General features: G+C 68.2%; 57 protein-coding genes and 1 riboswitch (2 of these 58 running past the window's edge). Of the genes, 39 read left to right on the top strand and 18 right to left on the bottom strand.

Annotation, left to right across the window (positions count from 1 at the left end):
- From cobM to ACQPYM_RS30960, 5 genes are all read left to right on the top strand, one after another.
- On the top strand, positions 1-341 hold the 3' end of the coding sequence (gene cobM, locus ACQPYM_RS30980; RefSeq protein ID WP_433007590.1) for a precorrin-4 C(11)-methyltransferase. Its footprint begins 409 nt before the window's first position; 341 of the gene's 750 nt are visible here — the last part of the coding sequence; the start codon falls outside the window, past its left edge; its stop codon occupies positions 339-341.
- Positions 334-1068, top strand: coding sequence for a cobalt-precorrin-6A reductase (locus tag ACQPYM_RS30975; RefSeq protein WP_433007588.1), 735 nt, complete (start codon positions 334-336; stop codon positions 1066-1068). The genes cobM and ACQPYM_RS30975 overlap by 8 nt, the downstream gene beginning before the upstream one ends.
- A 37-nt stretch (positions 1069-1105) precedes the next feature.
- Positions 1106-1786, top strand: coding sequence for a ribulose-phosphate 3-epimerase (gene rpe, locus ACQPYM_RS30970; protein WP_433007586.1), 681 nt, complete (start codon positions 1106-1108; stop codon positions 1784-1786).
- Positions 1786-2577, top strand: coding sequence for an HAD-IIA family hydrolase (locus tag ACQPYM_RS30965; protein WP_020393043.1), 792 nt, complete (start codon positions 1786-1788; stop codon positions 2575-2577). The genes rpe and ACQPYM_RS30965 overlap by 1 nt, the downstream gene beginning before the upstream one ends.
- 157 nt (positions 2578-2734) lie before the next feature.
- Positions 2735-4246 (top strand): DUF222 domain-containing protein, encoded by a 1512-nt coding sequence (locus ACQPYM_RS30960; protein WP_433007584.1) that lies wholly within the window; start codon positions 2735-2737, stop codon positions 4244-4246.
- Here the strand turns inward: ACQPYM_RS30960 and ACQPYM_RS30955 are convergent.
- The 6 genes from ACQPYM_RS30955 to ACQPYM_RS30930 form a co-directional block, all read right to left on the bottom strand.
- The gene (locus ACQPYM_RS30955) at positions 4243-4947 is read right to left on the bottom strand and encodes a polysaccharide deacetylase family protein (RefSeq protein ID WP_433007582.1); all 705 of its coding nucleotides are present in this window, start codon (positions 4945-4947) and stop codon (positions 4243-4245) included. The two genes, ACQPYM_RS30960 and ACQPYM_RS30955, sit on opposite strands and share 4 nt — an antisense overlap.
- A 114-nt stretch (positions 4948-5061) precedes the next feature.
- A complete protein-coding gene (locus ACQPYM_RS30950) occupies positions 5062-5784 on the bottom strand; it encodes a polysaccharide deacetylase family protein (protein ID WP_433007580.1) in 723 nt (240 codons plus the stop codon).
- A gap of 78 nt (positions 5785-5862) precedes the next feature.
- Positions 5863-6606 (bottom strand): amino acid ABC transporter ATP-binding protein, encoded by a 744-nt coding sequence (locus ACQPYM_RS30945; protein WP_433007578.1) that lies wholly within the window; start codon positions 6604-6606, stop codon positions 5863-5865.
- The gene (locus ACQPYM_RS30940; protein WP_433007576.1) at positions 6590-7339 is read right to left on the bottom strand and encodes an amino acid ABC transporter permease; all 750 of its coding nucleotides are present in this window, start codon (positions 7337-7339) and stop codon (positions 6590-6592) included. Before ACQPYM_RS30940 ends, ACQPYM_RS30945 begins: the two co-directional genes overlap by 17 nt.
- Position 7340: 1 nt before the next feature.
- Positions 7341-8207 carry a substrate-binding periplasmic protein gene (locus ACQPYM_RS30935; protein WP_433007574.1) on the bottom strand — a complete coding sequence of 289 codons (867 nt, stop codon included), beginning with the start codon at positions 8205-8207 and terminating at the stop codon, positions 7341-7343.
- A 144-nt stretch (positions 8208-8351) separates the two neighbouring features.
- Positions 8352-8912 (bottom strand): DNA-binding protein, encoded by a 561-nt coding sequence (locus ACQPYM_RS30930; protein ID WP_433007572.1) that lies wholly within the window; start codon positions 8910-8912, stop codon positions 8352-8354.
- 107 nt (positions 8913-9019) lie between these two features.
- On the opposite strand from ACQPYM_RS30930, the gene ACQPYM_RS30925 reads away from it, so the two are divergent.
- Together ACQPYM_RS30925 and ACQPYM_RS30920 are read left to right on the top strand one after the other, a co-directional pair.
- Positions 9020-10969, top strand: a complete 1950-nt coding sequence (locus tag ACQPYM_RS30925; protein WP_433007570.1) for a vWA domain-containing protein — start codon at positions 9020-9022, stop codon at positions 10967-10969.
- An 89-nt stretch (positions 10970-11058) separates the two neighbouring features.
- Positions 11059-12123, top strand: coding sequence for a serine/threonine-protein kinase (locus ACQPYM_RS30920; protein WP_433007568.1), 1065 nt, complete (start codon positions 11059-11061; stop codon positions 12121-12123).
- A 22-nt stretch (positions 12124-12145) separates the two neighbouring features.
- Here ACQPYM_RS30920 and ACQPYM_RS30915 read toward each other — a convergent pair whose 3' ends face one another.
- Positions 12146-12709, bottom strand: coding sequence for a CGNR zinc finger domain-containing protein (locus ACQPYM_RS30915; RefSeq protein WP_433007566.1), 564 nt, complete (start codon positions 12707-12709; stop codon positions 12146-12148).
- Positions 12710-12719: 10 nt separating this feature from the next.
- Complete coding sequence (locus ACQPYM_RS30910; RefSeq protein WP_433007564.1) at positions 12720-13655, bottom strand: 2-dehydropantoate 2-reductase; 936 nt, start codon at positions 13653-13655, stop codon at positions 12720-12722.
- Positions 13656-13749: 94 nt separating this feature from the next.
- Between ACQPYM_RS30910 and ACQPYM_RS30905 the strand changes: the two genes are divergently transcribed.
- The 6 genes from ACQPYM_RS30905 to ribH all read left to right on the top strand — a co-directional run bounded on the left by ACQPYM_RS30905 (position 13750) and on the right by ribH (position 18610).
- Positions 13750-14139 (top strand): hypothetical protein, encoded by a 390-nt coding sequence (locus tag ACQPYM_RS30905; RefSeq protein WP_433007562.1) that lies wholly within the window; start codon positions 13750-13752, stop codon positions 14137-14139.
- Positions 14140-14344: 205 nt separating this feature from the next.
- Positions 14345-14476, top strand: a riboswitch (FMN riboswitch).
- A gap of 101 nt (positions 14477-14577) precedes the next feature.
- Positions 14578-15606, top strand: a complete 1029-nt coding sequence (gene ribD / locus ACQPYM_RS30900) for a bifunctional diaminohydroxyphosphoribosylaminopyrimidine deaminase/5-amino-6-(5-phosphoribosylamino)uracil reductase RibD (protein ID WP_433007560.1) — start codon at positions 14578-14580, stop codon at positions 15604-15606.
- The gene (locus tag ACQPYM_RS30895; RefSeq protein ID WP_433007558.1) at positions 15607-16227 is read left to right on the top strand and encodes a riboflavin synthase; all 621 of its coding nucleotides are present in this window, start codon (positions 15607-15609) and stop codon (positions 16225-16227) included.
- Positions 16224-16904 carry a nicotinamide riboside transporter PnuC gene (gene pnuC / locus ACQPYM_RS30890; RefSeq protein WP_433007556.1) on the top strand — a complete coding sequence of 227 codons (681 nt, stop codon included), beginning with the start codon at positions 16224-16226 and terminating at the stop codon, positions 16902-16904. The genes ACQPYM_RS30895 and pnuC overlap by 4 nt, the downstream gene beginning before the upstream one ends.
- Positions 16905-16907: 3 nt before the next feature.
- A complete protein-coding gene (locus ACQPYM_RS30885) occupies positions 16908-18140 on the top strand; it encodes a bifunctional 3,4-dihydroxy-2-butanone-4-phosphate synthase/GTP cyclohydrolase II (RefSeq protein ID WP_433007554.1) in 1233 nt (410 codons plus the stop codon).
- Positions 18140-18610 carry a 6,7-dimethyl-8-ribityllumazine synthase gene (ribH, locus tag ACQPYM_RS30880; RefSeq protein WP_433007552.1) on the top strand — a complete coding sequence of 157 codons (471 nt, stop codon included), beginning with the start codon at positions 18140-18142 and terminating at the stop codon, positions 18608-18610. Before ACQPYM_RS30885 ends, ribH begins: the two co-directional genes overlap by 1 nt.
- On the opposite strand, the gene ACQPYM_RS30875 is transcribed toward ribH, so the two are convergent.
- The gene (locus tag ACQPYM_RS30875) at positions 18607-19485 is read right to left on the bottom strand and encodes an RNA polymerase sigma-70 factor (protein ID WP_433007550.1); all 879 of its coding nucleotides are present in this window, start codon (positions 19483-19485) and stop codon (positions 18607-18609) included. The genes ribH and ACQPYM_RS30875 overlap by 4 nt on opposite strands.
- A gap of 164 nt (positions 19486-19649) precedes the next feature.
- Between ACQPYM_RS30875 and ACQPYM_RS30870 the strand changes: the two genes are divergently transcribed.
- Complete coding sequence (locus tag ACQPYM_RS30870; protein WP_433007548.1) at positions 19650-20123, top strand: carboxymuconolactone decarboxylase family protein; 474 nt, start codon at positions 19650-19652, stop codon at positions 20121-20123.
- Between the two features lie 22 nt (positions 20124-20145).
- On the opposite strand, the gene ACQPYM_RS30865 is transcribed toward ACQPYM_RS30870, so the two are convergent.
- A complete protein-coding gene (locus ACQPYM_RS30865; protein ID WP_433007546.1) occupies positions 20146-22041 on the bottom strand; it encodes a hypothetical protein in 1896 nt (631 codons plus the stop codon).
- A 61-nt stretch (positions 22042-22102) separates the two neighbouring features.
- Between ACQPYM_RS30865 and ACQPYM_RS30860 the strand changes: the two genes are divergently transcribed.
- A complete protein-coding gene (locus ACQPYM_RS30860; protein ID WP_433007544.1) occupies positions 22103-23074 on the top strand; it encodes a helix-turn-helix transcriptional regulator in 972 nt (323 codons plus the stop codon).
- On the opposite strand, the gene ACQPYM_RS30855 is transcribed toward ACQPYM_RS30860, so the two are convergent.
- Positions 23055-24014 (bottom strand): P1 family peptidase, encoded by a 960-nt coding sequence (locus ACQPYM_RS30855; RefSeq protein ID WP_433007542.1) that lies wholly within the window; start codon positions 24012-24014, stop codon positions 23055-23057. The two genes, ACQPYM_RS30860 and ACQPYM_RS30855, sit on opposite strands and share 20 nt — an antisense overlap.
- A gap of 19 nt (positions 24015-24033) precedes the next feature.
- Between ACQPYM_RS30855 and ACQPYM_RS30850 the strand changes: the two genes are divergently transcribed.
- From ACQPYM_RS30850 to ACQPYM_RS30835, 4 genes are read left to right on the top strand one after another with little or no spacing between them, the layout of a single operon-like run.
- The gene (locus ACQPYM_RS30850) at positions 24034-24732 is read left to right on the top strand and encodes an MBL fold metallo-hydrolase (RefSeq protein WP_433007540.1); all 699 of its coding nucleotides are present in this window, start codon (positions 24034-24036) and stop codon (positions 24730-24732) included.
- Between the two features lie 40 nt (positions 24733-24772).
- Positions 24773-25036 carry a phosphoribosyl-ATP diphosphatase gene (locus ACQPYM_RS30845; protein WP_020390973.1) on the top strand — a complete coding sequence of 88 codons (264 nt, stop codon included), beginning with the start codon at positions 24773-24775 and terminating at the stop codon, positions 25034-25036.
- A 45-nt stretch (positions 25037-25081) separates the two neighbouring features.
- Positions 25082-25927 (top strand): ATP phosphoribosyltransferase, encoded by an 846-nt coding sequence (hisG, locus tag ACQPYM_RS30840; RefSeq protein ID WP_433007538.1) that lies wholly within the window; start codon positions 25082-25084, stop codon positions 25925-25927.
- Between the two features lie 3 nt (positions 25928-25930).
- A complete protein-coding gene (locus tag ACQPYM_RS30835; RefSeq protein ID WP_433007536.1) occupies positions 25931-26386 on the top strand; it encodes a PH domain-containing protein in 456 nt (151 codons plus the stop codon).
- Here ACQPYM_RS30835 and ACQPYM_RS30830 read toward each other — a convergent pair.
- The 3 genes from ACQPYM_RS30830 to ACQPYM_RS30820 are packed head-to-tail and all read right to left on the bottom strand — an operon-like array spanning position 26383 to position 28443.
- Positions 26383-27273, bottom strand: coding sequence for an aldose 1-epimerase family protein (locus ACQPYM_RS30830; RefSeq protein ID WP_433007534.1), 891 nt, complete (start codon positions 27271-27273; stop codon positions 26383-26385). The two genes, ACQPYM_RS30835 and ACQPYM_RS30830, sit on opposite strands and share 4 nt — an antisense overlap.
- A gap of 20 nt (positions 27274-27293) precedes the next feature.
- Complete coding sequence (locus ACQPYM_RS30825) at positions 27294-27971, bottom strand: uridine kinase family protein (RefSeq protein ID WP_433007532.1); 678 nt, start codon at positions 27969-27971, stop codon at positions 27294-27296.
- On the bottom strand, positions 27958-28443 hold the full coding sequence (locus ACQPYM_RS30820; RefSeq protein ID WP_433007530.1) for a hypothetical protein: 486 nt from the start codon (positions 28441-28443) through the stop codon (positions 27958-27960). The genes ACQPYM_RS30825 and ACQPYM_RS30820 overlap by 14 nt, the downstream gene beginning before the upstream one ends.
- A gap of 97 nt (positions 28444-28540) precedes the next feature.
- On the opposite strand from ACQPYM_RS30820, the gene ACQPYM_RS30815 reads away from it, so the two are divergent.
- Positions 28541-29035, top strand: coding sequence for an SseB family protein (locus tag ACQPYM_RS30815; RefSeq protein WP_433007528.1), 495 nt, complete (start codon positions 28541-28543; stop codon positions 29033-29035).
- Between the two features lie 6 nt (positions 29036-29041).
- Positions 29042-29764, top strand: coding sequence for a TetR/AcrR family transcriptional regulator (locus ACQPYM_RS30810; protein WP_433007526.1), 723 nt, complete (start codon positions 29042-29044; stop codon positions 29762-29764).
- Here ACQPYM_RS30810 and ACQPYM_RS30805 read toward each other — a convergent pair.
- On the bottom strand, positions 29761-30930 hold the full coding sequence (locus ACQPYM_RS30805) for a glycoside hydrolase 5 family protein (RefSeq protein ID WP_433007524.1): 1170 nt from the start codon (positions 30928-30930) through the stop codon (positions 29761-29763). The genes ACQPYM_RS30810 and ACQPYM_RS30805 overlap by 4 nt on opposite strands.
- A 45-nt stretch (positions 30931-30975) precedes the next feature.
- Positions 30976-31995, bottom strand: a complete 1020-nt coding sequence (locus tag ACQPYM_RS30800) for a LacI family DNA-binding transcriptional regulator (RefSeq protein WP_433007522.1) — start codon at positions 31993-31995, stop codon at positions 30976-30978.
- Positions 31996-32110: 115 nt separating this feature from the next.
- On the opposite strand from ACQPYM_RS30800, the gene ACQPYM_RS30795 reads away from it, so the two are divergent.
- The 4 genes from ACQPYM_RS30795 to ACQPYM_RS30780 all read left to right on the top strand — a co-directional run bounded on the left by ACQPYM_RS30795 (position 32111) and on the right by ACQPYM_RS30780 (position 36318).
- Positions 32111-33403 (top strand): ABC transporter substrate-binding protein, encoded by a 1293-nt coding sequence (locus ACQPYM_RS30795; protein ID WP_433007520.1) that lies wholly within the window; start codon positions 32111-32113, stop codon positions 33401-33403.
- Between the two features lie 3 nt (positions 33404-33406).
- Positions 33407-34285 carry a carbohydrate ABC transporter permease gene (locus ACQPYM_RS30790; protein ID WP_433007518.1) on the top strand — a complete coding sequence of 293 codons (879 nt, stop codon included), beginning with the start codon at positions 33407-33409 and terminating at the stop codon, positions 34283-34285.
- Entirely contained in the window at positions 34282-35208 is a 927-nt protein-coding gene (locus ACQPYM_RS30785) for a carbohydrate ABC transporter permease (RefSeq protein ID WP_433007516.1), read from the top strand. Before ACQPYM_RS30790 ends, ACQPYM_RS30785 begins: the two co-directional genes overlap by 4 nt.
- A gap of 117 nt (positions 35209-35325) precedes the next feature.
- Positions 35326-36318 (top strand): IS481 family transposase, encoded by a 993-nt coding sequence (locus ACQPYM_RS30780; RefSeq protein WP_433007514.1) that lies wholly within the window; start codon positions 35326-35328, stop codon positions 36316-36318.
- Positions 36319-36339: 21 nt separating this feature from the next.
- On the opposite strand, the gene ACQPYM_RS30775 is transcribed toward ACQPYM_RS30780, so the two are convergent.
- Positions 36340-36753 carry a DUF1844 domain-containing protein gene (locus tag ACQPYM_RS30775; RefSeq protein WP_433007512.1) on the bottom strand — a complete coding sequence of 138 codons (414 nt, stop codon included), beginning with the start codon at positions 36751-36753 and terminating at the stop codon, positions 36340-36342.
- A gap of 331 nt (positions 36754-37084) precedes the next feature.
- Between ACQPYM_RS30775 and infC the strand changes: the two genes are divergently transcribed.
- The 7 genes from infC to ACQPYM_RS30740 all read left to right on the top strand — a co-directional run bounded on the left by infC (position 37085) and on the right by ACQPYM_RS30740 (position 42832).
- Positions 37085-37774, top strand: a complete 690-nt coding sequence (infC, locus tag ACQPYM_RS30770; protein WP_360284924.1) for a translation initiation factor IF-3 — start codon at positions 37085-37087, stop codon at positions 37772-37774.
- Between the two features lie 82 nt (positions 37775-37856).
- Positions 37857-38051, top strand: a complete 195-nt coding sequence (rpmI, locus tag ACQPYM_RS30765) for a 50S ribosomal protein L35 (protein ID WP_328327140.1) — start codon at positions 37857-37859, stop codon at positions 38049-38051.
- Positions 38052-38125: 74 nt separating this feature from the next.
- Positions 38126-38515 carry a 50S ribosomal protein L20 gene (rplT, locus tag ACQPYM_RS30760; protein ID WP_020390994.1) on the top strand — a complete coding sequence of 130 codons (390 nt, stop codon included), beginning with the start codon at positions 38126-38128 and terminating at the stop codon, positions 38513-38515.
- A gap of 29 nt (positions 38516-38544) precedes the next feature.
- A complete protein-coding gene (locus ACQPYM_RS30755; protein ID WP_433007509.1) occupies positions 38545-39357 on the top strand; it encodes a TrmH family RNA methyltransferase in 813 nt (270 codons plus the stop codon).
- Positions 39354-40274 (top strand): PHP domain-containing protein, encoded by a 921-nt coding sequence (locus tag ACQPYM_RS30750; RefSeq protein ID WP_433007507.1) that lies wholly within the window; start codon positions 39354-39356, stop codon positions 40272-40274. The genes ACQPYM_RS30755 and ACQPYM_RS30750 overlap by 4 nt, the downstream gene beginning before the upstream one ends.
- A 55-nt stretch (positions 40275-40329) precedes the next feature.
- Entirely contained in the window at positions 40330-40899 is a 570-nt protein-coding gene (locus ACQPYM_RS30745; RefSeq protein WP_433007505.1) for a hypothetical protein, read from the top strand.
- Positions 40889-42832, top strand: a complete 1944-nt coding sequence (locus tag ACQPYM_RS30740; protein ID WP_433007503.1) for a hypothetical protein — start codon at positions 40889-40891, stop codon at positions 42830-42832. Before ACQPYM_RS30745 ends, ACQPYM_RS30740 begins: the two co-directional genes overlap by 11 nt.
- On the opposite strand, the gene ACQPYM_RS30735 is transcribed toward ACQPYM_RS30740, so the two are convergent.
- Positions 42829-43533 (bottom strand): TetR/AcrR family transcriptional regulator C-terminal domain-containing protein, encoded by a 705-nt coding sequence (locus tag ACQPYM_RS30735; RefSeq protein ID WP_433007501.1) that lies wholly within the window; start codon positions 43531-43533, stop codon positions 42829-42831. The two genes, ACQPYM_RS30740 and ACQPYM_RS30735, sit on opposite strands and share 4 nt — an antisense overlap.
- A gap of 54 nt (positions 43534-43587) precedes the next feature.
- On the opposite strand from ACQPYM_RS30735, the gene ACQPYM_RS30730 reads away from it, so the two are divergent.
- From ACQPYM_RS30730 to ACQPYM_RS30700, 7 genes are all read left to right on the top strand, one after another.
- Complete coding sequence (locus tag ACQPYM_RS30730) at positions 43588-45108, top strand: MFS transporter (RefSeq protein ID WP_433007499.1); 1521 nt, start codon at positions 43588-43590, stop codon at positions 45106-45108.
- A gap of 247 nt (positions 45109-45355) precedes the next feature.
- Positions 45356-46465, top strand: a complete 1110-nt coding sequence (pheS, locus tag ACQPYM_RS30725) for a phenylalanine--tRNA ligase subunit alpha (RefSeq protein WP_433007497.1) — start codon at positions 45356-45358, stop codon at positions 46463-46465.
- Positions 46465-49071: a phenylalanine--tRNA ligase subunit beta gene (gene pheT, locus ACQPYM_RS30720; RefSeq protein WP_433007495.1), complete on the top strand. Its 2607-nt coding sequence runs from the start codon at positions 46465-46467 to the stop codon at positions 49069-49071. The genes pheS and pheT overlap by 1 nt, the downstream gene beginning before the upstream one ends.
- Positions 49072-49077: 6 nt before the next feature.
- A complete protein-coding gene (locus ACQPYM_RS30715; RefSeq protein ID WP_433007494.1) occupies positions 49078-50622 on the top strand; it encodes a gamma-glutamyltransferase in 1545 nt (514 codons plus the stop codon).
- Positions 50623-50672: 50 nt separating this feature from the next.
- Positions 50673-51644 carry a glycosyltransferase family 2 protein gene (locus tag ACQPYM_RS30710; RefSeq protein WP_433007492.1) on the top strand — a complete coding sequence of 324 codons (972 nt, stop codon included), beginning with the start codon at positions 50673-50675 and terminating at the stop codon, positions 51642-51644.
- 13 nt (positions 51645-51657) lie between these two features.
- Positions 51658-53937 carry a hypothetical protein gene (locus tag ACQPYM_RS30705; protein WP_433007490.1) on the top strand — a complete coding sequence of 760 codons (2280 nt, stop codon included), beginning with the start codon at positions 51658-51660 and terminating at the stop codon, positions 53935-53937.
- Between the two features lie 203 nt (positions 53938-54140).
- Positions 54141-54832, top strand: partial view of an Ig-like domain-containing protein gene (locus tag ACQPYM_RS30700; RefSeq protein WP_433007488.1) — the 5' portion only. Its footprint extends 5098 nt past the window's final position; only the first 692 of its 5790 coding nucleotides appear in the window; the start codon lies at positions 54141-54143; its stop codon lies beyond the right edge, outside the window.

Below are 54832 nucleotides of genomic sequence, written 5' to 3'. Positions count from 1 at the left end.
TGACCCGGATCGCCGCGCGCGCGACCGCGATGCCGCCGGGGGAGGACCTGGCGACCCTCGGCATGAGTCAGTCGACCTTGGTCCTGCACCTCGCCGTGCAGCACATCGACCGGGTGGTACAGGAGCTGACGGCCAACTACGGTGCCGACTGTGCGGTCGCCGTTGTCGCCCGCGCCTCCCGCGACGACGAGGTCATCCTCCGCGGCACCCTCGCCGACATCGCCGACCAGGTCCGCGCCGCCGGCATCCTCCGCACCGCGGTGATCATCGTCGGCAAAGTCCTTGCCGCCGACAACTTCCGCGACAGCCACCTGTACTCCACCACCCGCAGTCGTGCCTGACCGAGTCCTGCTCCTCGGCGGCACGGCCGAAGCTCGCCTGCTGGCCGACGAGCTGTCTTCGGAGTACGACGTGGTGTCGTCGCTGGCTGGACGCGTCTCCGAGCTGCGGCTGCCGGTGGGGGAGTCACGGCAGGGCGGCTTCGGCGGCGTCGCCGGCCTCACGCAATGGCTTGCTGAGCAAGGGATCGACGCAGTGGTCGACGCCACCCACCCCTTCGCCGCAACCATGACCGCCCACGCAGTAGCCGCCACCACCGCCCTCAACCTCCCCCTCCTCGTACTACGCCGCCCCGGCTGGCAGGAGCAACCCGGAGACACCTGGCACTGGACGCCCGACGCCCAAGCCGCCGCAACCCTGCTACCAAAGCTAGGTCGCCGTGTCTTTCTCACCATTGGTCGGCAAGGGCTTGCCGCCTTTGCGGACACAGGTCTGTGGACGCTGGCTCGCTGTGTCGACCCGCCTGACCCCGTACCGACCTGGTGCGAGCTCCTGCTGGATCGCGGCCCCTACAACGTGGCCGGCGAGCTGGAGCTGCTGCAAACCCGGCAGATCGACGTACTGGTCACCAAGAACAGCGGTGGCGACATGACCGCCGCCAAGCTGACGGCCGCGCGCCAGCTCGGCATCCCGGTCGTGCTGATCGAGCGGCCGCCGCTCCCCCCAGGGATCCAGGTGGCGCACACCACAGCCGAAGTACAGGCCTGGCTCGCTGACCGAACCGGGTGACCAGCCGGCCCAGGGCCCGCCGGTAGATTGTCGTTTCATGGGAATCCAGATCGCCCCCAGCATCCTGAACGCCGACTTCGCCAACCTCGCTGCCGAGGCGGCCGCGGTCTCCAACGCCGACTGGCTGCATGTCGACGTGATGGACAACCATTTCGTCCCGAACCTCACTCTCGGTCTGCCGGTGGTCGAGTCGCTGGCCAAGGCGGTCGCCCAGCCGATCGACTGCCACCTGATGATCGAGGACCCGGACCGCTGGGCGCCGGGGTACGTCGAGGCGGGCGCGGCCAGCGTCACCTTCCACGCCGAGGCCTGCCGGGCGCCGATCCGAACCGCCCGCGAGATCCGCGCCAAGGGCGCCCGGGCGGCGATGGCGCTCAAGCCCGCCAGCCCGATCGAGCCCTACGAGGACATCCTGGCCGAGCTCGACATGATCCTGATCATGACCGTGGAGCCCGGGTTCGGCGGCCAGAAGTTCCTCGACGTCTGCCTGCCGAAGATCCGCCGGACCCGCGAGCTGATCAGCAAGCACGGCCTGGACATCTGGATCCAGATCGACGGCGGCGTCTCGACCGAGACGATCGAGCGCTGTGCCGACGCGGGCGCCGACGTCTTCGTCGCCGGTTCGGCGGTCTACAAGGCCGACGACCCCAACCTGATGGTCGACCAGCTCCGCACGCTGGCGGCCGGCGCGAGCAAGCTCGACGAGGGAGTGCGGTGATGAGCGAGCACAAGCCGGTGGAGAGCTGGCTGACCGACATGGACGGCGTGCTCGTGCACGAGGAGCGCGCGATCCCCGGGGCCAGCGAGTTCATCGGCTCCTTGCAGGCCTCCGGCAAGAAGTTCCTCGTGCTGACCAACAACTCGATCTTCACCCCGCGCGACCTGCGCGCCCGCTTGCTTGCCGGTGGCATCGACGTGCCGGAGCAGGCGATCTGGACGTCGGCGCTGGCCACTGCCCAGTTCCTGGACGACCAGCGACCGGGCGGTACGGCGTACGTGATCGGCGAGGCCGGCCTCACCACCGCGCTGCACGAGGTCGGCTACGTACTGACCGAGCGCGCACCGGACTATGTGGTGCTGGGCGAGACCCGGACGTACTCCTTCGAGGCGATCACCCGCGCGATCCGCCTGATCGCCGGCGGCGCGCGTTTCCTGGCCACCAACCCCGACCCGACCGGCCCGTCCACCGAGGGCCCACTGCCCGCCACCGGTTCGGTCGCCGCCCTGATCACCCGCGCCACCGGCGTCGCCCCGTACTTCGTCGGCAAGCCCAACCCACTGATGATGCGCAGCGCCCTGAACCGCATCGAGGCCCACTCCGAAACGTCGGTCATGATCGGCGACCGGATGGACACGGACATCATCAGCGGCCTCGAAGCCGGCCTCCGCAGCATCCTCGTCCTCTCCGGCTCCACCGGCGAACACGAAGTCGAACGCTTCCCCTACCGCCCGACCCGCATCGTCGAGTCCATCGCCGACGTGGTGCCCCTCATCGCCGCCATGTCCTGAGCCGCAACTCAACGGCCGCATCGGGCGTACGCTGTCGCCCTTCTCCTCGTATATCCACTTCCGCATCCTCTGCAGTGTGATGTTTCCCCTTGTGGACAAGGTGAAATCAGGCTCGGCGCGTTTGGCGTCCCGTCACGCGCAGTATAGAATCGAACACATGTTCGACATGGATATCGCCACCCTCGACGCGACCGAGACGCTGACCTCGCTCGCGACCATGCACGAGCTGCGAACCCATGCCGACCTTCAGATCCTCCGTCTGGCCCAGCACTACGCCGACCTCTTCCCCGACCCCGCAACCATCCCGGGGCATGTCTCCCTACCCGGCGGCGAACGTGCCCTCGTCTACGGCGGCCCCGGCTGCCCGGCCGTCGCCGAGTTCGCCGCCGCGGAGTTCGGCGCAGTGATGGGCCGCTCGGCCGGCTCAGCCGCCAACCTGATCGGCCAAGCACTCGCCCTGCGCCACCGCCTGCCTCACCTCTGGGCCCAGGTCGAGGCCATGAACGCCGAACCGTGGAAGGCCTGCACGGTCGCCACCGCCTGCGTGACCTTGTCCGTCGAAGCCGCCGCGATCGTCGACCGCCGCGTCGCTCCCATCATCAACACCGTCACCCCGCGCCAGCTGGACAACATCGTGAAAGCCGCCATCCACCAGGCCGATCCCGAAGCCGCCCGAGCCGCCGCCGAGAAGAAGGCCAAGGAACGCGGCGTCTGGGCCGGCCAAGCCGACGAGCACGGCACCACCAGCCTCTACATCCGAGCAGACACCGGCGCCGTACTGCGCTTCAAGGCAACCCTTCGCCAGATCGCAGACGCCCTCGCCGACCTAGGCGACACCGCCATCCTCCCAGAGCGCATGGCCCGAGCCGTCGACATCATCAGCGACCCAGCCCTGACCCACGAACTCCTTACCGTCGCCCACCACCTCACCAAGTCACCCCCTGCAACCTCTTCCGCGACGGACAGCTCGGTACCACCAGATCGCTCCGGCCGGGATCCAGCCCGTCCCAGCGACGTGCCAGATGACGGATCACCCGGCGCGTCGGCTCCCCATACCCCAACCGCCGACGCTGACGCCGAACCGCCTGCGGCCGCTCACCGTGAACTCCGCCGGCGACTGGCCGAGATCCGCCGTAACGCCTACGCGACCGGCATCGGAACGAAGGGACGCCGCCCCGCGCCCACCACCTTGTACGTACACATCACCGACGAAACCCTCCTCGACGGAGGCGGCGTCGCGCGCGTAGAGCGCTTCGGTCCTGTCTTCGCCGGCCGGCTCGAGCAACTGCTCGGCCACGGCCAGATCATCGTGAAGCCGGTGATCGACCTGGCCGAGAAGCTCGACGTCAACGCCTACGAGATCCCGCGAAAGATTCGCGAACAGGTCAAGCTCATTCACCCCGTCGAGCGATTCCCCTACGGATCAGCCGAAACAACCAACAGCACGGACCTCGACCACCTCAAGCCGTACGACTTCACCGACACCGGACCACCAGGCCAAACCAGCATCGCCAACCTCGCCCCGCTCCGGCGCTACAGCCACCGGGTGAAGACGCATGGGCGATGGACCGTCGAACGCCTCGACGACGGCACGCTGGACTGGACCACCCGCCACGGGTTCAGGTTCCGCGTCTCCCACACCGGCACCCGGCGGATTGATCCCCCTTAGGGACAGGCCGGGCGGAAGCCGTAGCCCTTCTCCTTGAGGGTTTTCAGGATGGTCGGGAGGGCGGCGACGGTTTGGCTGCGGTCGCCGCCGCCGTCGTGGAAGAGGAGCACCGAGCCGTCCTGTACTCCGGTGAGCACCCGCTGGACGATCGCGGCCTCTCCCGGGCGGCTCCAGTCGCGGGAGTCGAGGGTCCACAGGACGAGCTTCTTGCCGAGGGCCGTCGCGCGCTTCTTCACGATGCTGTTGATGCCACCGTACGGCGGGCGCAGGCAGCGCGGGGTGGTGTCGGTCTGCTCGAGGATGAGCCCGTCGGTGGCCTCGACCTGCTGCTGGAAGCTCGCCCAGGAGAGCTTGCGCAGATCGGGATGCGACCAGGTGTGGTTCTGGACGTCGTGCCCGCGATCGTGCACGCGCCGGGTCAGCTCCGGTGCTCTCTCCACCTCCTTGCCGACCGCGAAGAAGGTTGCCTTCGCGCCGTACTCGTCGAGGATGTCGAGGATCTTCGGGGTGTAGGCCGGGTCCGGGCCGTCGTCGAAGGTGAGGGCGACGAACTTCGTCGGCGCCGCGGGCGGTGGCAGCGCGGCGACCGGCTTACCCGCGTCCTGGCTGCACGCGGCGAGGGCGGTGAGTGCGGCGATCAGGGTCAGGACGAGCGTCAGTACGGCGTACGGGCGGGCTTCGAGCGGCGGACGACGGCTCATGCGTGCTCTCCAACGTGGGTGGCCTCACTACCTCACGCCCCCACCATCGGTCCGATCCCGGGCAAAACCGGGATCCACGCCGCTTCCGCGTCAACTACCACGGATACCGGACGCTCAGAGGCACCAGAGCGCATAGAAGGTGTAACCGCGCGCCTTGAGGGTTTTCAGGATGGTCGGCAGGGCGGCGACGGTCTGGCTGCGGTTGCCACCGCCGTCGTGCATGAGCACAATCGAGCCGTTGCGCACTCTGGTGAGCACTCGGCGCGCGATCACCGAACTACCGGGACGCGCCCAGTCGCCGGTGTCCACCGACCACATCGTGACCCGCTTGCCGAGCGCGGCCGCCCTCTTGGCGACCAGGCTGTTGGTGGCGCCGTACGGCGGCCTGAGGCAGCGCGGGGTGTAGCCGGTCTGGCGCCGGAGAGCCCGATCCGTCGACTGCACCTGCGACTTGAAGGTCGACCAGCGCACCTTGCGGAGATTCGGGTGCGACCAGGTGTGGTTCTGCACGCTGTGCCCGTACAGGTCGGCGCGTCGGGTCAAGTGCGGATGTCGCGCCACGTTCTGACCGATCTGGAAGAAGGTCGCCCGGACACCGTAGCGCCGGAGGATCGCCAGGATCTGCGCCGTGTACTTCGGATGCGGCCCGTCGTCGAAGGTGAGATATACGTACTTCGAGGCGGTCGCGGTCCGCGGCGCCAATGCCGCGGCCGGCGGCGCCATGGGGGCGGGCGTGCTCACCGCGGGCTGCTCGGGTACCGCCTCCGCCGCGAGACCGGCGGTCAGGGCCAGACCGATGCCCAGCGCAACGACCTGGGCCGGAAGACGAGGAATCATTGGTGCCCCCAGACGCCGATGGTGAAGACCTCGAAAAGACTGTTGTCTCTCCACCATCGACCCGCCGGCCCGGAATTACTAGAGCACCTGAGAGAGGAACTGCCGCAACCGCGGTGACTCGGCGGCCGTGAACAGCTGCTCCGGTACGCCGGACTCCACCACGACGCCACGATCCATGAACGCGACCTGATCGGCCACCTGCCGCGCGAAACCCATCTCGTGGGTGACGACGATCATCGTCATTCCCGCTTGGGCCAGGTCGGCCATCAGACCGAGGACGCCCTTCACCAGTTCCGGGTCGAGCGCCGAGGTCGCCTCGTCGAACAGCATCACCTCGGGCTTCATCGCCAGCGCGCGGGCGATCGCAACTCGTTGCTGCTGGCCACCGGAAAGGTTGCCCGGTCGCGCCGACTCCTTCTCCTTCAGTCCTACCAACTCGAGCTGCTCGCGGGCTGCCTCGATCGCGCCCTCCGTGGTCAGCTTCTTGATCTTGCGCAGCGGCAGGGTGATGTTCTCCAGCACCGTCTTGTGGGGGAACAGGTTGAAGTGCTGGAACACCATCCCGATGCGCCGCCGCAACTCGTCCGGGTTGCTTCGCAGTACCGACTCGCCACCGAGCCTGATGTCTCCCGCATCCGGTTCGAGCAACCGGTTGGTGGCCCGCAGCAACGTCGACTTGCCGGATCCGGACGGCCCGATCACACACGCGGTCTTGCCCGCCGGTACGGCGAGGTCGACGCCGCGCAGCACCTTGTTGTTGCCAAAGGCAAGCTCGATGCCGGTGAGCTCCAGGCTCGCCGCGGCCTCAACGATGGTCGGCATGGGTGAGCTCCTCGACCTCGAGATCGGCGGGACGGCCTTCGCGCAGCCGCTTGTCGAAGTAGTTGACCAGGTGGGTCAACGGGACGGTGATGATCAGGTAGAAGATTCCCGCGAGCAGCAACGGCGACAGGTTGCCGTTCGTCGCGGCGGAGTCCTGACCGATCCGGAACAGCTCTCGCTGACTGGCCAGCAAGCCCAGGAAGTAGACCAGACTGGATTCTTTGACCAAGGCAATGAACTGGTTGACCAAGGCCGGCAGGACCCGGCGTACGCCTTGGGGGATGACCACCAGCCGCATCCCGGAGGTGTAGCTGAAGCCGAGTGCCCGCGCTGCTTCCAGTTGGCCCTTCTCGACGCTCTGGATGCCGGAGCGGAAGATCTCACCGATGTAGGCGGCTGCGATCAGCGACAGCGCGAGGATGCCCAGCGGATACGGGTTCGGGCCCCACCAGTGCCGGGTGATCGGCGACAGTCCCTGGCCGATCAGCAGGATGGTGAGGATGGCCGGCAGACCGCGGAAGATGTCGGTGTAGACCTTCGCCGGCCACCGCAGCCAGCGTCGGCGGGACAGCCCCATCACCGCCACGATCATGCCGAGCACGGTGCCCAGCACGACCGAGGCGGCGGCGAGGATGAGGGTGTTGACCAGCCCCACCTTCAGCATCTCGGGCAGGACCGCCTCCATCGACTCCCAGTCGAGGAAGGTGTCTTTCAGAGTGGACCAGATGTCCATCTCAGCCGGCTGCGGGGGTGGCCGACGGCGCGGTGAACTTCACCGAACCGCTGCCGGGCTTGAAGTTCACCGGAACCGCGCGACCCGGGTAGTACTGCTCGACCAGCTTGGTCCAGGTGCCGTCGGCAATCACTTCGTCGAGCGCCTTGTTGACGGCCTCGCGCAGCGTGTCGTTGCTCTTGGCCACGGCGAACGCCATCGGTGCGTCGCTGAGTTCCTTGGCGGCCAGGATGACGGTGCCGCCGCCCTGCTCCTTGGCCATCTTCTCGCCGATCTCGGCGGGCGAGACCCAGGCATCGGCGGTGCCCGCCTTGAGCTGACCGAGCGCGGCGTTGTAGTTCGGCACCCGGACCGGGTTCAGGTTCTTCTGGGTGGCGTAGTCGTCCTGGACGGTGCCCTGGACAACGACCACCCGCTTGCCACTGAGCTCGTCGAAGCTCTTGATACCCGACGTCTTGGTGGTGTTCAGGCCGAGGTAGCCGAAGTCGTAGCCATTGCTGAAGGCAACCGTCTTCTTGCGCGCCTCGGTGACCGTGATGGACGAGCTGCCGAGGTCGAACTGGCCGCCGTTGACCTGCGAGAGCAGGGCGGAGAAGTCGGTGCCGACGAACTCGGGCTTCAGGTTCAGCTTCGCCGCGACCGCGGTGATCAGGTCGTTGTCGAAGCCGGTGAACTTGCCGTCCTTGACGTAGACGTTGGGCGGCGCGTCGGTGAGCGTACCGATCCGCAGCGTGCCCGCCTGGAGCAGGCCGAGATCGGGGCCTGAGGCATCGGACTTGTCGTCACTGCCGCAGGCTGCCAGCGCGACGGCCAGGGTGACGGCCGTACCAAGAGCGGCGAGGCGGCGGAAGGCGCTGATGGCGCGCACAGGTGTCTCCTTAGAACCAGGGTGTTCGGGTGTCGGTGGGGGTGACCCACCACCCGACGCTAACGCCGCCCGACCCCCTCGAATTCCACCCCGACAGCGGATGAGACGGCCCCGGAATGTCTACCTGCTTCGTGATATATGAGGTCAGCGATGGCGTTCGTAGTGGGCCACGGCGTCGTCGGTGCGGCCGGTGCCGTAGGTGAGGAGGAGCTCGGCGAGGCCGGGGGACTCGGCGGCGATCAGCTCCGCGGCCCGCTGGACTTCGCCGGCCGAGGCGACACCGCGGATGAGGTCCTGGATCTCCCGTACTACGGTGCGCGGGTCCGGGCGCTGGTCCGGGCGCGGGTTGCTTGCTGTGGGCATCGAGCTTGGCGGGGCGCTGGCCGGTGTCGATCGGGTGAAGGCGCCGGTACTGCCGCGAATGTCGTCCAGCTCGATCGCGATCTGCGGCTCCGCGAGGCCCTCCTCCGTGACGCGGTGGACGAGCAGGTCGAGCCGGTGGAGTCGCGACACCACGGCCGGGTTGCCGATTTTCACTCGCTGGCCGCTCATCAGTTGCGACAACATGGGCGCGGACAGGCCGATCGCCTCGGCGAGCCGGGCCTGGGTCAGGCCGAGGGTGCCGGCGATCCGGCGCATCAGCACGCCGAGCGGCTCGCCGTACAGTTCCGTCTGCTGCCGCAGGTTCTGCTCGGTCTGCTCCACGTCTCCATCTTCGCACCAGCGAACGCGCAAAGCCAGCCGGATCCGACTTGACATTCGCTATCGCAAACAGCAAAGATTGCGATAGCGAATTCACCTGGAGGAAGAAGATGACCCGAACGAAGGGCCCTCGCCGCCTCGCGGCCCTCGTCCTGCTCGCCGTCGGGCTGGCGTGGCTGCCGGCCGGGGCAGCGCAGGCCGATCCCGAGCCCGGCGACAGTGGCAAGTTGGTGCTGGTGCTCGACTCGTCGGGTTCGATGAAGGAACCGGCCGGTGACGGCAAGACGAAGATCGTCGCGGCCCGGACGGCCCTGGCCCAGGTCGTGAGCAAGTTGCCCGAGACGTCGCAGGTCGGTCTGCGCGTCTATGGCGCGACAGTCTTCAAACGCAGCCAGCCCGGCGCTTGCACGGACACTCAGTTGACCGTGCCGATCGGCACCGGGAACCGGCCTCAGTTGCTCACGGCGATCTCCGCCTACAAGCCGTTCGGTGAGACTCCGATCGGGTACGCATTGCAGCAGGCGGCGAAGGATCTCGGGCCAACCGGCCAGCGCACGATCGTGCTCGTCTCGGACGGTGAGGCCACCTGCGCCCCGGACCCGTGCCTGGTCGCCCAGGAGATCGCCAAGCAGGGCATCGACCTGAAGATCGACGTGGTCGGATTCCGGGTCGGCGCGAAGGCGCGCAGTCAGTTGCAGTGCGTTGCCCGTGCGGGCCGCGGCGACTACTACGACGCCGACTCCACCATCGACCTCGAGGCCGGCCTGGATCGCCTGTCCACCCGCGCCTTCCGGCCGTTCCGCATCTCCGGTACGCCGGTGACGGGCGGCCCACAGCAGGAAGGTGCGCCGGTGCTCGCCCCCGGTCACTACTCGGACAAGTTCACCACCAGCCCGACGGCGAAGTACTACCTCATCAAGCGGACCATCCCGGGGTCGACCCTGCGGGCCGGCGTCAGTTTCCGGCGGCCGTCGGGTGGCAGCCTGGTCATCCAGACGGAGGTCAAGCTCGACACCGTCGACGGCAAGAACTGCGGCTGGAGCTATCCTCGCGCCTTCGAAGGCCACCAGGGACTGGCGACCGGTACCGCGTCGAGCTGGTCCGACTGGCAGAAGGAGTGTGCCGAGTCCGACCAGATGGTCCTCACGGTCTCACCGGGCAAGGACTACCGCGAACTCGCGGCCGTCCCGTACGAACTGCGGATCGACGAGGAGCCGCCGGTGACGTCGACCACGAACCTCCCGGCCGTGGCCGGCGACCCGGTGTGGGTGTCGATGCCCGGGTCCACTCCGCGCGAGATCGTCCCGGGCTCCAGCTTCGCTGACGCGCCGGTACTGGAGCCGGGCAGCTACAAGACCACGCTGATGCCGGGCGAGATGCAGCTCTACAAGGTCAAGGCGGACTGGGGTCAACGGATCCAGGCGCAGGTCACCGTGCCCCAACTCGCCGGCGCGACCGCTGAGGCCCTCGGCATGATCCGGTATGTCGACACCGCGGTGATTTCGCCGATCGGTGAAGACGTGTACGCCGTCTTTGCCAAGAAGACGCCGGGGACGGGTAAGCGTGGCGTCCTCACCAAACAGGGGATCGTGCACGGGATCACGACCAAGGAGATCCGTTACCTGAACCGCAACGGCCCCAACAACCAGGACCAGGGAACGTCGACGCCGGGCGAGTACTACGTCGCCGTGGGGCTCAGCCGCAAGGACGTGGACAAGGCATTCACGGTCCCGATGACCCTGACCATCGGGCTCCAAGGGACCGCGGGAGAGGGACGGCCGGAGTACGCCGACGGCGCGACACCGGTAACGGGCGACTCTGTGACGCCGACACCGACGCCGACCCTGACCTCGACCCCGGCGTCGAACGGGACCGCGGCGCCTTCCGATGAGAAGACCGTGGCCGGGGGACCGGTCAAGGACTCCGGTGACACCTCGTCCGGCGGTGATGTGCCGGTTGGGTTGGTCGCCGGCCTGGGTGGCGGTGCTCTGCTCCTCATGCTGGTGGGTGCGTGGGCAGTTCTGCGGCTCCGCAAGTCGTCCGCACCGCCTCTCCGCTGACCTACCTCCGCACAGGCCTCCCTGACCGCGCCCGGCTGTCCCCTCCAGCCGGGCGCGCCTGTCTGTGGAGTTCCGGTACCTTCTTGCGAGTGGAGGCGTTCGCTGGGCGGTATGTGCTGATCGATCTGGTCGGCACTGGCGGGATGGGTTCGGTGTGGCGCGCGTGGGACCTGCGGCGTAAGGGATATGTCGCCGCGAAGGTGCTCGGGCAGCACGATGCGGCGACCCTCCTGCGCTTCGTGCGGGAGCAGTCCTTGCGCATCGAGCATCCCCATGTGGTCGCGCCGCACGGGTGGGCTGCGGATGACGACAAGGTCGTGTTCGCGATGGACCTGGTCCGTGGCGGGTCGGTCGCCACTCTGCTCGGCGATCACGGGCCGCTGCCGGCGTCGTACGTCACGGTGCTGATCGATCAGTTGCTGCACGGTCTGTCCGCGGTTCATGCCGCCGGCATCATCCATCGTGATCTGAAGCCCGCCAACCTGTTGCTAGACGCAACCGGCACGGCGACGCCGCGACTGCGACTCTCGGACTTTGGCATCGCCGGCCTGATCGGCGAGCCGAGAATGACCCGCCACAGCACGATCCTCGGCACCCCCGGCTACATCGCCCCGGAACAACTGGCAGGCGCAGACCCGGACCCCCGCCAAGACCTCTACACCGCAGGCGCAGTAGCCGCCGAACTCCTCACCGGCGAACGCCCCACAATCACCGGCGACCTCCCTACCGGCCAGGGGCATGACGAGCTGTGGGACTTCATTCGACTACTCACCCAAAAAGATCCGGAGAGCCGCCCCACATCGGCCGCGGACGCCGGCCGCCTGCTGGCAACAACCGGCCTGCTCCCACCACCCGGCACCACCCCATGGACCGCCCAACCAGACCCACCCGAAGTCTTCGACCAACTCCCACCCCTCCCACCCACCTGGACCCCCACCGGTCCCAGCCCATCCCCAACGGACCCACCGCCTGCGCAAAGAGCCGAACAGTCACCCGCTGCTGCTCCGCCTGCTGCTGCCGCGGGGCAGACACCTGCGGTGGGGTCGGCTGGGGCTGCTGGTGGGCGGCGGCGTGGGCTGATTTGGGTAGCGGTTGGGTGTTTTGGGGGTGCGGCTGGGCTGCTTGGGGTGGTTGCGTGGCTGCTGCTGCGCTGACTGCTTGGCTTCTTCTGTGGGGTTAGTTCGAGGCGCGGAGGGTGCGCATTTTGGCGCGGGCGCCGCAGATGTTCATGGAGCACCAGCGGCGGCGGTGGCCGCGGCTGGTGTCCAGGAAGAGCAGCGTGCAAGTGGCGTCCTCACACTCGCGGATCGACTCCACATCGGGACCAGTCAGCAGATCGATCCCGTCGCGGGCAACAGCAGCCAGTACTGCGGAAGCCGTCGGTGCCGGATCCTCTCGATGCAGCACGCCCGAGCGGATCGCCACGCCCGGCACCGGTGTCGGCTGAGCGGCCCAATAGTTGACGATCTCCACATCGCCCGGCTCCGCGGAGGCCCGCCCGAGCGCCGACATCGTCAACCCGTAAAGGGCTTCCCGCAACGCCCGAGCCGCCTCCAGATCGGCCGGCCCAGCAGAAATCACACCCTGACCCGCCAGGCCGGCCTTCTCGGACCAGCGGGTCAGGTCTTCCGGAGTACGGAGGCGTTCGAGTGGTTCGGTCGTGCGTTTGCCGAGGGTGCCGAGGAAGTTCAGCACGGGGCGACCGCCGATGAACGGGAACGCGAGCAGGTCGACGGCCATCAATCCACCATCAATCCGTCTGGGTACCCGCCTGGCTGCGGGCGCTCGCCAGTTCGTACAGGAGGTTGTTGAGTGGCGTCGGGGTACCAGTTTGGCGGCCGAGTCTGACGACGGCGCCGGTCCAGGCTTCCAGTTCTGAAGGCCTTCCGGCCTTGATGTCGCGTTGCAGCGAAGTCGTTCCGGCCTCCGGCAAGCTGTCGAGGAAAGCCAGAGTGTTGTCGACGGCATCGGCCGGCAGTTCGACTCCGGTCGCCTTCGCGACCTGCCTGATCTCGTTCATGCTGTCGACGATCAACTGGCGAGTACCTGGACGACTTCGCAGTACGCCGAATGGCGCGTCGGCCAACGTCGCGACGGCGCCGAACGATCCGAGCGCGAGGAACTTGCTCCACAGCGCGACCCAGACATCGTCCGGTACGACGGCGGTCAGCTTCGAGGCCTGCAGCGCGTCGCGCAGCCGCTCGACCCGCTCGCTCGTCCGGTTGTCCCACTCGCCGAACGTCAGCTTCCCGAGCCCGCCGATGTGCCGCACCCGTCCCGGGCCGTCCAGGAACGCGATGATCTCGACCGCACCCGGCAGTACTGCGCCCTGCCCGACAACATCCGCCACCTGACGCGGCGCCTCCACCCCGTTCTGAGTGGTGATGACCGCGGTGCCCTCGCCGATCAGTGGCTTGAGCGTCCGCACCGCGGCATCGAGCTGCCACGTCTTCACACCAAGCAACACGTAGTCGACCGCACCGATCTCCGCCGGATCGTCACTAGCCACGACCGAGCCAACGGTGAAGTCACCCGCCACGCTCTCAACCGCCAACCCGTCCCGCCGCAGCGCGGCCAACTGCTCACCTCGCGCCACAAACCTCACGTCGTACCCCGCCTCGGCCAGCCGCCCACCGAAGTACCCGCCGACCCCACCCGCACCCAGCACCGCGATCCTCATCGTCATGCCCCAGATGTTACCGCTCAAACCGGTAACCGACCAGTCATCATGAATATGACCAGACCTGTACCGATCGCGGGTGAACTCGTAGCCTCGCGGGATGCCGATCACGAACGAAACCAAGCACCAACGGGCGATCGGTGCGGTCCTCGACCAGTTCGCCCAGCGGGGCATCTACCTCGCCGTTCGCACTCACAAGAACTCGTACCGGCTGGACACCGCCGGCCAGAAGCAGCGCATCCGTGTCTACGGCAAGTTCGGCGAGGACTGGCAGACCGATGACTGGCAGCGAGATGCCGCCGACGAGACCTACGACGTCGTCGTGCTGGTGGACTTCGCCGAACCTGTGCCGGTTCTGTTCCTGGTTCCCGGCGACGAGTGGAGACGGATGCTCGAAGCCCACTCCGTCCCCGAGCGCTCCAACAGGCACCAGGCCGTCCCGAAGAGCCGCGTGGTCCAGTGGCTGTATCGCTGGGATGTCATGGATTGATCGCAGGAACCGGACCGATAAGTATTTGTCGTGATCTGCTTGCTGGTTCGGTGCGGGTCGGGGCAGCGCGGCGTGGGGTTCGGGCGGGGTCGGCGCGCCGGTCTGCGACGTGAGCGCGGGTGGGGTGGCTGATGTTCCAGGATGTGACCTAGGTCGTGGCGGGATTGTGGGGGCGTGGCACACTTCAAGTACGAGTGAACCCACTCGCGTGCTCCGGGGTCGGTGTAATTCCGAGCCGGCGGTGATAGTCCGCGACCCGGCCGTAGCAGGATCTCGGCCGGTTGACCTGGTGGAATTCCAGGACCGACGGTGAAAGTCCGGATGGGAGGCGCACGCGATCGGCGTGCGCTCCGGCGTCTCGCGAGCGAGCCGTCGGGTCCGCGCGTGCGCCGGTTGTCATGGCCCCGGTGTGCGTCCGTGACAACGAGGGACCTGTCAGTGAAGAACGCCTCGCCGATCGACATCGCCTGGATGCGTCGTGCTGTCGAGCTGGCCGCGCGCGGTGTCGGCTCCACCCATCCGAATCCGGTCGTCGGCTGTGTCATCACCGCCCGCGACGGGCATCCGGTCGGCGAAGGTTTCCACGCCTATCCGGGCGGCCCGCATGCCGAGGTCGAGGCGCTCGCGATGGCGGGCGACCGGGCCCGCGGCGGTACGGCGTACGTGACGCTGGAGCCGTGTAACCACACCGGCCGGACCGGGCCGTGTGCGGATGCGCTGATCGCGGCCGGGATCGCGCGGGTCGTGTACGCCGTACCGGATCCGAACCAGCAGGCCGCCGGGGGTGCCGAGAAGCTCGCGGCCAAGAACATCCGGGTGGTTCAAGGCGTGCTTCAGGATGAAGCCGAAGCCGTGAACCACGTCTGGCTGCACAGCGTGCGTCAGGGCCGCCCGTTCGTCACCTGGAAGTTCGCCACCACACTCGACGGGCGCTCGGCCGCGCCGGACCGGTCGAGCAAGTGGATCACCGGCCCGCTCGCTCGCGCCGACGTGCACCGGAAGCGGGCCGAGTGCGATGCGATTGCCGTCGGCACCCAAACCGTGCTGACCGACGACCCCGAGCTGACCGTGCGCGACGAGCAGGGCCGCCCGGCCGCGCGGCAGCCGCTTCGCGTCGTGGTCGGCGATCGGACGATCCCGCTCACCGCCAAGGTGCGCAACGACCGCGCCGAGACACTGCTGCTGCCCACGCACGACCCGGCCGAGGTGTTGCGTCAGCTCGACGACCACCAGATCCGGCATCTGTGGCTCGAAGGCGGTCCGACCCTCGCGGCCGCGTTCCTGCGGGCCGGCCTGGTCGACCAGATCGTCGCGTACGTCGCGCCGGCGTTCCTCGGCTCCGGCTTTTCCGCGATCGGCGACCTCGGCGCGGAATCGATCGACCACCTCAAACGGTTCCACCTTGCGGACGTCACTCGCTTCGGCGACGACGTCCGGCTCACCCTGACTCCGCTGGGAGGAAAGTAGATGTTCACCGGAATCATCGAAGAACTCGGCACGGTCGAGTCCCTGGACCTGCTCGACGGCGACGCCGCGCGGCTCACCATCCGCGGCCCGAAGGTGACCGAGGACGCCGGCCACGGTGACTCGATCTCGGTGAACGGCTGTTGCCTCACGGTGATCGAGCACGGCGACGGCACCTTCACCGCCGACGTGATGCGCGAGACGTTGCAGCGCACGAGTCTCGGCAGCGTCGAGAAGGGTTCGAAGGTCAACCTCGAACGCGCGGTCGCCGCACACGCGCGGCTGGGCGGCCACATCGTCCAGGGCCACGTTGACGGCGTCGGCACGATCGCGAGCCGTGAGCCCGCCGAGCACTGGGAGCTGGTCCGGATCGCGGCGCCCGCGGAAATCCTGCGGTACGTCGCCGAGAAGGGTTCGATCGCCGTCGATGGCGTCTCGCTCACGGTCACCGATGTGGACGACGCCACCGGCACCTTCGGGATCAGCCTGATCCCGACCACGCTTGAGCTGACCGTGCTGGGTCAGAACAAGATCGGCGACACCGTCAACCTCGAGGTCGACGTCATCGCCAAGTACGTCGAACGCCTACTCACCGCGAGCACCAAGCCCGGAGATAACGCATGAACCTCTTCGACTGGTTGCTGCACTCGCAGCTCAGCATCGGCGGCTCGCACGTCCTGACCCGCGAGATCGTCGGCAACGTCTTCGGGCTCGGCAGCGCGCTGTTCGGGATGCGCCGGCTGGTCGCGGCCTGGCCGGTCGGCATCGTCGGCAACGTTCTACTATTCACCGTTTTTGTTGGTGGATTGTTCGACAACCCGCAGGACAAGGACCTCTGGGGCCAGGCCGGGCGGCAGGTCTTCTTCGCGCTCGTCAGCCTCTACGGCTGGTACCGCTGGTACCAGACCCGCCACGGTGGCGCGGCGACCGGAGTACAGCCGCGGTGGGCGACGACTCGTCAGCGGCTCGAGCTGCTGGGCGCCGCGGTTGTCCTCTACGCAATCGCGTACCCGGTGCTGAAGGCCTTGGGCTCGTGGGGACCGCAGTGGGACGCGTGGATCCTGACCGGCTCCATCCTGGCGACGTACGGGATGGCGCGCGGGTACGTCGAGTTCTGGCTGATCTGGATCGCGGTGGACGTCGTCGGCGTACCACTGCTGCTGCAAGCGAAGTTCTACCCGTCGGCGGCCATGTACGTCGTCTACGGGCTCTTCTGTGTCCTCGGATTCGCGTCGTGGTGGCGGATCCAGAATCGCGAGGCGGCCACTCCGGCCACTCCTGAGCCAGTGACGGTGGGCTGACCGATGGGCGAGGTACTGAAGCTCGACACGATCGAGCATGCGATCGACGAGATCCGGGCCGGGCGGCCCGTGATCGTGGTCGACGACGAGGACCGTGAGAACGAGGGCGACCTGGTGTTCGCGGCCTCCAAGGCGACACCCGAACTGCTGGCGTTCCTGATCCGCTACAGCTCCGGGGTGGTCTGCGTCCCGATGGAGGCCGCGGAGCTCGACCGGCTGGGCATCCCGTTGATGACACCGCACAACCGCGAGCGGCTCCGTACGGCGTACACGATCTCGGTGGATGCCCGCGACAACGTCACCACCGGCATCTCGGCCGCCGACCGCGCACGGACGATCCGGGTGCTGGCCGATTCGGCGTCGGAGTCATACGACCTGGTGCAGCCCGGGCACGTGTTCCCGCTGCGGGCGCGCGAAGGCGGCGTACTGGTGCGGCCGGGTCACACCGAGGCCTCACTGGATCTCGCCCGGCTGGCCGGCCTCAGGCCGTCCGCGGTGATCGCCGAGCTGGTGAACGACGACGGAACGATGAAGCGCGGCGGCGACCTGCGCACGTTCGCCGACGAACACGGCCTGGTGCTCGTCTCGATCGAGGACCTGATCCGGTACCGGCGACGGACCGAGAGCCAGATCAAGCGGGTCGCCACCACCACCCTGCCGACCCGGTACGGCGATTTTGTTGCCCACGGCTACCGGAACACCATCGACGGGACCGAGCAGCTCGCCTTGGTCCGTGGCGAGCTCGGTGACGGGCCGACCCTGGTCCGATTGCACTCGGAATGTCTGACGGGTGACGTGTTCGGTTCGCTGCGCTGCGACTGTGGTCCGCAGCTCGACGAGGCGATGCGCCAGGTCGCGGCCGAGGGCGGCGTCGTGGTCTATCTGCGGGGGCACGAGGGCCGTGGGATCGGGCTGCTGCACAAGCTGCAGGCGTACGAGTTGCAGGACGCGGGCCGCGACACGGTCGATGCGAACCTCGACCTCGGCTTGCCCGCCGACGCCCGCGACTACGGCACCGGCGCGCAGATCCTGGCCGACCTCGGCATCACGTCGGTCAAGCTGTTGACCAACAACCCGGCCAAGCTGGCCGGCGTCCAGGGCTACGGCATCGACGTGATCGAGCGCCTCGGCATCTCGATCGACCCGACCGAGCACAACCTGCGGTACCTGCGGACCAAACGCGACCGGATGGGGCACCACCTGCCCACCGGCACTGACGAGAACGGAGCCGGCTGATGTCGGGCAGCGGAGCACCCACCATCGAAATCCCGCAAGCTGAGGGCGTCCGGGTCGCGGTCATCGCGGCCCAGTGGCACCCCCAGGTGACCGACTCGCTGGTCGCCGGTGCCGAGCGAGCACTCGCGGCCTCGGGCGTCACCGATTACAAGGTGGTCCGGGTGCCCGGCTCCTTCGAGTTGCCCGTCGCGGCGCTGCACGCAGCGAAAGGCGGGTACGACGTCGTGGTCGCGCTCGGCGTCGTGATCCGTGGCGACACCCCGCACTTCGAGTACGTCTGCCAGGCGGCGACCGAGGGGCTGATGCGAGTCGCGGTCGACACCGGCGTACCGGTCGGCTTCGGTCTGCTGACCTGTGACAACGACCTGCAGGCCCTCGACCGCGCGGGCCTTCCCGACAGCCGCGAGGACAAGGGCTACGAGTCAACCCACGCAGCCCTCGCCACTCTGCTTGCCACTCGCGCGCTTTAGCGGCTGACAGTGGTCTCCTGCTGCATCCACGACAGTTTTTCGGGGTTGCGGACGTAGTACAGGCCGCTGATGAGGCCGTCCTCGATGAGGAGGGCCATCACGCCGTCCAGCTCGCCGTCGAAGTAGACGGCGACCGCTGGGCTGCCGTTGACCTGGACCGGTTCGACCGTCAACTGGTTGGTGACCCGGCCCAGGCCGCCCATCATCAGGCGTCCCACCTTGTCGGCGCCCAGGATCGGGCGCTGGACGGTCTGCTTGATGCCGCCGCCGTCGCCGAGCAGGACAACGTCCGGCGCGAGGATGTCGATCAGGCTCTGCAGGTCGCCGGTGGTGACCGCCTTCTGGAACGCCTCGACAGCGCCTTTCGACTCGGCGGCTGACACCACTCCACGCGGCCGGCGGGCGGCGACGTGGTTGCGCGCCCGGTGCGCGATCTGGCGAACCGCGGCCGAAGTCTTGCCGACGGCTTCCGCGATCTCGTCGTACTCGAGCGCGAAGACATCGCGCAGGACGAAGACCGCCCGCTCGGTCGGGGTGAGCGTTTCGAGGACCAGCAGCATCGCCATCGAGACGCTGTCGGACAGTTCGACGTCGTCCGCCACGTCGGGCGCGGTCAGGAGCGGCTCGGGCAGCCAGGAGCCGACGTACGACTCCTTGCGCCGGCCCAGTGACCGCAGTTTGTTGAGCGCCTGCCGGGTGGTGATCCGGACCAGGTACGCGCGGGGCTCCCGGACGGTTTCAAGGTCGACCTGCGCCCAGCGCAGCCAGGTCTCCTGCAGGACGTCCTCCGCATCCGTGGCCGAGCCGAGCATCTCGTAGGCAACGGTGAAGAGCAGGTTGCGGTGGGCAACGAACACCTCGGTGGCGGAGTCCATCTGCTTGCTCCTGTCTGATCGCACTGGCCGGGTCAGTCATCAGACACCGGCCGGCGCCGCCTTGTGACAAGTGTGCCGGGTAATCCACGTCACGTCGCCGGGCCGTCACAGGGAGCGGCTCGGCGGTGCCTTGTGGTCAAACACAATCACCCAAGGAGTCCACGATGGAAGCTCGTCTGAACCTGATGACCAACCCGGCGTCCGGGAAGCTCATGAAGCACTTCATCGCGATGCATCGGCTCATCAGCGAGTCGTCGCTGCCCGCCGCGACCCAGCATCTGGTGACGCTGCGGGCGAGCCAGATCAACGGGTGCTCCGTCTGCACCGACATGCACTCGAAGGACGCGTTGCACGCCGGTGAGACGCAGGACCGGCTCAACCTGGTCGCGGCCTGGCGGGAGGCCGGTGTGTTCACCGAGGAAGAGCGCGCGGCGCTGGAGCTGACCGAGCAGGGCACCCGGGTCGCCGACGCGGCCGGTGGGGTCAGCGACGACGTGTGGGCGAATGCCGCCAAGTACTACGACGAGGACCAGCTCGCCACGCTGGTCTGCCTGATCAGCCTGATCAACACCGCCAACCGGCTCAACATCATCGTCCAGCAGCCCGTCGGCAACTACCAGCCCGGCCAGCTGGGCTGACCGGAACGGCGACCTGGCATGGTCAGGCGGTGCGCGTGTGGCGCATCTTCCAGTTGCTGTGCCAGGTCTGGCCGCCGTCGGTCGAGAAGAGTTGCTCCCAATGCGACTTCTGGGAGCCGGGTGTCCAGACGAAGCGGACGTCGATCGGCTGGCCCTCCCAGGTGTCCGGGCCCTCGAAGATGCCGATGCCGTCCTCGGTGAAGGCGCCGATGACCGGCGACTCGAGTTTGCCCCGCAGGCTGTTGATCCAATGGATGGACCAGGTCCTGGTCTTCGGGTTGTAGAGCCTGAGCGTCGCGCCGCGGAAACCCTCGGACGGGTACCAGCCCTCGTCGAAGCTGATCGAGCCGTCGAAGTACGTGAAGGCCTTCAGCTTCGACGTGAGCTCGTACCACTCGGCCGGCTCGCCCAGCGGCGGCCGCCGCCGTTCGTTGTGCATGTCCCACTCGCCGACCTGGAAGTCGAAGTCGCCGGTCACCTTCGGGATGTCGACCCGCGGTGGTGCGGTGTCGCGCCGGGTGAAGTCCATCGTCCAGTTGACCTCCCAGGTCTCGCCACCGTCCTCGGAGAACGACTGCTCCCAGTGCGCCGTCGTCGCGGTGATGTCAGACCAGGCATAGCTGACCAGGATCGTCCGGCCGTCGAGCTGTTCCTCGCCGACCAGCCAGCACGACCTGCCGTCGTCGGACCAGCGCCCCCGCACCGGCGGATTGACCTCCATCGTCTTGCTGCTGATCCAGTAGATCGTCCAGTCCTTCTCGACCGGATCGAACAACCGCACCGACATCCCGTACGACGACTTGGTCGGGAACTGCATCTCGTCGATGCTGATCGCGCCGTCGAAGTGGGTCCGCGCGGTGCACGTCCCGTCGTACTCCTCCCACTCGTCGCTGCCGACGAACACCTTGGCCAGCCGCCGGTGCCGTACGTCGAAGTGCCCGGTCAGGAAGTCGAAGTCGCTGGTCAGCTTCGGGAAGGTGCCACGCGGGGTGAACGTCATCGTCCAGTTGCTCTCCCAGGTGGCGCCGTCGTCGGCGGAGAAGAACTGCTCCCACACCGGTACGTCGCCCTTCGTCCAGCGGAAGCGGACCTCCACCGGCTTCCCGTCGTGCTCGTCGGTCCCCTCGAGGATGCCGACCCCGTCCGGTCCGAATCCGCCATAAACAGGTGGCTCCAGCACGTGGCGCGAGCTGTTGATCCAGTAGATCGCCCAGGTGCCGGCTTCGACGTCGTACAGGCGAACCGTCATCCCGTCGAAGTCCTCGGTCGGGAAGATCGTCTCGTCGATGCTGACGGCACCGTCGAAGAGCGTGTATGCCTCCGACGTGCCGGGGAACTCGCGCCACTTGTCGCTGCCCGTCAGCGGCGCGGTCAGGCGGCGGTGCTGCACGTCCCACTGGCCGACGAAGAAGTCGAAGTCGCCGGTGACCTTGGGGACGTCGAGCGCCGGCGGTTCGGTCGCGCGCCGGGTCAGGTCCATCGTCCAGTTGGTCTGCCAGGTTTGGCCGCCGTCCTCGGAGTACGCCTGCTCCCAGTGCGCGGTCTCCTCGGTGACGCCGGACCAGCGCAGTCGGACGGGGATCCGGCGATCGCCGAGGTCGTCCTCGCCGTACAGGGTGCAGACGCCGTTGGACCAGCTGCCGCGGACCGGCGGCTGGAGCCGGCCCGTGCGGCTGTCGACCCAGTAGATCGTCCATGCGTCGTCGGCCGGGTCGTACAGGCGCAGTGACATCCCGTACCGGCCTTTGCTCGGGAAGCGCGCCTCGTCAACGCTGACGGCGCCGGCGAAATGGGTCCGCCCGGTGCAGGTGCCGGCGAACTCCTCCCACTCGCCGCTGGGCTGCAGGACGCGGTTGACCACGTCGAAGTGGCCGACCAGGAAGTCGAAGTCGTCGGTGACCTTGGTGATTCTGCTCATGACCACAGCCTCGCGCCTATACCTGACAGCGAATGGCAGTGATTCGGGCTAACCTCGGAGTATGCGTTCGAGTCGGCTGCTGCAGATCCTCCTGCTTCTGCAGACGCGCCGTCAGCTCACCGCCCGGGAGCTCGCCGAGGAGTTGGAGGTCTCGCTCCGGACGATCTATCGGGACGTCGAGGCGCTCGCCGCGGCGGGAGTTCCTGTGTACGCCGACCAGGGTCGCGCCGGCGGCTATCGGCTGGTCGACGGCTACCGCACCAAACTCACCGGGCTCAACGAGGGCGAGGCGGCAGCCCTGTTTCTGGTCGGGATGCCGGGACCGGCGGCGGCGCTCGGGTTGACCGAGCAGACCAGCGCGGCCGAGCTCAAGCTGCTTGCCGCGCTCGCGCCGGATCAGCGGGATCGCGCCGGCCGCCTGAAGAACCGCTTCCACCTCGACATGCCCGCGTGGTACCGGGACGCGGAGGACTCGCCGTACCTGTCCTCGGTCGCGTCGGCGGTCATGGAGGACCGCCGGATCAAGGTGCTCTACCGGCGCTGGGAGGCGCCGCGGGAGGTCGAGCGGACGCTCGAACCGTACGGGCTGGTGCTGAAGAACGGCAGTTGGTACGTCGTCGCCGCGACGAAAGGTGGCGTGCGGACGTATCGCGTCTCCAACATCCTGCAGCTCGCGCCGACCGACGAGGCGTTCACCCGGCCTGGCGACTTCGACCTCGCGGGGTTCTGGCAAGCGCACCTGGATCGCTTCGAGCAGCAGCGGTTCACCGGCGAGGCGCTGGTCCGGATCTCAGCGTGGCTGGTGGCTCGCCTCAGCGACCTCTCGGCGGCGCCGCTGCTCAAGGCGGTCGCGGACAGCGGCGCGGAGCCGGACGCGGACGGCAGCGTCACGGTCGCGCTACCGATCGAGTCGCCGGGCCACGCCGCACAGCAGCTGATCCGCTACGGCAAGGCTTTGGAGGTTTTGGAGCCGCCCGAGCTGCGCGCCGAGCTCAAGCGGCTGGCCGAGGAAGTCAGCGAGCTGTACTCCTGATCAGTTCCTCCGGTACTGCGTACTGCGTGTTGCCGTGGTACCCGGTCACGGTCGTGGCCATCGTGAGCGAGTTGAGCAGCGCTTCCTCGGTCGCTTCAGTGGTTGCGTTGAAGACGTCCTTCAACGCTTTGTCCCTCATCGGCACGGCTGCCCGGTTGGTGCTGAAGGCGATCGCGTAGTCGCCGCTGCCCGGGGAGAAGTCGGAGCCGACCCGGCCCATCGCGAAGATGGCTCGTCGAGCGACCCGGCCCAACTGCCGGGCATCCAAGGGCAGGTCGGTGGCGACGACGATCATGCAGGAGTTTCCCTCCGGCGCGGCCTTCTCCACCGGAGGCTTGATCGGCGTCCCCAACACGGTCAGGGTTCCGGAGAAGTTGGACTGCACCAGGACTCCGACGAGGCCGTCGGCGACGGCGCGGGACGACGTACCGATGCCTGCTTTGAAGCCGAGGGCGCCCGTGCCGGTGCCGGCTCCGACGTTGCCCTCCGCGGGTAGGTCCGCGGAGGCCGAGTCGAGAGCGGCGAAGACGTGCTCGGGCGTGATCGGCCGCGAGCGGATGTCCGACAGATAGCCGTCGTTCGTCTCGCCGACCACCGGGTTGAGGCTCGTCGCCGACGGATCGCGCTCCAGAAGCCAACTGAGCAACGCATCCGCGACCCGGAACACCGACAGCGTTCCGGTCAGCAGGATCGGCGTCTCGACCACGCCCAGCTCGTCCACCTGCGTCGAGCCGACCAGCTTCCCGTACCCGTTGCCCACCGCAACCGCCGCGGGCAGCCCGGCAGCGAAGTCCGGTGGCACGATGGCGGTCACCCCGGTGTTCAGCGCACCCGTCGCCAGCGTCGTCTGCCCGACCAGCACCCCCGGTACGTCGGTGATGGCATTCAGTGGCCCGGTCGGCAGAACGCCCGGCACAACCCCCAGCTCACGAATTCGCATGCCAGCTATCGTCGGGCAGATGGTCGAGAAGTTGCAGCGAATTAGCGGCCGGGTGTGGCTCTACCCCCACGATCCGGACTCCGACGCGATCCGTGCCTCGGTCGCGATGATCGTGGACGACGGCGGCAACGTGCTCGTCGACGCGGGCAACAGCCCGCAGCACGCCCGCGAGATCCAGCAGGCGATCGCCGCCGCCGGTCTGGACCAGCCGACCACGCTCGTCTACACGCATCACCACTGGGACCACACCTGGGGAGCCTGCGCGTGGGGTGACATCGAGACCGTCGCTCACTCATCGGCGACGGAGCTCCTCGAGGTGGAGGCCGCGCGGCCCTGGAGTCATCAGTACCTCCGCGACCAGGTCGCCGAGAACCCGAAACTCGGACCCAGCTTCCGGGCCCGGGCACTCGCCGTGCCCGACTGGAGCGACTTCGCCATCCGGCTCCCGGACCGCACCTTCGAAGACCAGCTCAGCCTGCGTACCGGCGTACAGGTGCGGCATGTGGGTGGGCGGCATGCGGCTGATTCCTCGGTGGTCGTCGTGCCGGATTCGGGCGTGATGCTGCTCGGGGACTGCTACTTCCCGCCGCCGTTCCACCTGCGGACCGACGACGACGGGATCGACTTCGCGATGGCGAAACGGCTGCTCGCCGAGGGGCATCGCTGGTACGTCGACGCGCACTCGCCGCCGCGGGAAAGTCCGGAGAGCGAGACCTGAGCGCAACCGGCCGGGCGGCGACCTCTAGGCTGGAGCCGCGATGAAGACCTTTGACGAACTCTTCGCCGAGCTGGGCGAGAAGGCGCTGACCCGACCGGAGGGCTCCGGCACGGTGGCAGCGCTGGATGCCGGCGTGCACACGATCGGCAAGAAGCTGGTCGAGGAGGCCGCCGAGTCCTGGATGGCCGCCGAGCACGAGGGCAAGGAACGGGCCGCGGAGGAGCTGAGCCAGCTGCTCTACCACGCGCAGGTGATGATGCACGCGCTCGGCCTGAGCCTCGACGACGTGTACCGACATCTGTAGGAGAGCACCTACAGACCAGGTTCACCCCTCTCCGAAAGGCCGTTCATGCTGCGCGTCGCAGTACCCAACAAAGGCTCGCTGAGCGAGGCCGCCACGTCCATCCTGGCCGAGGCCGGCTACCGGCAGCGCCGGACCACTAAGGACCTGTCCCTGACCGACCCGGACAACGGGGTCGAGTTCTACTACCTGCGCCCGCGCGACATCGCCGTGTACGTCGGTGAGGGCACCCTCGACGTCGGCATCTCCGGCCGCGACCTGGTGCTCGACTCGCACGCCGACGCGGACACCATCCTGGAGCTCGGCTTCGGTGGCTCGACCTTCCGGTTCGCCGGCCGCCCGGGCGTCGCGCAGTCGGTGAAGGACCTGCAGGGCAAGCGGATCGCCACCTCGTTCGCCGGCATTCTGCGCGACCACCTGGACGAGAACGGCGTGGATGCGGCCGTCGTCAAGCTGGACGGCGCGGTGGAGTCCGCGGTCCAGCTCGGTGTCGCGGACGTGATCGCCGACGTCGTCGAAACCGGTACGACGCTGCGCCAGGCGGGCCTGGAGGTGTTCGGCGAGGTGATCCTCAAGTCCGAGGCGGTGCTGATCAAGCGGCGCAGCGTCGAGCAGCCGGCCGGGCTGGATCAGCTGGTCCGCCGACTCGAGGGCGTCCTGGTCGCCCGCAACTACGTGATGATGGACTACGACATCCGCGCCGAGGCGGTGGAGGCCGCGAACGCGGTCGCGCCCGGGCTGGAGTCGCCGACGGTCTCGCCGCTTCATCGCGAAGGCTGGGTCGCCGTCCGGGTGATGGTGCTCCGAGCCGACGCGCAGCGGATCATGGACCAGCTCTGGGAGGTCGGGGCGCGCGCGATCCTGACCACCGACATCCACGCCTGCCGGATCTGAGCGATGACCCCGAAGACGTTGTGGACGTTCCGGCCGTGGGCGATCGCGATGATGGCCGGCGTGATGGGACTGTCGATGATCGCGGTCTTCGGGGTGATCTGGTTCCAGCTGTCGTCCGACGCCCGCGACACGTTCACCTTGTTCCAGCGGCTCACCCTGCTGGCGTTCTTCGGCACCGTGCTCTATCTGCTGTACCGGATGGGGACGGTGAGCGTCTCGGCGTACGAGGACTGCTTGCGGGTGCGGAACGTCTTCCGCAGCTACCGGTACGAGTGGACCGATGTGAAGGCGCTGCGGTTCCGCGCGGGTGACCCGTGGCTGCAGCTGTTCGACGCCGAGGGCAACCGGCTCGGCATACTGGCTGTGCAGGCGTCGGAGGGATCACGAGCGAGCCGCGCGGCCAACGAACTGGCCGCGGTGGCTCGCTCGCACGGAGCCGGCTCGGGCAAACCTGCCTAGACGCTGATCGTGAAGCTGGTGGCGTGGTCGTTGCCGGGCTTCAGTACTACGAGGTCGTCACCGCTGATGAATGCGTCCGGGGGACAGGTCATCGGCTCGACGGCCAAGCCGGCGCGACCGAGGGCGCCTGCGGTGTAGAGCTGCATCCACTTGGTGTCGCTGGTGAGCCGGGCGGTGTTGCCGGTCTCGGGGTCGGTCAGGCGGACTTCCCAGGTCGGCGGCAGTCCGGTGAATGCGTTGTCGATGTCGAGATCGCCCAGCTTGTGAGCCTGCTGGAAGTCGTACTGCGAACCCGCGACGGGGGCGAGGCCGATCGGGCTCAGCTTGTCGGGGGTTACCTCGAGCCAGCTTTCGGCGGTGAACTCGAGCTCGCACTCGTCGATCTGGCGTCCGACGGTGAGATAGGGGTGTGAGCCGTAGCCGTACGGCGCGTCGCTCGTGCCGATGTTGGTGGCGCGGGCGGTGATGGTCAGACCGGTGGTGGGGTCGAGCTGGTAGGTGAGGGTGAGGTCGAGCTGGTGCGGGTACCCCGGTTGGCCGTGCAGGCGGTGGGCGAGCTCGACGAAGGACTCGTCGGTGCCGTCGTCGCCCCGCTCCCAGTTGGCCCAGCGGGTCAGGCCGTGGATCGCGTTACTCCGCGGCGGCTCGGTCAGGTAGAGCTGCTGGTCGACACCTTGGAAGGTGTACTTGCCATCGGTGATCCGGTTCGGCCACGGCATCAGATGCTGCCCGATCCCGGCTTTGGCTGGCTGATCCTCCGGATACCCGATCACCACCTCCCGCGCGGCGTACGAGAGCCCCCGCAGCCCACCACCCACACTCACCACGGTGCCGACGTACTCCCCGGCCCGAATCTCCCACTGCGCACCCGACGGCAAAACACTCATGCCGACCATCCTCTGTTATTTCAGCTGGCGGCTGAGTTGTGGGGGAGGTTCACGGACTTGGTGATGAGTTCTGTGGCTGGGTTGTGGGGGGTGGTGGGGTTGCCGTCGACGATCAGGTTGGCTCGGGTTCGGGTGTTTTCGGTGGCGTAGTGGTCTCGTTCCCAGCGCATCCAGTCGAGCCAGCGGTCGCGCAGCGCCTCGCCGTCGCGGTCGATGCCGCGTTCCAGCCGGATCTCGTTGGTCGTCTCGATCCAGACCTTCAGCGACTGCCAGGGGTCGGCGTCGCGGTCGCAGGAGGTGACGCCCTCGACGATCAGCAGCTCGACGGTCGCCGGGACGAGATGCAGCTCGGCGTACGCGCCCGTTGCCCAGTCGTAGCGGCGGTAGCGGCCTTCGCGACCGTCGGCGAGCCGGGTCAGCACGTGGTCACGCAGGAGTGCGAAACCACGGACCGCACCGTCCCACCCGTCGTACAGGTCGTCCATGTGCAGCACCAGGGTGTGCAGGCCGCGCGCCTCCGCACGCGCGGCGAAGCGGTCCGCCAGGGTGCTCTTCCCGGATCCGGCCGGGCCGTCGATGCTGATCAGCCGGGTCCGGCCGAGCCGGGCGGGGGCCGCCTGGACGTGGTCGAGCAGGCTGTCGATGCTCAGGGGGTGACTGGTCAGGGAGTCGCTGGTCAGGCGATTAGTTGATTCCATGGCGTTTCAGGATGTCCTCGATCTCGTCGAACTCCGACGATTCCTTGGGGCGCTTGGCGGGCTTGCCCGCGTCGGCCGGTGCCGGACCGCTCGCGGTCAGCTCACCGATCGCGTCAGCAGCCGGCCGGGTGGCCGGCTGCGGTTTGGTTGCCTTCTGCTTGCCCGCGCCGCGCCCCTTGGCCACGCCGGAGACGACGTAGAGCACGACCGAGACGCCGAACAGCGCCACCCCGGCCCACACGCTGGGGGAGAAGATCAGGTTGGTGACCCAGTTGCTGACGGACTTCACCACGTCCCAGAGCACCTCGAGCAGCCCGGTCAGGTACAGCGAGACCGGGAGCAGCGACCAAGCCACGCCGCGAACCCCGGAAGCGAGTCCACGGCGCCGCCAGGCGGCCCAGGAGCCGATCAGGCCGAGCAGCGTGAGGCCGACACAGAACGGCAGCAGCGTCAGATCATTGAAGTCAGGCACATACCCAGGCTCGCACAGCTGCGCCACGAACCAAGGGGGAACAGCCCTGACACCACCCTGAACCGGCCCCGGACAGCCCTTGCCGGACAATGAACGGGTGCAACCAGAACGCAGGCTCGCCTTCACCGGATTCGACGACGATGACGGGTCCGCCGACGCCGCGCTCAGCGAGGCGCTGCGGGCGGGGGAGCAAGGGCCGATTCTGGCCGCGGTGACGAAGGCGCGGCTGCTGGTGCCGGTGGTGGCGATGCTCGGCGAGGTCGAGTACGACGACCGCGGGCTCGCGCACGACAAGACCTCCGACATGGCGGTCGCGTTGCTCCAGGGGCAGGACGGCCGGAACGCGTTACTGGCGTTCACCAGCACCGAGAGTCTCGCGCGCTGGAGTCTCGAGGCCAGGCCGATGCCGGCCCAGTCGCAGCTGGTCGCGACGGCCGCGATCCAGGAAGGCGCCGCCGCCATCGTCATCGACGTGGCCGGCCCGGCGCCCGCAGTGCTGGAGACCGACGATGTACGCCGAATCGCAGCCGGCCTCCAGGTGGTCAGGCTGGAAGACGGCGGCTACGGGTGGATCACCCAGCCGGAGAGTTGACCGCGGATGAGTGACGAGCCGGCGCAGCTACCGCCCGGACTCGCGCTGTCCTGGGGCGTCCTGCCCGTCCAGCGGCGCGGGCCGAAACCGGCCCTCAGTGTCGACCAGATCGTGGCCACCGGGATCGAGTTCGGGGACAGCCAGGGTTTCGAGGCCATCTCGCTGCAGAAGATCGCGGCCCACCTGGGCGTCAGCACCAACGCGATGTACCGCTACGTCCGGTCCAAGGACGAACTGATCGTGCTGGTCGCCGACAAGGCCTGGGGGCGCGCGCCGGACCACATCGCCGCCTCACCTGGCTGGCGCGCCGGCGGGCGGGCGTGGGTCAAGGCCCAGGTCGACCTGTACGCCGTACGCCCGTGGTTGCTCGACGTGCCCGTGCTCGGGGCGCCGGTGACGCCCAACCTGCTGCACTGGGTCGAGACGCTGCTCGAGGTGATGGACGACACCGGCCTGAACCAGCACGACACGCTCGGCTGCGCGGTCCTCTTCGACGGCTACGCCCGCAGCTACGCGAGCCTGGCCCGCCAGCTCGGCGCGAGCGATACCGCCCCGGTCGAGTCGGCGGCGGTGGGGGAGTTCCTGGTGCCCCGCCTGAAGTCAGCCGGCTACCACCGGCTGTTCGCGATGTACACCAACGACCAGTACGCCGACACCCTCGACGACGACTTCGACTTCGGCCTGGACCGCATCCTCGACGGCATCCAGGTCCTCATCGACCGCCGCTAGCTGGGGAGAGTGATCCGCACCGGACCGGTCGTGCGGGCCTCGACCCAGGCTTGGTGGAAGGCGCTGCCTGGGGCGAGTTCGGCGCGGCGCGAGGGGTCGGTGCGGGGGTTGAACGGGGCTCCGAGGGTGCCGGCCGGTTGGTGCGTGACGCCGGTGGCGCGGATTTCGGTGATCGCGTCGGCGAGGGCCTGGGCGGCGGGTTTGCGCTGGTGGTCGACGGTGAAGAGACCGAGGTCGTACTCGCGGTCGGGGAAGTCCAGCAGCCGGCGGTCGATGTCGTGGGAGGACCACCAGGTGATGCCCCAGAGGGCCGGGTTGCCGATGACGAGCTCGACGGTGCGGCTCGTGAACTCGGCCTGAAGGTGAGCGGGGATATCTGGGCCGGGTACGCCGATTTCCTGCAGCCAGACGGGTCTTGAACTGTCCAGCGAAGTGGCCGCCGCGAGCTCGACCAGGTAGTCGGCGTGGGTCAGCGTCGCCGGGCCGAGCGGGCCGTCCACCCGTGAGACCCCGTTGAAAACCCACGAGTGGACGGTGCTCAGATCACCCAGGTCGACGACGTCGGCCGGGAGGAAGGGGTGGTCGGGCTTGTACCAGGCGTCGTCGAAGACCGAGTGCAGCGCGAGCACGTCCGGCGCCGCCTTCTTCACCGTGACCAACAGGTCTTGCGCCCAGGCCGTGGAGGCCTCCGGCGTCGTCGAGCTGTCCGGCCAGAGGTTGTTCACCTCGTTGCCGAGGGTGATGGCGAAGACGTTCGGCTTGCTGGCCACCGCGCGCGCAACAGCATCGACGTACGCGGTCAGGCCGTCGCGGATCGTCTCGCTCTCGAACAGGCTGCCGCGGTGCCAGGTGAGCACCCAGGAAGGCAGGAAGTCGAAGCTCGACAGGTGCCCCTGGATCAGGTCGACCGCCACGGTCAGGCCGTGCTCCGCGGCGGCGTCGATCACGTCCAGCAGGTCCTCGATCGCGTGCTCGCGGATGATCGCCCGGTTCGGCTGGATCCAGGGCCAGACCGGGAACACCCGGACGTGGTCCAGGCCCAGCCCGGCCAGGTCGGCGAGGTCCCGGCGGGCTGCCACCGGGTCGTAGTCGAGCCAGCTGTAGAACCACCCCTGGGAGGGCACGTAGTTCGCGCCGAACCGGGGCGTGGCGGGATCCGAGAGCATGGATCAGATGCTAAATCGGTTTAGCGGATTACGCCAACTGCCGGTTCAGCCCTTGGGTGGGGCGGTGGACTCGCGGACGGTCAGAACGGGGTCGGCGGTGCGCAGATTGATCACCTTGGCCGGCTCGGCGACCACCTCGAGCAGCACCTCGGCCGCCTGCCGGCCGAACTCGAAGGTGTCCCGGGACAGCGCGGTCAGCGCCGGGTGCATCAGCTGGGTCAGGATCGAGTCGTCGAACGCGACGATCGACAGGTCGCCCGGGACGGCGACGCCCATCTCCATCGCGACGCCCAGTCCGGCCACCGCCATCACGTCGCTGTCGTAGACGATCGCGGTCGGCCGCTCTGCCTGGGAGAGCAGTTTGCGGGTGGTGGCGGCGCCTTCGGCATCGCTGAAATCGGTGGTCAGCGACGGCGCATCGATCAGCCCGAGCCGGGGGATCGCGTCGCGGACCGCGCGGATCCGGCGCTGGGTGTGCTGGAAGTTCGGCGTACCGGCGACGTGGGCGATCCGGCGGTGGCCGAGTGCGGCCAGGTAGTCCACGATCGAGAGCATTGCGTCGCGGTCGTCGGCCCAGACCGACGGCAGTGCGCCCTTGCCGCCGCGCCCACCGATCACCACGGCGGGCAGTTCGAGCGCTCGCAGCGCCTCGACGCGCGGGTCTTTCACGGTCAGGTCGACCAGGATCACGCCGTCGACCCGGTGCTCCGAGGACCAGCGCCGGTACACCTCGATCTCGGCGTCGGTGTCCTCGACGATCAGCAGTTGCAGCGAGATCGAGTGCGCGGACAGGCCGGACTGCAGGCCGGAGACCAGGTGGGCGAAGAACGGTTCGACCCCGAGCGTGCGGGCCGGCCGGGCGATCACCAGCCCGACGGAGTCCACCCGGGAGGCGCCCAGCGCGCGGGCGGCGCTGTGCGGACGCCAGCTCATCTGCTCGGCGATCTGGAGGATCCTGGCCCGGGTCGCGTCGCTCACCCCGGGACGTCCGTTCAGTGCGAACGAGACGGCGCCTTTGGAGACCCCCGCCTTGTCCGCGATGTCCGCGATGGTCGGTCGCGCCATCTCGCCCTCCTCTGCCTGGGTTCGGGTGTCCGGTCGGCCCACTCACCCTTGACAGCGGATTCTACGATGTGGATAGTGCAGGAGCTATACCGGTTTATCACCTCAGGAGAATTCCATGCGTAGTCGTCGTCTCACACCGGTGGCAGCTCTTGCCGTCGCGGCCCTCACTCTCGCTGGTTGTGGCCTCGGTTCCTCCGAAGACACCTCGTCGGGCAGCAAGCCCACGGTCGACGCGAACGCCCAGGTGACGGGCGAGGTGAGCTTCCAGACCTGGGCGCTCAAGCCGAAGTTCACGGCGTACGTCGAAGGCGTGATCAAGGCCTTCGAGACGAAGTACCCGGGGACCAAGGTGACCTGGCTGGACCAGCCCGGTGACGGGTACGACAAGAAGGTGCTGAGCCAGGCCTCGGCCGGCCAGCTGCCCGACGTGGTCAACCTGCCGCCGGACTTCGCGCTCCCGCTGGCCAAGCAGCAGATGCTGCTCGACGTCGGCGCGGCCGACCCGAAGATCGCCGAGGAGTACGTCGAGGGCGGCGTGCAGGCGTACCAGTACCAAGGGCAGTCCGGCACCTTCGGCTACCCGTGGTACCTGAACACCGACATCGACTACTGGAACGCGACCAAGTTCGCCGCGGTCGGTCTGGACGCGAAGAACCCGCCGAAGACCTTCGACGAGCTGCTCGCCGCCGCCAAGGTGATGCACGACAAGTCGGGCGGCAAGGAGTACATGATGAGCCGGCTGCCCGGCATCGGCGACTTCACCAACGCGGGCGTGAAGGTGCTGTCCGACGACGGCAAGACCTTCACCTTCAACACCCCCGAGGCCGTCGCCCTGCTGGACAAGTACGCCGCCGCCTACAAGGCCGGCTACCTGCCGCGCGACATCCTCACCCAGGAGTACCTGGGCAACTCCAAGCTCTTCACCCAGAACAAGGTCGCCTGGACCACCGGTGGCGGCAACGCGATCCAGGACTTCACCAAGGACAACCCGTCGCTGAAGGGCAAGATCGTCCCGTCGCCGGCCCTCGACACCCCGCCGCTGTACGTGCAGGGGCTGTCGGTCTCGGCCAAGACGAAGAACCAGGCGGCCGCGATCGCGCTGGCCCGGTTCGTCACCAACGCGGAGAACCAGGCGGCGTTCGCGAAGATCGTCAACATCTTCCCGTCCACCAAGGCGTCGGCCCAGGACCCGTACTTCTCCAAGAGCGACGGTACGCCGGAGTCCGACGCCAAGGTGCTCGCGTTCGAGTCCCTGGCCAAGGCGAAGGTGCTGCAGCCGCCGGTGATCAGCGGCGCCACCAACGACTTCATCAACCAGCAGATCTCGCTCGCGATCTCCGGCAAGGTGTCGTCGAAGCAGGCCCTGGACGCCGCGGTGGCCAAGGCCAACCAGCTGCTCGCCTCCTGATCGATGCGCTACCACCGCTGGTTCACGCCCTGGGTGCTGGTGATCCCGGCCCTCGTCTGGTTGCTGGTGTTCAACCTCTGGCCGTCGATCAACACCGTCATCCTGTCGTTCACCAACGCCAAACCGATCGGCGGCGGGACGTTCGTCGGGCTGAAGAACTTCGAGGCGCTGCTGCACGACGAGCAGTTGCGCTGGGCGCTGCTGAACAGCGTCATCTACATGGTGGTCTGCCTGCCGTTCCTGACCATCCTGCCGCTGCTGCTCGCCCTGCTGGTGGAGAAGAAGCTGCCCGGGATCACCTTCTTCCGGACCGCCTTCTACACCCCCGTGGTCGCGTCCGCGGTCGTCGTCGCGCTGATCTGGCAGTGGATCCTCGACGACCGCGGTCTGGTCAACGGCCTGGCCGAGAAGCTCGGTGTGATCTCCGGGCCGCTGCCGTTCCTCAGCGACCAGTGGCTGCTGCTGTTCAGCGCGATCAGCCTGACGATCTGGAAGGGGCTCGGGTACTACATGATCATCTACCTGGCCGCCCTCGGGAACGTCGGGCGTGAGCTGCACGAGGCCGCGGCGGTCGACGGCGCGTCCGCCTTCCGCCGGTTCGTCAACGTGACGATCCCGGGGGTGCGCGGAACGATGATCCTGATCTCGATCCTGATCTCGGTGTCGGCGCTGCGGGTCTTCTCCGAACTGTTCATCCTCAGCGGCGGGAAGGGCGGCCCGGGTGGCCGGGACAACTCCGTGGTGATGCTGATCCAGCAGTACAGCCAAGGCTTCGAAGGCAACCTCGGCTACGCCTCGGCGCTGTCGATAGTGCTGTTCTTCGTAACGGTCGTCCCGATGCTGCTGCTAGCCCGCATGAACCGAAAGGCAGCCGACGCATGAGCATCGTCACCGACCCCGCGCGGCCGGTCGCAGTACCGGATGATGCGGCCGGTACTACGCCGCCGAAGCGGCGGAAGCGGGCTGGTTTCGGGTTCAACTCGATGTCGCCGGGCGAGAAGCTGGTGCGGTATCTGCTGCTGGCCTTCGTGCTGCTGATCACGATCGGGCCGTTCCTGTGGCAGTTGTCCACCTCGCTGAAGGGTTCGGGGGAGGACATCTACACCCGCATCCCGCGGCTGTTCCCGTCCCAGCCGACTCTGGACCACTACGGCGCGGTGGCCGACACCATCCCGGTCTGGGACTACATGCGCAACTCGCTGCAGGTCGCCGTACTGGTTGTCGGCGGCAACATCATCGGGTCGTCGCTGGCCGGGTTCGCGTTGTCCCGGCTGGAGTTCCGGTTCCGGCGGATCGTGCTCGGGCTGTTCCTGGCGACGCTGGTGCTGCCCGGCGAGGTGACGATCATTTCGCAGTACGTGACCGTGCGGGAGCTCGGGCTGGCCAACACGCTGTTCGGGGTCGCGCTGCCCGGCATGATCGGTGCGCTGAACGTGCTGCTGATGTACAACGCGTTCCGCTCGCTGCCGGTCGAGGTGGACCAAGCGGCGGTGGTCGACGGCGCGAACGTCTGGCAGCGCTTCGTCTACATCGGCCTGCCGTCGGTCCGCGGAACGATCAGCGTGGTGGCGATCTTCGCCTTCATCGGCGCCTGGGACGACTTCCTCTGGCCGCTGATCGTGCTGACCGACCCGGACAAGTACACGCTGACCGTCGGCCTGCAGTACCTGTCCGGCACGTTCAGCAACAACCCCCGGCTGATCGCGGCCGGCACGATGATCGCGTTCATCCCGATCGTGATCGTCTTCGCCGTCTGCCAGCGCTTCTTCTTCAAGGGCGTCGAGGAAGGCGCCGTCAAGGGCTAGTTGTGATGTCCAGGGAGGTTGGCCCGCCTTGTGGCGGTGAGTCGGTGTGACAGGTGAAGGCCTCCGGTTGTGAAGTGGAGCTGTCTAAGGAACCGCTTCACCAAACCGGAGGCCTTCGTGTCCCACGTTAACGCGACTCTGACCCCACGCACCCGGCTACGGCTGGCGCGTCTGATCGTCGATCAGGGCTGGACCTACGCCGCGGCGGCGAAAATGTTCATGGTTGCCGCCAAGACGGCGCGCAAGTGGGCCGAGCGGTACCGGGCCGAAGGGGCCGCTGGGATGGCTGACCGCAGCTCCCGCCCACACCACAGCCCCGCCAAGACACCGCCGCATCTGGTACGCCGGATCGTGCGACTGCGCTGGCGCCACCGGCTCGGCCCGGTCCAGATCGCCGGCCGGCTCGGCGTCGCGGCCTCGACCGTGCACGCCGTACTGGTCCGCTGCCGGGTCAACCGCCTGTCCCGCGTCGACCGGGTCACCGGCGAACCGCTGCGCCGCTACGAACACGACCACCCCGGCTCGCTGATACACGTCGATGTCACCAAGTTCGCCAACATCCCCGACGGCGGAGGCCACCGCTTCGTCGGCCGCCAGCAGGGCTACCAAAATCAGCTCGCCACACCCGGCCTGCCCAAGGGCAAGGACTACAAACCCCGCACCGGCAAAGCCTTCCTGCACACCGTCATCGACGACCACTCCCGCGTCGCCTACGCCGAGATCCACACCGACGAGAAAGCCGACACCGCCGCCGGAGTACTCCAGCGGGCCGTCGCCTGGTACGCCGACCACGGCGTCACCGTCGAACGCGTCCTGTCCGACAACGGGTCCTGCTACCGCTCATTCGCCTGGCGCGACACCTGCGCAGCACTCGGCATCACCCCGAAACGGACCCGGCCCTACCGGCCACAAACCAACGGCAAGATCGAACGCTTCCACCGCACCCTGGCCGACGGCTGGGCCTACGCCCGGTTCTACACCTCAACCGACCAACGCAACACAGCCCTGCCCGGCTGGCTCCACTTCTACAATCACCACCGAGCCCACTCCGCAATCGGCGGCAGGCCACCAGTCAGCCGACTGACCAACGTCCCTGGACATCACAGCTAGTTCATGCGAGCCGGTCGCGGGTTACTCCGCGACCGGCAGCGGCTTCGTGTACTGCGGGCGGGAGGCCGCCGTCGGGTGGACCTCGCCGGTGTACTTCTCGCCGGGGCCGGTGCCGGGCTCGTCGGGGATGGTGGAGGCTTCCTTGAAGGCGAGCTGGAGCGAGCGCAGGCCGTCGCGGAGCGGAGCGGCGTGGTGGTGACCGAGGGACGGGGCCGAGGCATCGAGGAGACCGGCGAGGGCGTCGATGAGGGAGCGGGCTTCGTCCAGGTCGCGGTGCTCGGGGAGGTCCTCGGCCAGGCCGAGGTGGACGGCCGCCGCGCTCATCAGGTGCAGGGCGGCGGTCGAGATGATCTCCACACTCGGTACTTCGGCGATGTCGCGCGATACCGTCGACAGCGGATCAGTGGCAGGTGGAGTGGAGACTTGGTCGCTCATGCTGTTACTCTTACATGGCGACCGACCCGGTCCGATGGTGACCCCTGAGCGGAATGTTCGAGGGACTTCAACGGTTCAGGTCTAAGCGGAGGGCCACCTCCCACCCAGCTGATGCACAGTCGGCGGGTCCCGGTCACGTCGAGGTTCTGCGGCTCAGGCCGGAGTACCGAGGCGATCGTACGGCGAGTTTCCCGGTCACGGGACGCGAGCCGTCGATCTGGGAATTGGGCCTTCGTGTGGACGCACGAGGGCCTTTTGCTGTTTCGGCGGCAAGCGGTTCGCGGGCGTCGGCAGAGGTGGCACCCAGTCAACGAACAACCCAGGAGGACCCATCACCATTGAACTGCGCGTCAACGAGCGCATCCGCGTACCTGAGGTGCGCCTGGTCGGACCGAACGGTGAGCAGGTAGGCATCGTCCGGATCGAGGACGCACTTCGGTTGGCACAGGAAGCCGATCTCGACCTGGTCGAGGTTGCGGCCACGGCACGCCCGCCGGTCTGCAAGCTGATGGATTTCGGCAAGTACAAGTACGAGACCGCGCAGAAGGCGCGTGAGTCACGCCGGAACCAGACCAACACCGTCATCAAAGAGATGAAGCTGCGGCCGAAGATCGACCCGCACGACTACGAGACCAAAAAGGGTCACGTCGTCCGGTTCCTGCGTGGCGGTGACAAGGTCAAGATCACCATCATGTTCCGCGGACGTGAGCAGTCCCGGCCCGAGCTCGGGTTCCGGTTGCTGCAGCGGCTGGCCGAAGACGTGCAGGAGCTCGGCTTCGTCGAGTCCTCCCCGCGTCAGGACGGCCGGAACATGATCATGGTGCTCGGACCGCACAAGAAGAAGTCCGAGGCGCGCGTGGACGTGGAAGCCGAGAAGGCCAAGAAGCTCGCCGAGCACGAGGCCGAGTTGGAGGCCGAGCGTCAGGAGCGTGCTGAGCAGCTGAAGCAGCACGAGGCCGAGCAGGCCGCCGGCGCGACGAAGAAGCCGAAGGGTCCGGCAGACAACCTCGATCCGGAGTGACGTGTCGCTCCGGCCCGCCGGGTTGGCCAGCCGGAGCCGTCACCAGATCGAGTCAACGAAAGAAAACCAGGAGTACATAGCCATGCCGAAGATGAAGACCCACTCGGGGATGAAGAAGCGCGTCCGGGTTACCGGTTCGGGCAAGCTGCGTCGCGAGCAGACCGGCAAGCGTCACCTCGCCGAGGCGAAGTCGACCAAGCGCAAGCGCCGCCTGTCGGGCACCGTCGAGGTCGCCTCGTCGCACGTCAAGAAGGCCAAGAAGCTCCTCGGTATCTGAGCTTTTTCCCACCCCGAACACCCCCGCCGGGTGGACCACCTTCTCCGGCGCAGATATTCAAGGAGTAACACCTCATGGCACGCGTGAAGCGGGCAGTGAATGCCCACAAGAAGCGTCGCGTCGTCCTCGAGCAGGCCAGCGGTTACCGCGGCCAGCGTTCGAGGCTGTACCGCAAGGCCAAGGAGCAGGTCACCCACTCGCTCGTCTACGCCTACCGTGACCGCAAGGCGCGCAAGGGTGACTTCCGCAAGCTGTGGATCCAGCGGATCAACGCCGCGGCCCGCGCCGAAGGCCTGACCTACAACCGTCTCATCCAGGGTCTTCGCCTGGCCGAGATCGAGGTCGACCGCAAGATCCTCGCTGACCTGGCGGTCAACGACCCGAAGGCGTTCTCGGCGCTGCTGGCGCTGGCCAAGGCGGCCCTGCCGGCCGACGTGAACGCCAAGAGCGACGCCGCGGCCTGAGCCGCAGCGTTCCTCCGACAACACCTCAAGTGGCGAGCCAAGGTCTGCTGACCGCACAGTCCGTGCGGATCAAGCAGGCCCGAAGGCTCGCCACTCGTGCGTTCCGGCGCAAGTCCGGCCGCTTCCTGGCCGAAGGCCCGCAGGCTGTTCGCGAGGCACTCGAACACCGCGAGCTGGTCGTCGAGGTGTACGCCGAGCCCGACGTCGCCACCCGGCACCGGGATCTGCGCGACCTGGCCCAGCTCGCCGAAGTCCCGTGGTACGACGTCAACCGGGCCGCGATCGAGGCGCTGAGCGAGACGGTCACCTCGCAAGGCGTCGTCGCCGTGTGCCAGCTGGTCGACGTACCGCTCGACGAGGCCGTACTGCGCACCGCGCGGCTGGTGGCCGTCGGCGTCCAGGTGCGCGACCCCGGCAATGTCGGCACGCTGATCCGTACTGCGGACGCGGCCGGCGCCGATGCGGTCGTCCTGTCGGCGGAGTCGGTCGATCCGCACAATCCCAAGGCCGTCCGGGCCAGTGTCGGCAGCCTCTTCCACCTGCCGATCACCGTCGAGGCCGATGTGGTGACGGCCGCTAAAGCTTGGCGTGAACAAGGCCTGCAAGTGCTCGCCGCCGACGGGTACGGCAGCTCCGATCTCGACGAGTGCATCGAGGACGGCACGCTGGCGAAGCCGTCCGTGTGGCTGTTCGGCAACGAGGCCCACGGGTTGCCTGACGGGTTCGACGCGATCGTCGACCGGTCGGTGAAGGTCCCGATCTACGGCCGGGCCGAGTCGCTCAATCTCGCGACCGCCGCCGCGATCTGCTTGTACGCGTCGGCCCGCGCCCAACGCCGGTGACCGTGCTGCCGTTCGGGATTCCGGGGCGGTTCTGGCGAGGGAATCTGCATACCCACTCGAACGTCTCCGATGGCGCGTTGTCGCCGGACGAGACCGCTCGCGTGTATCGCGAGACCGGCTACGACTTCGTGGCGATCACCGACCACTTCCGCCCGGAGTACGGGTTCCCGGTGACGGATACGCGCGGGCTGCGGTCGGACGGATTCACCACGCTGATCGGCGCCGAGTTGCACGCGCCGCGCACCGAGGCCGGGCAGTCCTGGCACATCGTGGCGGTTGGTCTGCCGCTGGATTTCGGGCCGCCGGGGGAGGCAGAGACGGGACCTGAACTCGCCCGCCGGGCTCGGGCCGCCGGGGCCTTCATCGGGATGGCCCATCCGTCGGCCTCACTCCTGACGGCGGTCGATGCGGGGAGTCTGGACGCCGCCCACTCGGTCGAGGTCTACAACGCGCTCGCCGACCGCGAGAACCGTGGCGACAGCTGGCACCTCACCGACGTCCTGCTGAACCGCGGCCACCGCCTCACCACCTACGCCGCCGACGACGCGCACCTACAACCCCAGGACCCACCCCCGTGCCAGGCCTGGGTCCACGTCCGCACCGAGACACTCGCCCCGGACGCCCTGCTGGCCGCCCTGAAAGCCGGCCACTTCTACTCCAGCACCGGCCCCGAGCTGCACGACGTACGTATCGAGGACGACGCGATCGTGGTCCACTGCTCCCCGGCCACCAAGATCCTCCTGACCGGCGGCCACCCCGGCGCAGAAGTTGCCCAAGGCACCGACCTGACCGAGTGCTCCCTCCCACTCGCCCTCTTCCGCGGCACCCACTGCCGCATCACCATCGAAGACACCACCGGCGGCCGCGCCTGGACCAACCCGATCCACCTACCCCCTGTGGACAACTCAACGCACTGAACGCCCTTGGTGTGCAAGGCTTTCGTCACGTGTTGCCGACGAAAGGACCTCCGACATGCTGTGGCCCGCGCTCCAGGCTCTCTCCACCGGCGAACTGTCCGAAGACCAGGTCAGCTGGCTCCGGGAGACGTTCGGCCTGACCGCAGGCCCTCGGACCGAGCCACCGGGTGCCGCGGACAGCCTGGCGCACCGGAGGCTGACCGACCCCGACGGCGCCGAACTGGTCCTCGATCTGGCCTGTATGAACGGCAACGCCTGGCTGTTCACGCTCTTCCAGACGACGGGCGACAAGCCGTCCGCAGCCTTCGTCGAGACCCAGCGCGCCGCCTTCCGCGCTGCGATCGACCACCTCGGTCTCCGGCTGGTCGAGATCGAGCCACCGGCCACCGCCGACGAAGTACTGGTCATTCCGGAGGATCCAGCCACCGCCGCGGCGACCGCGTTCGACCTCGACTGGGACCTGCCAGAGGAATTGGACGGAGTGTGGGGGTATCTCCGGGTCAGCGCTGACGCGCCCCGGGAGGTGCGGGAGGTCAAGCTGCGCGCCCTGATGAACACCATGGTCTGGAAGGAGGCCCCGGCTCGGTTGCGCGCGGAGGCACAGGAGTTCCTCGATGGCCACTGACGGCATCCCGCCGCCTGGGTCGGGGGAGCGACTCAGCTACGAACGTCTCGGCAAAGCACTCTTGACGGACAACGGCCGGGTCACCGGTACGCCGCAGGCGACAACCCTCGCCGTTGAGACACTGGCCCCGCGCCTGCGCTCCTCAACACTCGAGTTGGCGCTGGCGGCGACGGGCCTGATCGTCGGCAGCGACATGGCCGGCCGGCTCGGGGACGGCCGGTATGTATTGGTTGCCCACGATGAGCGCTATCCGTCGAAGGGTGCCGACGTACTGCGCGCTGACGAGCTCCGCTCCGCGAGGTATCGGCAGCACGCGCATCGCGCCGTCCCGATGGACACGGCCGAGGCCGAGCGGCTCGTTCGCCTGATCGCGACCGCCGAGTTGATGGGCGCTTGGTCCTATGGCTCGAGCAACAACGCTCGGGTGCTGGCACTGCAGGAGATCGCTGGCGACGAGTTCGGACTGCGAGGTGTGCGGCAGTCGCAGCTGGACCCCGCGACGCGGGCAACGGTGGAGCGCGAGCTCAGGTACAACAGGGATGCCCTGACCGACTTCCTTCGGACGCAGTACACGGTGACTCAGGCGGTCCTTCAAGCGCGCGGGGTCACCGAACTCATCTCGTACCGGGCGTACGTCTGGCCGTCGGAGCAGCCGCCGTGGGTCGATGAGAACAGCGTCGGGAACGTCGTCGAGGTGCCGCAGCGGCCGCTGGCGAGTTGGTCGCCTGACCGGCAGGTGATCGCTGACTGGCTGAAGGCGCGGCAGGAGCCTGGCGTGATCCTCGCTGCGCGGCACTCGACGCGGGATCTTGTCTCGCTTCCGACGACCGGGATGGGAGAACTGGGCCAGCAGAGGTGGGTCGTGCTGCCCGGCGACCACCGGGCCGTGGTCGACGGCGTCGTACCGGACCCGCGGCTCAAGGAGCGGGAGCTGGCATCTTTTGCAGTCGGCCAAACTGCCGCCACTCCAGGGACGACGCCGGAGGCTGCTCCTGGCTGGCAGCCGCATCTCGTGGCGGGGCGATTGAAAGCGCCGGACGAACTGGATGCCCGCATCGGGCGGATCCTCGACGGCAACGAGGAAGCGCCGGCGTGGTGGGTGCGGGACGACTCCGGGTACACCATTGCCCGCCGGGATCTGGAATTCCTGTGCATCGACCCGCAGCACCTGCGGTGGATGCTCACCGGCGAATCGCCGATGGGCCTGACTCCCAGGCTGTACCAGCAGTTCGCCGGGGAGATGCTGGAAGCGCTCGAGCAGGACCGGATCAAGGCATCCCAGGTCGACATCAGGCTCAAGGGCACCGCGGCCGGGTTTTTCTCGGGCCTGCGCAAGACGCTGCCCACCGAGGCCGAGTTGGCCGGTAAGCCGGAGGCGCTGGGCCGGATGCGGGAGTGGTTCGGCAGCGACGAGCGGCGGCCGCTGCGCCGTCCGTACGACGCCATGTACCGGCTCGGGCTCGAGCCGGAGCCGAGCGACTACGACCTCGACCTCAACAGCACGGCCGCGGTCCGAGTGGCCCGGGCCCACTGGCGTGACCAGCACAGTGACCGCTACGCCGGGGATTTCATGGGCGGCCATGGGTACCTCGACAAGCAGGCGGTCCGCGGAGCCCTGCCGGCCCTTTCCGACTGGGCCAAGCGCTGGGAGGACAGACTCAACCGGCCGTTGTCGCTCGGCGTCTTCGAGTCCACCGGGCCCTTCGACGAAGCTGCGCTCGGTCGCAAGGTGTCAGCCCACTTCAAGGACTCCGACTGGATCATCCACAGTCACCGGACGTTCGTCGGGCCAAAGGCGCCACCCGCGCCGGGCGTTGTCGCCGGAGTACAGGATGTGGCCGCTCCACACGGCGGAACTGCGGTACGACCTGACCATCTGCGGCGGGCAGGCGGTCGTGAGCATCACTCGCGGGAACGTGCGGGGCGCGACTAGCGGGTTTTCTTGACCTTGGCTTCGAGGCCGTCGAGGAGGGCTTCCAGGCCGAAGGTGAAGGATTCGCTCAAGGTGGTGTCGATGTCGCGGTTGACGCGGCGGCGGATGGACTCGCGCATGTCGTCGTCGGCGGTGGCTTCGGCCTCCTGCATCACGACCTCCGCCCACTCCGTCAGTGACTGGCCGGACTTGCGGGAGATCTCGCGGGTGGAGACCTCGGCGCTCGCGGTGCCGAGCGTGTACGCCATTACGCTGCCCATCGCGTAGTCCAGGTCGTTGCCGGTGAAGCCGGCGGCGCCGAACAAGGTCAGGCCGCGGGCGCCGAGCTTCATCGCGTTCGGTCCGATGCTCGGCCGGGTGTACATCACCTCGGGCAGCCAGGGATGCCGGATCACGGCCGCGCGCAGGCTGTGGCCGAACAACAGCGCGCCGTTGCGCCAGCCGGCCAGCGCCGGATCCGGTACGTCGATCTCACCCCAGATCTCGTCGATGACCAGGTCGATCAGGTCGTCCTTGGTCTCGACGTACCAGTAGAGGCTGGTCGCGCCCGACGCCAGCTTGGCGGCTAGCTTCCGCACGCTCAGGCCGGCCAGGCCTTCTTCGTCCAAGAGTTCGATCGCGACTTTCACGATCTCGGACCGGTTGAGCGTCTTCCGGGCCGGCGCGGCCGCCCGGGACCGGGTCCAGATCGATTCAGCCATGGGGCCATCTTACTGCTACTCGAACGGTGTACGAGTTTGTCGTACAGTGTGCGAGTGACTAGTACAGCGTTCGAGTCGAAGACCGCGGGACACCCGCGGCGTTGGTGGATCCTGCTCATCCTCTGCCTGAGCCTGATGGTGCTGGTGGTCGACAACACCGTGCTCAACCTGGCGATCCCGTCGCTGATGCGGGACCTGTCCGCGACGCCGGCCGACATCCAATGGGTGATCGACGCCTACATCCTGGCGTTCGCCGGGCTGCTGCTGACCGCGGGAAGCCTGTCCGACCGGTTCGGCCGGCGGAAGATGCTGCTGCTCGGGCTGGTGATCTTCGGGTTGGCGTCGCTGCTCGCCACGCTGGCCCAGAATCCGTGGCAACTGATCGCCTGCCGCGGCCTGATGGGCGTCGGCGGATCGCTGCTCATGCCGAGCACCTTGTCGTTGCTGTTCACGGTCTTCCCGCCGGAGGAGCAGCGCAAGGCGATGGCCGGCTGGTCGATGGTGGCGATGGTCGGCGTGGTGGCCGGTCCGACCGTCGGCGGCGTCCTGCTGAACCACTTCTGGTGGGGCTCGATCTTCTGGCTGAACGTACCGATCGCGATCCTGGCGATCGTCGGCACGCTCGTCCTGATCCCGGAGTCTCGCGGTCCAGCGCGGCCCGTCGACCCGGTGGGCGCGGTGCTCTCGATGGTCGGCATGGGTGCTGTGGTCTGGGCGATCATTTCGATCCCGGCGGACGGCATCGGGTCGGCGAAGGTCCTCGGCGGGCTGGCCGTGGGCGTGCTCGGGCTGCTCGGCTTCGCGCTGTGGGAGCGACGGAGCGCGCATCCGATGGTGCCGCTCGACCTGTTCCGCGACCGGAACTTCAGCGGTACCAGCTTCTCGATCGTGTTGCTGTCGTTCACAGCCGGTGGGTTGTTGCTGGCGCTGACGCAGTACTTGCAGTTCGTGCTCGGCTACAGCCCTTTGAAGGCCGGCCTCGCGCTCATCCCGTACGCCGTCGCCGCGACGGTCTTCAACGGACTCGGGGCGACGCTGGGCAAGAAGCTGGCTGATCGCACCCTGATCGTGGTCGGTCTGGCGGTGATCGCGGGGAGCTTCGCCATCCTGTCGCAGGTCTCCGAGTCGTCGGGGTACGGACTCCTGATCGTCGGGTTGATGGTGATGGGAATCGGCGGCGGCCTCGCGGGACCGGCGGCGTACACGCTGCTGATGCAAGCGGTACCGGCGGAGCATCGCGGTGTCGGGTCGGCGATGAACGACACGGTGCAGCAGACGGGGGCGGCGCTGTCGGTCGCGGTCCTGGGCAGCGTGCTCGCGGCGGCCTACACCTCATCACTCCCGGACTCGGTCCCGGAGGCCGGCCGCAACTCGATCGCCGACACCCTCGCGCTGGGCCCCGAGTTCCTGGCAGCCGCCCGCTCAGCCTTCACCGACGCCATGTCCATCGCCATGACGGTAGGCCTGATCGGCGCCGCAGCAGGCGCAATCGTCGCCCTCATAGTCCTACCCCGCCACACCACCGCCACCTTCGAACCCGACCTGGTCGAGGCGTCGGACAAACCGGCGACCTGAGCTCCCGGCCATTTCGGCGGTTGACCACCGAACTTGTGGGTTGCCACCCCTGGATACGGGGTGGCAACCCACAACCTGAGGGGTTGACCGCCGAAATTGTCTCCAGGGGGTTCGGTGGGGAGGGCGGGGGGAGAGGGCGATGGAGGCTTGTGGGAGGGGGTTGTGGACGACCGATTCACGGTCGGGGGCCGGGGGTTCCTAGACTGCTTTGAGCAAATCGGTGTTCAGCTACCCCGGGAAGAGAGCCATGTCCGGTCCCAACAAGAACTACGACCCCGTCGAGGTCACTCCTCTGCATGCCGACGAGGTCGAACGGACGCGCGACGAGGCCCTCGACGCCTTCGCGAAAGCGGTTGACCTGGCTGGGCTGCAGGAGGCGAAGGTCGCCCATCTCGGCGAGCGTTCGCCGATCGCGCTGGCGAACCGGGAGATCGGAGCGTTGCCGCCGCAGGGGCGCAAGGAGGCCGGTCAGCGGATCGGGTCGGCGCGCAAGGCGCTCAACGAAGCTTTCGCGGCGCGGCTCGCGGTGCTGGAGGCCGAGCACGAGGAGCGGATGCTGGCCACCGAGCGTGTCGACGTGACGCTGCCGTGGCACACGCCCGAGCTGGGCGCGCGGCACCCGCTGTCGCTGATCTCCGAGCAGGTCGCGGACGTCTTCGCGGCGCTCGGCTGGGACGTCGCCGAAGGCCCCGAGGTGGAGGCCGAGTGGCTGAACTTCGACGCGCTGAACTTCCAGCCCGACCACCCGGCGCGGCAGATGCAGGACACCTTCTTCGTCGACCCGCCCGGTTCCGGCACCGTACTGCGGACGCACACGTCGCCGGTCCAGGCGCGATCGATGCTGACTCGCAAGCCGCCGATCTACGTGATCTGCCCCGGCCGGGTGTTCCGCACCGACGAGCTGGACGCGACCCACACGCCGGTCTTCTACCAGGTCGAGGGCCTGGTCGTGGACGAGGGCATCACGCTCGCGCACCTCAAGGGGACCCTCGACCACTTCGTCGTCTCGATGTTCGGTGAGGGCCTGGAAGCGCGGCTGCGGCCGAACTTCTTCCCGTTCACCGAGCCGTCGGCCGAGGTCGACCTCAAGTGCTTCGTCTGCCGCGGCGCCTCGGTCGGCAACCCGGACCGTCCGTGCCGCACCTGTGGCAGTGAGGGCTGGATCGAGTGGGGAGGCTGCGGTGTGGTCAACCCGCGCGTGCTGCAGGCCTGCGGGATCGACACCGACCGGTACTCCGGGTTCGCGTTCGGGATGGGCCTGGAGCGGACGCTGATGTTCCGCAACGGGGTCGAGGACATGCGGGACATGGTCGAAGGTGACGTGCGGTTCAGCCGCCAGTTCGGGATGGAGATCTGATGCGGGTCCCACTGTCATGGCTTCGTGAGTACGTCGAGCTGCCGGCCGGCGTGACCGGTCGCGAGGTCGGCGAGAAGCTGGTTCGCGCGGGGCTCGAGGTGGAGACCGTCGACGAGGCGGGCGGCGGCCTGACCGGTCCGCTCGTGGTCGGCAAGGTGCTCAGCTACGAGCCGGAGCCACAGAAGAACGGCAAGACCATCCGCTGGTGCTCGCTCGACATCGGCAAGGACGAGCCGCAGTGGGTCGTCTGCGGCGCGCACAACTTCGAGGTCGGCGACCTGGTCGTGGTCGTCCTGCCGGGCGCGGTGCTGCCCGGCGGGTTCGCGATCTCCGCGCGGAAGACCTACGGGCACGTCTCCAACGGGATGATCTGCTCGAGCTCCGAGCTGGGCCTGGGCGACGACGGGACGCACGGCATCGTCGTCCTGCAGCCGGGTGAGGCCGAGGTCGGCACCGACGCGATCGAGCTGCTCGGCCTGCGGGACGACGTCCTGGACATCGCGGTGACGCCGGATCGGGGCTACTGCCTGTCGATTCGCGGCGTCGCGCGCGAGGCGGCCACGGCGTACGGGGTGGAGTTGAAGGACCCGGCGGCGTTGACGCTGACCGGCGCTGCGCAGGGCGGCTACCCGGTGCGGGTGGACGATGCCGAGGCCTGCAGTGTCTTCGTGACGCGCACGGTGACCGGGATCGACCCCAAGGCGCCGTCGCCGCGCTGGTTGCAGCAGCGGCTGGTGATGGCGGGGATGCGGCCGATCTCGATCGGTGTCGACGTCACCAACTACGTGATGCTGGAGCTCGGCCAGCCGATCCACGGCTACGACAAGGCGCGGCTGACCGGCGAGATCGTGGTCCGCCGGGCCGCGGCCGGCGAGAAGCTGATGACGCTGGACGACCAGACCCGCGAGCTGGACGCCGAGGATCTGCTGATCACCGACGACTCAGGCCCGATCGGCATCGCCGGCGTGATGGGTGGCGCGTCCACCGAGATCTCCGACGCGACCACCGACGTGGTGATCGAGGCCGCGCACTTCGACCCGATCGTGATCGCGCGCTCGTCGCGCCGGCACAAGCTGTCCTCGGAGGCGTCGCGCCGGTTCGAGCGCGAGGTCGACCCGCGGCTGCCGCGGTACGCCGCCCAGCGCGTCGCCGACCTGCTCGCCGAGCTCGCCGGTGGCACCATCCAGCCGGACGAGACCGTCATCGACACCCATGCGCTGCCTGTGCCGGTGACCATCCGGGCGGATCACGCGGCCCGCGTCGCCGGTGCGCCGATCTCGGTCGAGGAGACCATTCGGCACCTGCGGTCCGTCGGCTGCGAGGTTGCCCAGGGCAACGATGGTGTGCTGGCCAAGCTGGCGGTGGGCGCCGGCGTGCTGGCGCAGGCGACCGGCTTGGCGGACGCCCAGGTCGTCCCAGCCGCAATCCCGGCGAGCGGCGACAGCGATCGCGGGGGTGAGGGCGATCTCCTGACGCTCACTCCGCCGTCGTGGCGGCCTGACCTGCGGGACCCCAACGACTTCGCCGAAGAGGTCATCCGGCTGTTCGGGTTCGACAACGTGCCGTCGGTGTTGCCGAAGGCGCCGGGTGGGCAGGGACTGACGGTCGCGCAGAAGCGGCGCCGGCGGATCGCCACCGCGCTGGTCGGAGCCGGGCTGACCGAGGTCGTTTCGTACCCGTTCGTGGGTGACGCCGACTTCGACGCGATGGGCCTGCCCGCGGACGACGCGCGCCGGACCACGGTGAAGCTCGCCAACCCGCTGTCGGACGAAGAGCCGTCGATGCAGACGACGCTGCTGCCGACCCTGCTTCGCACGGCCGAGCGCAACGCCGGTCGTGGCGCCACCGATCTCGCGATCTTCCAGACCGGCTTGGTCTTCCTGCCTCGCGCAGAGTCGAAGCCCGCGCCGCTGCCCTCCGTCGCGCAGCGGCCGAGCGACGACGAGATCCAGGCGCTGTACGACGCCCTCCCGGAGCAGCCGCTCCATCTCGGCGTCGTGCTGACCGGCTCGCGGACTCCGACCGGCTGGTGGGGCAAGGGCCAGCCCGCGGGCTGGGCGGACGCAGTACAGGTGGCTCGGTCTGTTGCCGCTGTTGTCGGCGTCGAGCCGGTACTACGGAACGTCGAGCTCGCGCCTTGGCATCCGGGCCGCTGTGCCGAGGTTTCGGTCGATGGCAAGGTCATCGGTCATGCGGGCGAGCTGCACCCCAAGGTGTGTCAGGCGTTCGGGTTGCCGGCCCGGTCGTGTGCGGTCGAGCTCGACCTGGACGGGTTGATGGCGGCGAGTCCGTCGTCGGTCGTGGCGCAGCCGTTCTCGTCGTACCCGATCGCGAAGGAGGACGTCGCGCTGATCGTCGGGGCCGAGGTCGCGGCGGCGGAGGTCGAGGCTGCGCTGGTCGAGGGTGCTGGCGAGCTGCTGGAGTCGATCCGGCTGTTCGACCTCTACACCGGCGAGCAGATCGGTGAGGGCAAGAAATCGCTCGCCTTCGCACTGCGCTTCCGCGCGGCCGATCGGACGCTGACCGAAACCGAGGTCAGCGCCGCGCGCCAGGCGGCGGTGCAGGTCGCGGTGGACCGCTTCGGCGCAGTGCAACGCGTCGGCTGACCCGCGATGAGTAATCCTCGGGTTGCGGTCGCTGCCCCCAATGCGGCGGCGGCCGCGGCCGGGGTGCGCTTGGCCGCGGAGGGTGGCAACGCGGTCGATGCCGCCATCGCCGCGACCCTGGTGACGATGGTCAACGAGATCGGCGTGGTGTCGCCGGCCTCGGGTGGGTTCGTCACCTTGCAGGTCAAGGGTGGCGAAGCCGTCACCATCGATGGCTGGGTGGAGATGCCCGGGCGAGGGTTGCCGACGGACAAGTTCGGCCGGGGCGTCTGGGACGTCACCACCGAGTACGGCGGCGGCACGACCACCACGATCGGCCACGGTTCGGTGGCGACGCCGGGTGGGATGAAGGCGCTCGATCTGGCGCACCAACGGTCCGGCAAGGCGCCGTGGAGCGAGGTGGTCCGGCCCGCGATCGAGGTGGCGCGGCAGGGATTTCCGCTGAGCCGCACGTCGGGCTACTACCTCGGCTACACCCACGACATCATCTTCGGCTGGCATCAGCCCAGCCAGGGGGTCGTGCACGACGACGATGGCGTGGTGATCAAGGCCGGCAGCACCGTGGTCATCCCGGAGCTCGCCGAAGCGCTCGAATTGATTGCCGACCAGGGTGCCGAGACGCTCTACACCGGCGAACTGGCGGAGTTACTGGTTCGCGACATGGCCGCCAACGACGGGATCCTGACCGCGGAGGACCTGGCGGCGTACGAGGCAGTCGTGCGTCCGGCACTGATTGTCCGGCAGGACGGCTGGCAGTTGGCGACCAACCCGCCGCCCGCTGTCGGTGGAGTCGCGGCGGCCGCAATGCTCGCGCTGCTCGCCGGAGTGCCGAAGCAGGGTGCCTGGAATCCGGCCGAGGTGGAGCGACTGATCGAAGTACAGCATGCTGTGCTCGGCCGTCGGCTGGCCGAGCTGGACGAGGAAGACGTGCGTCAGCTCGAAGGGCAGAAGCTGCTCGACCTGGCGGCCGCCGGCGATCTGCGCGCTCTGGGCTCGCCCAGTACTGCGACAGTCTCCGTGGTCGACGACAAAGGTGATGCCTGCGCGATCACCGTGTCGTCCGGCTACGGCTCCGGTGTGATGACGCCTGGCACCGGCATCTGGCTCAACAATGCGCTCGGCGAGCAGGAGTTGCTGCACAGCGGTCCGCACAGCCTCGCGCCCGGCACCCGACTCACCTCGAACATGGCGCCGAGCGTCGCCCGCCGCGACAGCGACGGTGCCGTGCTGGCGATCAGCTCGCCGGGTTCGGACCGGATCCCGACCGCGATCGCGCAGGTCTACGCGCTCTACACGCACGGAGGTCTGTCCTTGCAGGAAGCGGTGGAGTATCCGCGACTGCATGTCCGCGTCCGCGAGGACATCGTGGTCGACTACGAGGACGACCTCGCCGTGTCGGGCTTCGCGAGCAATCTGCCGACCCGCTCGATGCCACCGCACTCGATGTACTTCGGTGGCGTCGCGGCCGCCTTCTGGGACCCGGCCGACGGGCTGCTCGCGGTCGGCGACCCGCGCCGTACCGGGGCCGTTGCCGTCTCGCCGAGTTCCTGACCTGCTAGTTTCGCCACCTCAGCCAGACCAGTCGTGGAGGACCACCGGACATGCCGGATCCCGAACTCTCCGTCGTCGTGCCGATGTACGACGAGGAAGAGGTGCTGCCGATCTTCTTCGAGCGGATGCGTCCCCTGCTGGACGGTCTCGGCATCAGCTACGAGGTGCTCGTGGTCGACGACGGCAGCGGGGACGCGACCGCCTCAATGCTGCTCGCCGCGACCGCCGAGTGGCCCGAGCTCCGGGTCGTCCGGCTGCTCCGCAACTCCGGTCACCAGGCCGCGCAGTCGGCCGGCTTCCGGCGCGCCAGGGGCAAGTACCTGGTCACCATCGATGCCGACCTGCAGGATCCGCCCGAGGTGATCGCCGAACTGCTCGCCGCCGCTCGCGACCAGGGTGTCGATGTCGTGTACGGCGTGCGCTCCGACCGCTCGAGTGACTCGTGGCCGAAGCGAACCACCGCGCGGCTGTACTACCGGCTGATGTGCCGCCTGGTCGGGAAGGACATCCCGTTCGATGCGGCGGACTTCCGGCTGGTCTCGCGCCGGGTCGTCGACGCGGTGAACGGTCTGCCGGAGGACGGTCGCGTCTTCCGCCTGGTGATCCCGTGGCTGGGGTTCCCGAGTGCCGAGGTGGCCTACGTTCGCGCTGAGCGGGCGGCGGGCGTGACGAAGTACAACTGGTCGAAGATGTTCCGGCTGGCGTTCGACAGTGTGACCGCGTTCTCGGCGGCGCCGCTGCGGCTGGCCACTTGGTTCGGGTTGCTGGGCGGGCTGCTGTCCGGTCTCTTCGCGGTCGGTGCGCTGGTGATCAAGCTGTCGGGCAACAGCGTTCCCGGTTGGACGTCGACGGTGCTGGCGGTCAGCGTGATCGGCGCGATCCAGTTGCTCTGCCTCGGCTTGCTGGGGGAGTACGTGGCCCGCTTGTTCCAGTCGAGTCAACGACGGCCGCAGTTCCTGGTCGGCTACGACAGCCTCGAAGACACCGGTCCGCAGACCCGCGACGAGATCCCGTCCAGATGACGCGTTCCCTGAGATGACACGTTCCCTGCCACGGCTTCTGCCGTGGTTGCTTCCGTACGCCGTCACGGTCATAGCGCTGATCTCCCTCGACGTCCCGGTCGTCCCGATCGCGAAGTACACCCTGTACTTCGCGTTGGCGGTCGCGTTGCCGGGCATCCTGATTCTGCGCGCCCTGTGGCGGAGTACCGGGAACTGGGCGGAGGACTTCGGGCTCGGGTCGGCCGTCGGAGCGACGTACCAGCTGGCGGGGTGGGCGATCTTCACGGCGCTCGGGTGGCAACGAGTGTTGGTGATCTGGCCGGCGCTGGTGATCGTTGCCTTCGCAGCGCTGCCGCGACTGAGGAAGTACTGGCGAATCCGGGAGCCGAAGCCACTGCCGTTGCTGTGGACCTGGGGGATGGTGATCGCCTCGGCCGTCCTGCTCGGCGGGACAGTGCTCGGCGCGATGAAGTACCACCCGGCGCCACCGGACGGCACGTCCTACTACCAGGACTTGCTGTATCACTTGTCGATGCTGAGTGAGCTGACTCGCTCGGTGCCGCCGGAGTTGCCGCAGGTGTCGGGGGAGTCGCTGGAGTATCACTGGTTCGCGAATGCCGACATGGCCGCGGCCGTGGACATCACCGGGCTCTCACCGATCACCGTGCTGTTCCGGTTGTGGTTGCTGCCGCAGTTGCTGGTTGCGCTGCTGGTCTGCGCGACGCTGGCCAGGACGGTCAGCCGTGCGTGGTGGACCGGCGTACTGGCTGCTGCGGCGTTGGCCGGGCCGCAGCTGTTCCTCTTCATCGACACGGCGGTGAACCTGTCGCCGCCACTCAGCCTGCTCAGCCCGTCGCAGACCTTTGGCATGGTCGCCGGTACTACGGCCGCTGTGTTCTTGATTCAGCTCTTGTTCAAAGGGGATGTTGGGAAGGGGTTGTGGGTCCTCGCGTTTACCGTCGCGGTCGTGGGTGGTGGGTCGAAGCCGACGATTCTGCCGATCCTGGTCGGGGCGGTCGGCCTGCCGGCGCTCTTCCTGTTGATCCGCGACCGGCGGTTGCCTGTGCGGTTCGTTGCGGCGGGTTCGCTGCTGGTGGCTGCTGCCGTCGGCACGATGGTCACGGTGGCGGGCAGTACGAGCGGGTCGGGGTTGCAGTTGCTTGCGGTCGTCAAGACGCAGGGTGGGTATGCGTCGGCGACGAAGGACAAGACGCTGGTTGGCGAAGGCGGGGCGATCCTGCCGGCGCTGACGTCGGGGCAGGTGTTGTCCATCGGTGCCGTTCTGGTGCTCACCCTCATGCTGTTGACCGGTCAGCTGTTGGCGGTCGTGGGTTATGGGCTGGTTGGTCGGCGGGAGTTGCGGCGTGAACCTGTGGGGTGGTTCCTGCTCGGCGCGCTGATCGCGGGCTGGGCAGGCTTCCTGGTCGTCGACCACCCCTCGGTCAGCGAGGCGTACTTCGTCCACAGCGCAGTCCCCTTCAGCCTCGCCGCCGCAGGCTGGCTAGCCGCCACCATCACCAGAACGTACCCGGCTGCGGGTAGGCGTGGTGTTCTGGTTGGGATCGCGGCCGCCGCGGTGGTGCTTGGTGGGGTGTTTGCGTTGGTGTTGCTGACCGCCGATGCCATTCCGGCTGGATCGCAGGTGCGGCGGATTGCGTTGGTGGCTCGGCCGTTGATTGTTGTTGTGGCGGTGGGTGCGGGGCTCATGTTTGTCTGGTTGTTGTTGATTAAGCGAGTGCCGCGGCTGGCTGGGCTTGGTGGGCTGCTGGTGCTGCTGACGATGCTGGTGGTGCCATCGGCAAGGACTTTCGAGCAGAACTTGCATCTCAACGGCGGTAAGCAGGCGCAGACCTTCACGTCCGCGACGTGGTGGGTGTACCCGGACGAGGAAGCCGCGGCGCTCTGGCTCGCGAAGAACTCCGACCCGGAAGACGTTGTCGTCAGCAACACCTGGTGCCGCCCGGCCGGAAAACAAGGCCCGGGCTGCGACGCTCGTGGCTACATCGTCAGCGGGATCGCCGGCCGCCGGACCTTCCTCGAAGGCTGGGGCTACACCTCGCAGGCGATGGTCAACCACGGCGTCGGCGGCCTGCGCTACAACCACCAGCCGTCGCCCTGGCCGGATCGCGTCGAGCTGACCAACCAGGCGATCTACGACCCGACCCCCGAAGTACTGCGGCAGTTGCGCGAGCAGTACCAGGTCCGCTGGCTGTACGCCGATCTGTTCGGTGGACCGGTGTCGCCGGAACTCGACAAGCTCGCGGTACTGCGACACAGCTGGCAACGGGTCAAGATCTACGAACTCACGGGCTGATCCCGCGTAACATCGGGCTGGCGTAGAGCGTTACCTCTACGCTGGCCCGCTCGCCCCGAGGCCGACGCATGCGGAAACGTGAGTGCTCGGGAGGGCGTGGGATGACGGGGACCAACGCCAGAAAAAGTTTTGTCCCGGGCTCGAGCTCTGGCGGGCGGAGGCTGCTGTCGGGGATGGCTGCTCTTGGTCTCCTTGCGACCGCTGTGACTGTCACTGCCGCGGACCCGGCCGGCGCCTATCAGGTGCCCACGGCACCCTTTGCCCAGGGCAACTCGGCGACCGCGACGATGCCCGGCTCCGGTCTCATCCAGACGATCACCGTCACCGGCCAGACCGAGTTGCTCGACGCAACGACCGCAGGAGTCCGGGGCAGTACCGCGAAGACCTACGACCCGGCGATCGCCCGCACCACCCCGGCACAGGACATCCTCGTCAACACCGGCAGCTGCGCGGCGATCGGCACCTGCGGCAACCGCGGCACCCTGACGATCACCTTCTCGCAACCCGTCCGCGACCCGATCCTGCACCTGGCCGGCCTCGGCGGCGCCGCCACACAGACCGTGAACGGCCGCACCAACGCCCAGTCCGAGCTGCACTCGGTCCTCAGGCTCACCACCGCCGGACTCAGCCTGACAAAGGTGGGCCAGGGCAACAACCTGGCCGTCGGCAGCGACAAGATCACGGCGATCAATCCCGACGCGGGCCCGAACTGCATCAACACCGACACCGGCGAAGGCCCCGACTCGGCCGCCACCGCGGCCTGCGGGTCGGTCAAGGTCAACGGCGTCGCCCGGTCGATCAGCTTCGACCTCACCGCCGTCTTCACCAAGAACGCGACCGTTCCCGCCTTCAACGCCAAGTCCTCCGGCGACGCGTTCTCGATCGTCGCGTCCGT

It is taken from the genome of Kribbella sp. CA-294648, from assembly GCF_050943845.1.
Taxonomy (GTDB): Bacteria; Actinomycetota; Actinomycetes; order Propionibacteriales; family Kribbellaceae; genus Kribbella.
Note: the sequence above shows the minus strand (reverse complement) of the source record. Positions and strands in the feature narration are given on the sequence as shown.

Coding starts and splice junctions, on each gene's coding strand:
- ACQPYM_RS30870 (WP_433007548.1), top strand. CDS start 19,650: ATGGAAGCTCGTCTGAACCTGATGACCAACCCGGCGTCCGGGAAGCTC.
- ACQPYM_RS30825 (WP_433007532.1), bottom strand. CDS start 27,971: ATGGAATCAACTAATCGCCTGACCAGCGACTCCCTGACCAGTCACCCC.
- ACQPYM_RS30960 (WP_433007584.1), top strand. CDS start 2,735: ATGTTCGACATGGATATCGCCACCCTCGACGCGACCGAGACGCTGACC.
- ACQPYM_RS30710 (WP_433007492.1), top strand. CDS start 50,673: ATGCCGGATCCCGAACTCTCCGTCGTCGTGCCGATGTACGACGAGGAA.
- ACQPYM_RS30800 (WP_433007522.1), bottom strand. CDS start 31,995: ATGGCGCGACCGACCATCGCGGACATCGCGGACAAGGCGGGGGTCTCC.
- pheS (WP_433007497.1), top strand. CDS start 45,356: ATGTCCGGTCCCAACAAGAACTACGACCCCGTCGAGGTCACTCCTCTG.
- ACQPYM_RS30810 (WP_433007526.1), top strand. CDS start 29,042: ATGAGTGACGAGCCGGCGCAGCTACCGCCCGGACTCGCGCTGTCCTGG.
- ACQPYM_RS30965 (WP_020393043.1), top strand. CDS start 1,786: ATGAGCGAGCACAAGCCGGTGGAGAGCTGGCTGACCGACATGGACGGC.
- ACQPYM_RS30785 (WP_433007516.1), top strand. CDS start 34,282: ATGAGCATCGTCACCGACCCCGCGCGGCCGGTCGCAGTACCGGATGAT.
- ACQPYM_RS30865 (WP_433007546.1), bottom strand. CDS start 22,041: ATGAGCAGAATCACCAAGGTCACCGACGACTTCGACTTCCTGGTCGGC.
- ACQPYM_RS30910 (WP_433007564.1), bottom strand. CDS start 13,655: ATGACGATGAGGATCGCGGTGCTGGGTGCGGGTGGGGTCGGCGGGTAC.
- ACQPYM_RS30940 (WP_433007576.1), bottom strand. CDS start 7,339: ATGGACATCTGGTCCACTCTGAAAGACACCTTCCTCGACTGGGAGTCG.
- rpmI (WP_328327140.1), top strand. CDS start 37,857: ATGCCGAAGATGAAGACCCACTCGGGGATGAAGAAGCGCGTCCGGGTT.
- ACQPYM_RS30885 (WP_433007554.1), top strand. CDS start 16,908: ATGGGCGAGGTACTGAAGCTCGACACGATCGAGCATGCGATCGACGAG.
- ACQPYM_RS30860 (WP_433007544.1), top strand. CDS start 22,103: ATGCGTTCGAGTCGGCTGCTGCAGATCCTCCTGCTTCTGCAGACGCGC.
- ACQPYM_RS30950 (WP_433007580.1), bottom strand. CDS start 5,784: ATGATTCCTCGTCTTCCGGCCCAGGTCGTTGCGCTGGGCATCGGTCTG.
- ACQPYM_RS30955 (WP_433007582.1), bottom strand. CDS start 4,947: ATGAGCCGTCGTCCGCCGCTCGAAGCCCGCCCGTACGCCGTACTGACG.
- ACQPYM_RS30740 (WP_433007503.1), top strand. CDS start 40,889: ATGGCCACTGACGGCATCCCGCCGCCTGGGTCGGGGGAGCGACTCAGC.
- ACQPYM_RS30745 (WP_433007505.1), top strand. CDS start 40,330: ATGCTGTGGCCCGCGCTCCAGGCTCTCTCCACCGGCGAACTGTCCGAA.
- ACQPYM_RS30925 (WP_433007570.1), top strand. CDS start 9,020: ATGACCCGAACGAAGGGCCCTCGCCGCCTCGCGGCCCTCGTCCTGCTC.
- ACQPYM_RS30830 (WP_433007534.1), bottom strand. CDS start 27,273: ATGAGTGTTTTGCCGTCGGGTGCGCAGTGGGAGATTCGGGCCGGGGAG.
- rplT (WP_020390994.1), top strand. CDS start 38,126: ATGGCACGCGTGAAGCGGGCAGTGAATGCCCACAAGAAGCGTCGCGTC.
- ACQPYM_RS30835 (WP_433007536.1), top strand. CDS start 25,931: ATGACCCCGAAGACGTTGTGGACGTTCCGGCCGTGGGCGATCGCGATG.
- ACQPYM_RS30735 (WP_433007501.1), bottom strand. CDS start 43,533: ATGGCTGAATCGATCTGGACCCGGTCCCGGGCGGCCGCGCCGGCCCGG.
- ACQPYM_RS30790 (WP_433007518.1), top strand. CDS start 33,407: ATGCGCTACCACCGCTGGTTCACGCCCTGGGTGCTGGTGATCCCGGCC.
- pnuC (WP_433007556.1), top strand. CDS start 16,224: ATGAACCTCTTCGACTGGTTGCTGCACTCGCAGCTCAGCATCGGCGGC.
- ACQPYM_RS30905 (WP_433007562.1), top strand. CDS start 13,750: ATGCCGATCACGAACGAAACCAAGCACCAACGGGCGATCGGTGCGGTC.
- ACQPYM_RS30715 (WP_433007494.1), top strand. CDS start 49,078: ATGAGTAATCCTCGGGTTGCGGTCGCTGCCCCCAATGCGGCGGCGGCC.
- ACQPYM_RS30705 (WP_433007490.1), top strand. CDS start 51,658: ATGACACGTTCCCTGCCACGGCTTCTGCCGTGGTTGCTTCCGTACGCC.
- pheT (WP_433007495.1), top strand. CDS start 46,465: ATGCGGGTCCCACTGTCATGGCTTCGTGAGTACGTCGAGCTGCCGGCC.
- ACQPYM_RS30945 (WP_433007578.1), bottom strand. CDS start 6,606: ATGCCGACCATCGTTGAGGCCGCGGCGAGCCTGGAGCTCACCGGCATC.
- ACQPYM_RS30895 (WP_433007558.1), top strand. CDS start 15,607: ATGTTCACCGGAATCATCGAAGAACTCGGCACGGTCGAGTCCCTGGAC.
- hisG (WP_433007538.1), top strand. CDS start 25,082: ATGCTGCGCGTCGCAGTACCCAACAAAGGCTCGCTGAGCGAGGCCGCC.
- ACQPYM_RS30915 (WP_433007566.1), bottom strand. CDS start 12,709: ATGGCCGTCGACCTGCTCGCGTTCCCGTTCATCGGCGGTCGCCCCGTG.
- ACQPYM_RS30855 (WP_433007542.1), bottom strand. CDS start 24,014: ATGCGAATTCGTGAGCTGGGGGTTGTGCCGGGCGTTCTGCCGACCGGG.
- ACQPYM_RS30805 (WP_433007524.1), bottom strand. CDS start 30,930: ATGCTCTCGGATCCCGCCACGCCCCGGTTCGGCGCGAACTACGTGCCC.
- ACQPYM_RS30875 (WP_433007550.1), bottom strand. CDS start 19,485: ATGGACTCCGCCACCGAGGTGTTCGTTGCCCACCGCAACCTGCTCTTC.
- ACQPYM_RS30795 (WP_433007520.1), top strand. CDS start 32,111: ATGCGTAGTCGTCGTCTCACACCGGTGGCAGCTCTTGCCGTCGCGGCC.
- ACQPYM_RS30845 (WP_020390973.1), top strand. CDS start 24,773: ATGAAGACCTTTGACGAACTCTTCGCCGAGCTGGGCGAGAAGGCGCTG.
- ribH (WP_433007552.1), top strand. CDS start 18,140: ATGTCGGGCAGCGGAGCACCCACCATCGAAATCCCGCAAGCTGAGGGC.
- ACQPYM_RS30850 (WP_433007540.1), top strand. CDS start 24,034: ATGGTCGAGAAGTTGCAGCGAATTAGCGGCCGGGTGTGGCTCTACCCC.
- rpe (WP_433007586.1), top strand. CDS start 1,106: ATGGGAATCCAGATCGCCCCCAGCATCCTGAACGCCGACTTCGCCAAC.
- ACQPYM_RS30775 (WP_433007512.1), bottom strand. CDS start 36,753: ATGAGCGACCAAGTCTCCACTCCACCTGCCACTGATCCGCTGTCGACG.